The organism is Nocardiopsis coralli (assembly GCF_014892575.1).
GTDB classification, from domain to species: domain Bacteria; phylum Actinomycetota; class Actinomycetes; order Streptosporangiales; family Streptosporangiaceae; genus Nocardiopsis; species Nocardiopsis coralli.
Window position 1 is genome coordinate 171,260 of sequence record NZ_JADBGI010000004.1, and the last position, 57,671, is coordinate 228,930.

Consider the following 57,671-nt stretch of genomic DNA (forward strand, 5'->3'; position numbering starts at 1 on the left):
GCGGCCCGGGGCGGAGCGCTCCGCCCCGGGCACGAGGGTCAGGAGGAGGTCGCTTCCTCGACGGAGGCGGCCCACAGCTCCAGGGCGCTGTCCACCTGCTCGCCGTTGACGACCAGCGGCGGGATCATGCGCACCACGTTGCCGTGCGGCGCGCAGGTCAGCAACAGGAGCCCGTTCTTCGCGGCGGCCTGCTGGGCCCGCGCCGCGGTCGCGCCGTCGGGCGAACCGTCGGCGGTCACGAACTCGCTGGCCTGCATGAGCCCGCGGCCGCGCACGTCGCCGATCTCCGGGTGGACGGAGCCGACCTTCTCCAGGCCCTGGCGCAGACGTTCGCCCTGGGCGGCGGAGTTGGCGACCAGGTCCTCCTCCTGGATCACGTCCAGGGTGGCCAGCGCCGCGGCGCACGCGACCGCGTTGCCGCCGTAGGTGCCGCCCTGCGACCCGGGCCAGGCCTTCTCCATGACCGAGGCCGGCGCGGCGATCGCGGAGATGGGGAAGCCGCTGGCCAGGCCCTTGGCGGTGATGACGATGTCGGGGGTGATGCCGGAGCGCTCGTGGCCCCAGAAGGTCCCGGTGCGCCCGAAGCCGGTCTGCACCTCATCGGTGACCAGGAGGAACCCGTGCTGGTCGGCGCGCTCGCGCAGCCCTTGCAGGAACGCGTCCGGGACCGGGACGTAGCCGCCCTCACCCAGCACCGGCTCGATGAAGACCGCGGCGGTGTCCTTGGGGGAGGTCGTCGTGGCGAGCTGGTAGTCGAGCTCGCGCAGGGCGTGCGCGACCGCGTCCGCCTCGCTCATGCCGAGCCGGTAGGCGTGGGGGAAGGGGGAGACGACGACGCCGGGCATCAGGGGGCCGAAGCCGGCGCGGATCTTGGTCCCGGAGGTGGTGAGGGCAGCGGCGCCCATGGTGCGCCCGTGGAAGGACCCGGTGAACACGATCGCGTTCTGGCGGCCGGTGGCCTGGCGGGCCAGCCGCAGGGCGGCCTCGACGGCCTCGCTGCCGGAGTTGACGTAGAACAGCCGGTCCAGGCCCTGGGGCAGGACCTCGCCGAGCCGTTCGGTGAGCCGGAGGAGCGGCCTGTGCATCACGGTGGTGTACTGGCCGTGGATGAGTTTCCCGACCTGTTCCTGGGCGGCAGCGACCACCTTGGGGTGGCAGTGGCCGGTGCTGGTGACGCCGATTCCCGCCGTGAAGTCGAGAAAGCGGCGGCCGTCCTCGTCGTAGATGTGCACACCCTCGCCTCGCTCAGCGAGGACGGGGGTTGCCTGCTTGAGAACCGGGGAGAGCTCCGCCATCGGTGGCCTCGATTCCGTGTTCGGGTTTCCGTAGGATTGTTGACAATCGACGCTGCTATGGAAGCATCCCAGCCGCGGCGGTGTCCAGTGGGCTCACGTCGGGCAGTTCTGACCACAGGCCGGCTCGCCGGCCGGCCCCCTCGACCGGAAGTAGGAACATGTCTGATCTGGAAGAACGAGTCGTCGCACAGGTGGAGAAGAAGCTCTTCATCGGTGGCAAGTGGCATGAAGCGGCCGCGGGCGGGACCTTCGAGGTCGAGGACCCTTCGACGCGTTCCGTGCTCTGCGAGGTCGCCGACGCGACCGACGTCGACGGGCTCGCCGCCCTCGCCGCCGCACACAACGCCCAGGCCTCCTGGGCGCGTACGGCCCCGCGCGAGCGCGGCGAGATCCTGCGCCGGGGGTACGAGCTGCTCATGGAGCGCCAGGAGGAGCTGGCGACCCTCATGACCCTGGAGATGGGCAAGCCCCTGGGCGAGGCCAAGGGCGAGATCGCCTACGCCGCGGAGTTCTTCCGCTGGTTCTCGGAGGAGGCGGTCCGTATCGAGGGCGGGTTCGCCACCGCCCCCAACGGCCAGGCGCGGTTCCTCATCATGCGCCAGCCGGTGGGCCCCTCGATGCTCATCACCCCGTGGAACTTCCCCATGGCCATGGGCACCCGCAAGATCGGCCCCGCGATCGCGGCCGGGTGCACGATGATCCTCAAGCCCGCCCAGCAGACGCCCCTGTGCGCCCTCGCCCTCGCCGGCATCCTCAAGGAGGCCGGCCTGCCCGAGGGTGTGCTGAGCGTGCTGCCCACGACCGACGCCGGCGGGCTCACCGAACCGCTGCTGCGCGACGGCCGCATCCGCAAGGTCTCCTTCACCGGCTCGACCGGGGTGGGGCGCAAGCTCATCGAGCAGAGCGCCGAGAAGGTCCTGCGCACGTCCCTGGAACTGGGTGGCAACGCCCCGTTCCTGGTCTTCGACGACGCCGACCTCGACGCCGCCGTCGACGGGGCGATGCAGGCCAAGATGCGCAACATCGGCGAGGCCTGCACCGCAGCGAACCGCATCTACGCCCAGTCCGGGGTGGCCGAGGAGTTCGCCGAGCGCCTCAGCCGGCGGATGGGCGAGCTGCGGGTCGGCCGCGGCCTGGACGACGGTGTCGACGTCGGACCGCTCATCGACGAGAAGGCCCGCGACAAGGTCCAGCACCTGGTCGACGACGCCGTGGGCCGGGGTGCGCAGGTGCTCGTCGGCGGCAGCCGCGGTGAGGGCGCCGGGCACTTCTACAACCCGACGGTGCTCTCGGGTGTGCCCCACGACGCGGAGATGGCCGACACCGAGATCTTCGGGCCCGTCGCCCCGGTGTCCTCCTTCGAGACCGAGGAGGAGGCCATCACCATCGCCAACGACACCGAGTACGGGCTGGTCAGCTACGTCTACACCACCGACCTCAACCGCGCGTTCCGGGTGAGCGAGGCGCTGGAAGCCGGAATGGTCGGCCTCAACCAGGGCGTGGTCTCCAACCCGGCGGCCCCCTTCGGCGGCATCAAGCAGTCCGGCCTGGGCCGCGAGGGCGGAGACGTCGGCATCGACGAGTTCCTCGAGTACAAGTACGTGGGGATCGGCGGGATCTGATCCCCACCCCACACACAGGGAACGGCCCCGGAGGGCTGCCGCGCCGCGTTCTGCGGCGGCAGGTGCCCTCCGGGGCCGTTGGGGTTCCGAGGCCGGCGCGGCCCCGGCCGAACCGGTTCCACCCGAGTGCGCCGTGGAGTCCCCACTGCCCTCGGCGCATGATCGGCCGGGGGTGCCGACCGCGGCCGGCCCCGGTGTGCGCCCCGGCCACCTCCGGTCCGGGGCGCACGTCCTTGGAAGGACCGGTGGATCAGAGCAGGCCGTCGACCAGCTCGGTGTCCACGGCGTCGGTGTCGACCGCGCCGGTCAGGTCCTCGGTCACGTCGCCGGTGACGTCCTCGGTCACGTCACCGGTGACGTCGTCGAGCTCGGTGCCGACGGCGTCGGTGGGCAGGCCCTCCACGTCGGTGACCTCGTCGACGGTGTCCTCGACGCCGTCCACGGCCGGGACCTCGGGCAGCGCGTCGGCGCCGACCTCGTCGGTCTGCGGCAGCTCCTCGGTCACGTCACCGGTGGCGGGCAGGTTCTCGGTGGCGCCGCCGTCGACGACGTCGCCGGTCTCCACGCCGTCGACCGGGAGGTCGGTGTCGACGGGCAGGTCGGCGACCTCGAGGACCTCCAGGTCGGTGGGAACGCCGCCGGCCAGGTCGTCGGCGGAGCCCAGCGCGAGCTGCTCGATGCCGGACACGTCGGCGCCGACACCGGACAGGGCACCGTCGGCGACCGCGCCCACCTCGTCGGCGAGGGCGTCCACGTCGCTCTGGGCGTCGGCGGCGATGAACAGCACCGGGACGGTGGTGTGCTCGACCGTCTGCACGATCTCGTCGGGGTCGACGTTCTCGGCGGCGTAGAAGCGGGCCGGGAGCGTGGCGGCCTCGGCGGCGGAGGTGTAGGAGTCGACGTCGACCTGCGGAACCGCCCCGTCGAGAGCGGGGACCTGCGGGGCGGCGGTGTCCAGGCCGTCGATGTCGCCGAGGGCCACACCCTCGACGCCCTCCAGCTCGGCGATCTCGGCGAGCGAGGCCAGCTCGGGGATCTGGGCGACGTCGGCCTCGCTGAGCAGGCCGTCCAGCTCGTTGGTCACGGTGCGCTCGACGGAGGGCACACCCGGCGCGGTGACGTCCTCGGTGCCGGGCAGCTCGGTGGCCGGGAGGGTTTCGGCGCCGGGAACCTGGCCGGCGGCGCCGTCGATCGCGCCCGTGGCGTCGGGGAGGGGCTCCGCCGTCGCGAACCCGCTGCCGAGGGCGACGAACCCGGCGGTGCCGGCGGCGAGCAGCAGGGTGCGGGCGGAGGTACGGGCGTTGTTGAACATGTGGATCCTTCCGGATACCGGTGGCTCTTCTTCGGGGCCGGGCGACGTGACCGTGCACGTGGACGGATGCGAGCGGCACGGGCACGTCGACCGGGGTTTCAGTCCTCGGCCCAGTGGGCTTTGCGACTGACCTGAACTCCGCCGGCGGGGAAGGTGGTTCTCCTCGGTGCGGGGCTCACGTCAACCCCCAGAGCGTCCGGTCGTTCACGCACCGTGGCGGTGCGGGCCGGGGCTGGGAAGGGGCCGCTGTGGGCGAGGGCGCTCTACGGCGCGGGGAGGAGCGCTGATCAGCAGCGCTCGGTGAGGAGAACCGTCAGTCGGGGGCGACGGTGGGCTCGCCGGCGTCGGCGGCGGGAACCGCGCGCAGGACGTCCAGGGCGGCCTGTTCGGGGCCGGGGGCGGGGACCGGTGCGCCCGTGGAGGGCAGGAAACCGGCGACCGCGCCGGCCGGGGCGCCGCCGTTCGCGGAGGCGGTGCCGGTGGCGGTGGCGGTGGGGTGGTGGGACCCGGCGTCGGGGGAGACCTGGCCCTGTTCGGTGCCGTCGTCGGCGGTGGCCTGGTACGAGCGGTCGTCGCGCTCGGTCAGGGTCTGCGCCGGGCTCGGGGCCTGCCGGTCGGCCGTGTCCGCGGTGTTCTCGTCCGCGGTGCGGTTCTCGGCGCCGGTGTGCTCGCGCTCGGGCGCGGGCTCCGTGTCGCCGGTTCCGGTCTCGGGTGCCGGTTCGGTGGCGGGAACGGTGTCCTCGACCCGCTGGTCGACCTCGTCTGTGACGCCGTCGACGGTCTCGTGCACCTGGCCGACCACGTCGACGCCGGGCGTCTCGGGGACGGTCTCGTCCAGGGATCCGGTGACCTCGTCGACCGTTCCGGTGGCCTCGTGGGCGGTGTCGGTGACCGTGTCGCCGAGCTCGTCCACCGGCTCGTCCGGAACCTCCGGGGCCTCGGGTGTCTCCGGGATCTCGGGAACCCCGGTGCCCTCAGGGGCCTCGGCGGGCTCCGGAACCTCGGCCTCGACGGCCCCGTCCACCTGCTCCTGGACCTCCTCGACACCGCCGGTGAGGTCGAGCTCCCCGGCCTGCGCGGAGGCGGTGCCCAGGACCCACGAGGTGGTCAGGGCGCCGGCCAGCAGGCCGAGCAGGACCAGGGTGCGCCGCAGGGCGTCCGGAACCCCGTCCGACAGCACGGCAGCACGTGCGCCGGGGGCGCTGACGTGACCGCAGGCTGTGAACACGGAGAGGGGTCCTTCCACCGGGGAAGCGGGGGCGGTGTGCCGGAAGGGGGATGGTGGACCCGGGCACAGAAGGGGGCTGCGCCCGGTTAGGACTGGGCCGAAAAGCGCGCCCTGCCTTGTCCGAAACCGAAGCTAACACGACATACCCGTGCGCATGCAACACATACGACCGAATTCCTCGCAGTGTGTGACGGGCCCACACACGCCGGGCCGCACGGGTGTGGACCCTGAGGGGCGTCCGCCCCGGTCGGCCCCGGACTCAGTCCTCGCCGGGCCGACCTGCGTTGATGCGTTCCACGGTGTCGGTCATGTGTTCCTCGATGAGCTCCAGGAGCCGGTCCTCGGCCCCGTCCGCGATCGCGTCGAGGATGCGGCGGTGCTCCTGCAACAGCTCGTCCGGTTCCGGATAGACGTCCTGCATCACCGTCAGGCACATGCGGGTCTCGACCAGGAGCGTCTGGGTCATGCGCTCCAGCCGGCTGTTGCCCGAGCAGCTCACCAGGGTCTGGTGGAAGGCCTGGTCGGCGTCGCTCATCAGGTCGCGGTCACCGCTGCGCGCGGCCTCCTCAAGGCGCTCCAGCGCGGGCGTCAACCGGGCCACGGCCTCGCCCCGGTTGCCGCGCATGATGACCTCGCACGCGGTGCGTTCCACGGCGAGGCGGGCGATGTAGATGTCGCGCACGTCCTCGGAGGCCAGCTCGCGGACGAACAGGCCCCGGTGGCGCTCGCTGCGCAGAAGCCCCTCCTGCACGAGCCGCTGCATCGCCTCGCGCAGCGGCCCGCGGCTCACCCCCAGCCGTCCGGCCAGGTCCGCCTCGCCCAACTGGTCGCCGGGGGAGAGGGAGCCGTACATGATCGCCGACCTGAGCTGGTCGGCGATGAGCTCGGCGGTGGAGCGACGGGGCACGGGTCTGAGTTGTCCTGAGGCGGACATGGGCCGGTTTCCTTCCTGGAGACGGCGGTCGGACTCGGCGTGGGGTCGAGATTAAGGCATGGTGTGCTCCTCTTCGTTCGCACGTGGGACGGATCGTCCCCCGCCGGTGCCGGGTGCGGGCACGACCCCGTCCCGCCCGCACCCGGCGTCACTGCGCGCGCGTCAGTGCACGTGAAGGGCGGTGTCGACCAGATCGGTCCCGGAACGGAACAGCGTCCCGGGCCCCTTCTCCACACGTGCGGCGCCGGCCAGCCGCAGGCCCTCCCACACGCTCACCTGGTTGGCGGTGAGCACGGGCTTGCCCAGGAGCGCCTCCAACGGTTCGACCAGGGCGGCGCTGTGCAGCGCGGTGTCGGGGACCAGCACCGCGGTCGCCGCCGAGTGGTCGTTGCTCACGACGAAGTCGACGACCCCGTCGGGCTCGAGCACACCCACTTCCGCCGCGGTGGGCACCCCGTGGCTCGCGAGCGACACCACGTTCACCCCGGCAGCGCTCAGGAACTCCACGAACTTCGCGGAGACGTCGTCGGGGTAGGTCGCGGCGATCGCCACGTCGTGCACCCGCAGCTGGCGCAGGGCGTGCACGAACGCGAACGAGGTACTGGAAGCCGGTGCTCTCGCGTGCGCGCGCACCCCCGCGACCTGGTCGCGGGCGCCGTCCCAGCCGAAGACGAAACTGCCGCTGGTGCACGCCCACACGGCCGCGTCCACACCCATCTCTGCGAGGCGGTCGGCGCCCTCGGCGAGCACGTCGGGGCCGCCGACGTCCAGGAGGGCGTCGACCCGGTGGGCGTCCTCCCGCATGAGGGTGTGCACCACCGGGAGCTCGACACCGCCGCCGATCATCTCGGCGAAGGCCTGGTAGTCGTCCTGGGCGCTGTGGCCCGGATAGAGGAATCCGACGCGGGTCACTGGTTCTCCATTCGTCTCGGGGAGCGGGTCACACCCTGCTCGGGGCGGTCGCGTCCAGGAGGCCCTGGCCGTGGGCGACGGCGTGCCGGTCGGCGTCGGCCAGCAGGGCCCACATGGTCACCTGGTTCGCGGCCAGGACGGGCTTGCCGAGCTCGCGTTCGAGCGGCGCGATGATGTCGTAGGTGAGGACGTTGGTGCAGCTGATGTAGACCGCCTCGGCGTCGGGGTGGTCCACGGAGTGCACGGCGTCGGAGACCGCGGCGTAGGTGACCTGCCAGATGTGGCTGAGCAGGCCCAGCCCCACGCTCGAGGTCACTTCGACACCGTGTTCGCCGAGGTAGGACAACAGCCGGTCGGTGACGCTGTCGACGTAGGGCGTCACCACCGCGATGCGCCTCAGGCCGAGGGCGTCCAGGGCCCTGATCATCGCTCCCGACGTCGTGACCGCCCGGGGCGCGCCGGCCTCGAGCATCGTGCCGTGCAGGAGGCGTTCGCCCTCGGGCCCGTGTACGAAACTGCCGGAGGCGCAGGCGTACCCAATGGCGCGCGGTTCCGGTGCGAGCAGGGCGCGGACCGCCGGGTCCACCTGCTCGGCCCGGCTCAGCGCCGCGGCCTGATCGACCGTCACCGGGACGTGGACGTAGGGCAGCCGCGTGATGTGCAGTGAGACGTCGTCGGGCGTCCACCGCCACAGCTCGCGGTCCAGCGCGAAGTCGTAGGGTGCGATGACACCCACCCCTGCCTGCCAGGGCGTCACCCGGCTCGCGGCCAGTTCGACGACCTGCGGCTCGGCGTCGGTGCCGGTCTCGGTACTGTCGGTCCGCATCGGTCACTCACCTCCCGGAACGTGTCGTGTGTGGGTCGTGCTCATGGTCGGGTGAGGAACGTGCGGCGGCCTCGCTCCGCGGATCACCGGTCGAGTCGCTCGTACAGCAGGCGCTCGCCGACGCTCCCCGAGCGCCAGACGTCGTTGCAGGCCTCGGCCATGGCGGGCAGGTTCTCGACGACGCTCGCGAAGACGTTGCCGGGCACCCACCCCACGTCGCCGTTCAGGAGCAGGTTGTTGCGCCCGTAGAACAGGGCCAGGTCGATGACGCCCGGCAGGTGGTCGATGTTCTTGTCCTCCTTGAACGTGCGGTCGAGCATGCCGCCGTCGAAGGAGAAGTAGACGATGTCGCCGGGGATCGGGGTGACGGTCGGGTTCTCCTGACCGGGTTCGGTCTCCGCGAAGCGCGGGACCATCGTGTACACCTCGTTGCGTGCGTACTTGGCGTGCTGCACTGCGTCGCCCTGGGGCAGTGCGTTCCACACGGCATCGCAGGTGCGAGGGGCGTCCTTGTCCAGCAGTTCGGCGACGCAGGAGACGCCGCGCTCGGCAAGGGTGATCCTCATGTATCGGGGCAACGTGCTCGTCCCTTCGGATCGTGCTGATTGCGGTGTTCGCGCTGGTGGGGACGGGTTCCGATCCATATCCGCGTACGGATTGTCAACAATCTTACGATTGGCGCCCGGGGTGCGGCAATAGAAGCTCCCGGGCACGGGTAGGGCCTCCGGCAAGAGCGGGGTCGAGGAGCCCGGTTTCCCCAGGAAAAGCCGCTTTGTGGATTGTTGACAATCCATGTGCGGCTCCCTAGCGTTCATCGTGCAGGGCGAACCCGGCCCCACCCGCAGGCCGTATCAGTCGCAATCGGAGTGCACGCCCGTGAACAGTTCCGCCCCGACCGCCCCCGACCGTCCCCGCCTGCTGGTCCTCACCGGTGGGGAACGCCCGCCCGGGCACGAACGCATCGACGACGACCCCCGCCTGGGCGAGGTCGTCTACACGACGGCCGACGGCCTCGACGCCGAGCTCCCGGGGTCGCACGCGCTCCTGGTCTGGGACCTGTTCTCCGAGGCCCTGGCGTCCTCCTTCGCCAAGGCCGACACCCTGCAGTGGGTGCACGCCGCCACCACCGGCGTCGACAACCTCATGTTCCCCGCGCTCGTGGACAGCGACGTCGTGGTGACCAACTCCCGCGGCATCTTCGACGAGCCCATCGCCGAGTACGTGCTCGGCCAGGTCATCGCCTTCGCGAAGGGCTTCTACCGCACCTGGGACCTCCAGCACGAGCGCCTGTGGAAGCACCGCGAGACCGAGCGTGTGAGCGGCAAGCGTGTCCTGGTCGTGGGCACCGGGCCCATCGGCCGCCAGATCGGACGCAAGCTCGCCGCCGTCGGCATGGACGTGCACGCCTCCGGCAGCCACGCGCGCGAGGGCGACCCCGACTTCGGCACCGTGGTCGAGTCCAGCCTCGACGAGCGCGGCCACGACGGCGGGGCGACCCTGTTCCGCGAACTCCCCGAGGCCGACTACGTCGTCATCGCCGCACCGCTCACCGAGTCCACCCGCGGCCTCGTCGACCGGCGCTTCCTCGACCTCATGAAACCCACCGCGCGCCTGATCAACGTGGCGCGCGGCCCCATCGTCGTCCAGAGCGACCTCGTGGCCGCGCTCGAGCGCGGCGCCATCGCCGGTTCCGCCCTGGACGTGTTCGAACGCGAGCCCCTCAAGGCGATCCACCCGCTGTGGGGACTGCCGGGCTCCGTCGTCTCGCCGCACATGTCCGGTGACGTGGTCGGCTGGCGCGACGAACTGGTCGACCTGTTCCTGGACAACCTCGCCCGCTACCTGGACGGGCGCGAACTGCTCCACGTCGTCGACAAGGGCCGGGGATACGTCCCCGGCTGACCTGCGAACCGCGGTGTGACACTGGGAGGCTGAAGTGACGATCCGTTCCGACCGGGCCGGGACCGAGAGTGCGGGCGTCGGCACGGCCGACGGCGCCGTGGGCCGGACGGGTGTTCCCCGGGCACGCGAGGGGTACGGCGGTGCGCCGGCCGACCTGTCCGCCGAGCAGCTCCTGCACGGCTACGCGACCGGGGAGCTCTCCCCGGTGGAGGCCGCGGAGTCCGTTCTCGAACGCATCGAGCAGGACAACCCGGCCCTCAACGCCTTCTGCCTGGTGCGTCCCGAGGAGGCCCTCGAGGCGGCCCGCGCCTCCGCCGAACGCTGGCGGCGCGGCGCCCCCGAGGGTCTGCTCGACGGTGTCCCGGCCTCGATCAAGGACATCCACCTGACCAAGGGCTGGCCCACCCTGAAGGGGTCGCTCAACACACCGCAGGACTGCCCGTGGGAGGAGGACTCCCCGGTCACGGCGCGCCTGCGCGAGCAGGGGGCGGTCCTGGTCGGCAAGACCACGACCCCCGAGCTCGCCTGGAAGGGTGTCACCGACAGCCCGCTGTACGGCATCACCCGCAACCCGTGGGACCTGTCGACCACGCCGGGCGGTTCCAGCGGGGGAGCGGCGGCCGCGGTCGCCGCCGGCATGGCCCCCCTGGCCACCGGAACCGACGGCGGCGGGTCCATCCGGATCCCCGCGAGCTTCACCGGGGTGTGCGGCATCAAGCCCACGTGGGGCCTGGTGCCGCACTACCCGGCCAGCCCGTTCGGTTCGCTCGCGCACACCGGCCCCATGACCCGCACCGTCGGCGACCTCGCGCTCATGCTCGAGGTCGTCTCCGGGTTCGACCCGCGCGACTGGATGGCCATGCCGACGCCGGCCCCCGGGCTGGGCGACGTGCGGCTGCACCACGACCCCGAGGCCCTGGTGCGGGGGATGCGCATCGCCTACAGCCCCACGCTCGGCGGCCAGGAGGTCGACCCGGAGGTGGCGCGTGTGGTGGCCGACGCGGCCACCGTCCTGGAGGCGCTGGGCGCGCACGTGGAGGAGGCCGACCCGGGCCTGCCCGAGTGCCGCCGCGACTTCGAGGTCCTGTGGAACAGCGGCGCCGCCAAGGCCACCGAGCACCTCGACGACCGGCAGCGGGAACTGCTCGACCCGGGGCTGCGCGAGGTCATCGAGGACGGCCTGGCCTTCTCCGCGCAGGACTACCTCACCGCTATGGCCACGCGCATGGACATGGGCAAGCGCATGGGCCTGTTCCACACCACCTACGACCTGCTGCTCACCCCGGCGATGCCGATGACCGCCTTCGAGGCCGGGCAGGAGTCCCCGCCGCGGCTGGCCGGGCAGCGGTGGACCTCCTGGGCGGGTTTCAGTTACCCGTTCAACATGACCCAGCAGCCGGCGGCGAGCGTGCCGTGCGGGTTCAGCGAGGGCGGACTGCCGATCGGGCTCCAGGTCGTGGGTCCCCGGCACTCCGACGCCCGGGTCCTGGCGGCCTGCCGCGCCTTCGAGCTGGCCCGCCCGTGGGCCGACCGGCGCCCCTGACACCGGAGCTCCGCACATCGGGCCGTGACCGCTCGAGGTCACGGCCTGATCACGTTCCTGGCGGGGTCGAAGCGGGGCATTTCCGCAGTTCCACGCGCGAATTGCCCGTATCCGGGACTTTCGGCCGAGGTCCCCGGACCCTTCGGGCCCGCACGCCGGCCGCGCCACGTATTACCGTTCTTCTGGGCGCAGTGTGCGCCTCGCGCAGACCCCGGGGTAAGGATGGACCGATGACGGGCGGTGTGACCGACAGCGCTGGGAAGCAGATCAGGGTCTTCCTCGTGGACGACCACGAGGTCGTGCGCCGGGGTGTGGCGGCCCTGTTGGAGACCGAGGACGACATGACGGTCGTCGGTGAGGCCGGGACCGCCGAACAGGCGCTGTCCCGCATTCCCGTCGTGCTCCCCGACGTGGCCGTCCTCGACGTGCGCCTTCCCGGCGGGTCCGGTGTGCAGGTCTGCCGCGACATCCGGTCCGGCCACCCCGAGATCGCCTGCCTCATGCTCACCTCGTTCGCCGACGAGGACGCCCTCTACGACGCCGTCATGGCCGGCGCCGCCGGTTACGTGCTCAAGCAGATCCACGGGGCCGACCTGGTCGGGGCGGTGCGCACCGTCGCCGCCGGGGGTTCGCTGTTGGACTCCGGCAGCACCGGGGCGATGATGGAGCGCCTGCGCGGCGGGCAGTCCGAGCCCGACCCGCTGGCCGAGCTCACCCCGCAGGAGCGGCAGATCCTCGACCTCATCGGCGAGGGCATGACCAACCGCCAGATCGGCGAGCGCCTGTACCTGGCGGAGAAGACCGTGAAGAACTACGTGTCGGCGCTGCTGTCCAAGCTCGACCTCAAGCGCCGCACCCAGGCCGCCGTGCTCGTCGCCGAGCTGCGCGGCCGCCGCTACTGAGGGGTCAGAAACCCTCGGTGTGGTCGCCGGCGTCGTCGGGGATCGGCACACGCCACACCAGGATCGTGCCGCCCTGTTCCCCGCGCCCGGCGGCGAAGTCCCCGCCCAACGAACGTGCGCGGTCCTCGAGGTTGCGCAGCCCGCTGCGGCGACCGCCCTCGCTCAGTCCGATGCCGTCGTCGGTGACGGTGAGGGTCAGCCCGGTACGCCGCCCGGGTTCGGCGGAGCTCTCCGCGTTCACCGACACGTGCACCTCGGTGGCGCGTGCGTGCCGGGCCACGTTGGTGAGGCTCTCGCCCAGCACCGCGAGCAGCTGTTCGCCGATCTCGTCGGGCACCGAGGCGTCGATCGGCCCGTCCAGGCTCACCCCGGGGTGGCAGCCCAGGCCGTGCGCGGAGTTCTCGGACAGTTCGAGGATGCGCCCGCGCAGCGAGGTGTCCTTGCGGTGCGGCGGGTTCTGGAGCGCGAAGATGGTCGACCGGATCTCGCGGATCGTGCCGTCCAGCTCGTCTATGGTGCGCTGCACCCTCTCCTCCGCCTCCGGCGAGGTGATGAGGCGCAACGTGCTCATGAGGGTCATAGCCGAGGCGAACAGCCGCTGGATCACCACGTCGTGGAGGTCCTTGGCGATGCGGTCGCGCTCCTCCAGCACCACGAGGCGCTCGGTGTCGCGGCGTGCCTCCGCCAGCTCCAGGGCCACGCCGGCCTGCACGGAGAAGGAGTGCAGCATCCGCCGGGTCGTGGACGTGAAGGGCGCACGTTCGGCGATCTTGCCGAGCAGCAGCACACCGCGGGTGTTGCCGGGGGTGCCGAGCGGTACCAGCAGCCCGGGGCCGTAACCCCGGTGGGTGAGCATCGGGCACTCGGCCTCGCGCAGGTCGGGCACGATGCGCGGTTCGCCGTTCTCGTACACCCACCCGCACTGGGTGCGGGCGATCTCCACGGGGGTCCCGAGGATCTCCTGCGCGACGGGGCCGTCGGCGATCTCGGCGAACAGGTGCCCGCGTGCGTGGCGGTCCGGGAGCAGGACGACGGCGGTGTCGGCGCCGCCGATCTCCCGGCTCTGCTCCGCCATGTAACCGAGGACCTGGTTGGTGTCGGCGCCCGACAGCAGACGGGTGGTGATCTCGGTGGAGGCGCCCAGCCAGCGTTCCCGCAGCCGGGTCTCCTCGTACAGGCGGGCGTTCTCGATCGCCACACCCGCGGCGGTGGCCAGGGCGGTGACGATCGACTCGTCCTCGGCGCAGAACTCCTCGCCGTCGATCTTGTCGCAGAGGTAGAGGTTGCCGAAGACCTCGTCGCGGACTTGGATGGGCACCCCGAGGAAACTGACCATCTGCGGGTGCCCGGCCGGGAACCCGCCGAAGTCGGGGTGTTCGCGCAGGTCGGCCAGGCGCAGCGGTGCCCGGTCGTGCAGGGGCCTGCCGAGGATCCCGTTGCCCTGGGGGAACCGGTTGATGAGCTCGGCCTGCCCGTCGGACATCCCCACGGGGATGAACTCGCTGAACCCGCCGTCCTCGTCGAGCACGCCCAGGCCGGCGTAGCGCGCACCGGTGAGGCCGGCGGCGGCCTCGGTGAGGCGGCGCAGGACGGTGGCGAGGTCGAGATCGGCGCCGATGGTCAGGACGGCCTGGAGCAGGGAGTGGACGCGCCCCTCGGGGGTGATGCCGGTGTTCAGGTGCGAGCGGACCCCGGTGAGCAGGTCGCCCAGATCGGTGGAGGGGCGGGAGCCGGTGGGGCCGGGGTGGCTCCCGGGGAGTTCGGTCATGTGTCGGTCAACCTCCGCAGAGCCGGTGGCCGAGGCGTCGGAGCACGAGTCTACGCCGAGCGCCGGAGCCGTGCCCCCGGATCGACGGGTACGGACCTGCGTCGGCGATGGTTGCGGCGGGTCCGCCGGGGCAGGGGCCCGGGGCCGAATTCCCGGAAAACCGCCTCCGGCCACTGAGCGACCGTGTTAGCGTCACCGTGAACCGACCGCAGAGAGTCACTTTTCTCTCGCTCAATGTGAAGGACGTTCCCCGGTGATCGGACACCACGGCAGCCACGGCGCACCCCGCGCCCGCGCCGCCGTGCCCTCCGACCCGGCCCGGCGTTGGCTGGTGCTCGCCGGCCTGTTCCTGGGCGCCCTGGCCGCCGTGTGGCTGGCCGCTGCACCCGCCCAGGCCGAGGAGCGCACCACACCCGCCTCCGACGTCCTCTCCGGCGTCGGCGAGGGCCTCGGACACGAGGACGCGCTCGGCGTGAGCGGTCTGCACGAGCCCCTCACCGGGGCCGTCACCGACGCGGGTGACCGTGCCGCCCAGGTCGTGGAGGAGACCTCCGGTCACCTGCCCGCCGACGTGGCCGAACCGGAGGTCCCCGACCTCGGCGAGGTCACCCGGAGTGTGCACGACGACGTCCACACCGCGGTCGAACCCGTGACCGAGCCCGAGCCCGAGGCCGCACCCGCGGTCGAGGAAGGGACCGAGGAGCAGGGTTCCGGACACGATGAGGGCGAGAGCGACCGGCCCCGCGACGCCGCGCCCGCCGAACGGCCCTCCCCGGTCGAGGAGACCGTCACCGACGGCCCCTCCGCCCCGGCCGACGCCGTCGCCGCACCCGTCGACGAGGGCCCCGGAACAGGCGACGCAGCGCCCGCCGACGCCTCCGGGAGCGGCGGCAGCGCCCTGCCCGCCACGGCGGCGGCCTCGGCCGCACCCGTGCACGCAGCCGTCGCCGGTTACCTCTCGGCGCTCGGCGCCCCCGCACCCGCCCCGGGCGAGCTCCAGGCCGCCCGGCACGTGCTGCGTTCCGTGCCCGCCGCACCCGCGGACGAGGCCACCTTCTCGCCCGACTAGGGCGCCTTCCCTCCTGCGCCCCGCCGCGCCCTCCGAGCGCGCCGCGCAGTCCTTCTCACGCACCGTTCCCAGCCCCGGGCCGCCGCGCCCGCACGCTCTCTGGGAACCGTCGTGAGCTCCGCCGAAACACACCGACGGGGTTCACGTCGGTCCGGGTGCACCGACCAGGACCGAAGGCACAGAAGCACGGCAATGACCCTTTCGGAAGGACCCCTGATGCTCCACACCGCTCGAACCCTGCTGCTCACCGCCGGTACCGCGGGCTTCGTCGCCCTCGGGGCGGGCGTCGCCGGCGCCGAGACCCTCGACGGCCTGCCCCTGGAGGAGCTGCCCCTCGACAGCGTGGTCGACGTCCAGCCCGGCGAGCTCTCCGCCGACCCCGAGGTGCAGCCGCAGTCCGGTGGCGCCGGCACCGGCCCTGTACTCGAGAACGTCAACGCCGACGCCCCCGTGGACGCCGGGACCGAGAACACCACCGCCCTCGGCCCGCTGGACCTCGACGAGGAGACCCTGCCGCTGTCCGGCACCTTCGACCCCGACCAGGGCCTGAACCGGGTGATGCCGGTCAGCGCCGAGGACACGGTGCCGCTGGTCGCTGAGCGCGATGTCACCCAGGGCCTCGGCGACGTGCTGTCGGGCGCGGAGGACACGGTGCCGCTGGCCGACGGCGACGACGCGGGGACGGTCGAGCAGGTCACCGACGTCGCCTCCGACACCGCCTCCGAGGTCGGCGGCATGGTCGGGGTCCACGAGGTGCAGCCCCACCTGGTCGAGCTCGACGACCCGGTCCGCGACTTCGGCGAGAGCGTGCCGATGAGCGACGGCGAGAGCCCCGTCAGCCTCGACACCGGTGAGAACGCCGACCTGACCGGCGGGGTCGCCGACCTCGTCGGCGTCGAGGACACCCTGCCGATGTCCGACGAGGTGCAGACCAACGAGGACCTCGTCGGGCTCGAGGGCCTGCCCGAGCTGGGCGAGCCCGAGCTGGGCACCGAGGCGCTGCCCATGTCCGGCCTGGATGACGTGACCGGCGCCGAGGTCAACACCGACCCCGTCACCGACATGCTCCCGGGCGACCTGGTCTGAACCTTCCCGGAACGTGCGCCCGCAGGTCGTGGCGGGCGCACAGCGTCTGGGCGGCGCGCGGGACCCGCCGCCGAGGTGGCACCGGTCGAACTGTGGGGGTTCCCGGTGCGGACGACGGCGGACGAGACGGTCCCCGCCGCCCGGACGTGACGCGGGGGCGGACCCGGTGCGGGCCCGCCCCCGTTGCCGTGTCCGCCCCTCAGTCGTCCTCGGTGCCGAGACCGAGGCCGTCCGCGCAGGGGTCGGAGGTGGCGTCGCGCCCCTCGCCCGGCCGCGCGGACGGCGACGGCGACTCCGAGGGCTCGTCCTCGGTCTGCGGGAGGCCGGCCTCGGTGGGTTCGGCGCCCGGGGGCTCGTTCGGGGCCTGGGTGTCGTCGGCGGCCATGAGCTCCGGCAGCGGTTCACCGTCGCGGACCGCGTTGAAGAGCTTCTCGGCCTCCTCCTCGTTCCACACGATCCGGTCGGGGTCGTGCGGCGCCTGGAACCAGGGCACGGTGTGGAACTCGATGTCCGACAGGTCGGCGTCGGCGAGCGTGAACGCGAGCGAGACCATGCGGTCCAGGCTGAGGTCCTGGTCGGTGGCGCTGTGCTGGGCGACGGCCTCGGCGATGCCGTTCATCTTCCGCGGGCTCGTGAGGACCTCGCTGCTGACCACCTGGTTGGCCAGCGCGGCCATGAACATCTGCTGCCGGTCGATGCGTCCGATGTCGCCGCCGTCGCCGATCTCGTAGCGCGCACGTACGAAGGACAGTGCGGTCTCCCCGTCCAGCACCTGGTCGCCGGCGTCGAGCTCCAGGTCGGAGCGGTCGTCCTCCATCGGCTCGGGGATGCACATCTCCACCCCGCCGATGGCGTCGACGACGTCGCGGAAGCTCGCGAAGCTCAGGTGCACGAAGTGGTCGATGCGGATGTCGGTCAGCGACTCGATCGTGTGCACCACACACGGAGGACCGCCGTGGTAGAGCGCCGCGTTGATCATGCCGTAGTGGGGGTGCGTGCCGTCGGTCTCGCCGTAGGGTTCGCAGCCCGGGAGCTCGACCAGGGAGTCGCGGGGGAAGCTCACCACGGACGCACGGTCGTCGGGGGAGATGTGCGCGAGCATCAGGGAGTCGGAGCGCTCGCCCTCGAACTCCTGCGTGTAGGCGGGACTGTCCTCCTCGTACCCGTCGGAGCCGATGAAGAGCACGTTGACCGCGTCGTCGATGGCGTCCGGGCGGTCCTCCTCGACCAGAACCGACTCGATGTCGTGCTGGTCCATGTCGGACCGGAGCGAGTGGTAGTAGGCGTAGGCGCCGCCGACCAGGGCGACCATCACCAGGGCGAGCGAGGCGGCGGACCACAGGAGGGCCTTGCGCCACCGGCGCGGCCGCACCGGTTTCGCTGCCGGGGCCGCCTCCGCGGCCTTCTGCCCGGGGGAGTCGACGTCGGGTTCGGGCTCCTCGGGCTCCGCCTCGTCGAACGCGAGGTCGGCCTCGACCTGTTCGATGCCGGGCTGTTCGGCGTCGTCCGCGGGGCCGTCGGTACTGGTCTCTTCCGTGCCGGTGTCCTCGGTGCCGGTCTCCTCCGGCTCCTCGTCCTTCCCGTCCGCACCAGTGCCCTCAGTGGTCACTTCATTTCCCTCCGTATCCGAAGCAGGTGTGGGGACGCCTCCGGGTTCGGCAGGGGAGGAGGGGGAGCGGTCGTCGTCCGGACCGGGTCCGTTTTTGTTGTCGTCGTCAGCGGCCATCGTGCAATCTCGGTGGTCCCGGGCGACGGGGCGGGCCGAGGACCGCGTCGTCGCCCGGCAAGGGTCAGTGGTCCGTGTGCGGAGTGGAGCGGGGGGCGGGGGGTGCGGGCGACCAGGTCCGGTGCAGAGGATGGGGACACGGGGCCAGGACGGGGATGCCGACACCCACGCGTGGCGATCCTAGGTGAAGTTGTCTCCGGTGGCGTGCTCGGGTTGTCCGCGAGCGGGAGTACTGACCGCAATTGCGCCGCACAATTCCTTCGCAGGTCGGGCGCCTTCTGGCGCTCCCGAGCCCGACTTTCTCATCCTTGTGCGGACGAAGGCCGGTGTGACCCGCCGAAATCACCAGGACGGGCACACCGGCAGTGTCTTCGGGCAGAAGCGACCCTGTTCGGCCAGGTGTCGTCTACTCGTCGTCGTCCCAGAAGGCGCTGTTCTCCTTCTCCTTCTTCTGCGCCTTGTCGGTCTCGGTCTCGGGGATCTTGGTCGCGGTCTTGGCCGAAGCCTTCGCAGCGGGCTTCGGGGCCGGCTTGGCGGCGGTCTTGCGGCGGGCCGTGCCACCGCTCGATCCGCCCTTGCCGCCGGTGTGGCGGGGGCGTTCGGTGACCGCGGTCTTGGTGATGGGCTCGCTCGGGGCGGTTGCCTCGCCCGACCGCATGCGCAGTGCTTCCTCCTCGACGGAGAGCATCGTGCGGACGTTGGAGGGCACCTCGGGCAGGCGCTCCGAACGCAGGTGCGCGCCGAGCACCTCCAGCGCGTGGTCGCACAGCAGGCGGCGGGCGCGTTCGGCGTTGACCCCGCTGAGCTCCTCCAGCTCCGGCAGCGAGCGTTCGCGCAGGAGCCGGATGAGGTCGCGGAGCCGGTCGCGGGTCTTACGGTCGGTCATCGCCATGACCGTCATCTCCGCCTCGCCGAGGAAGTTGTCACCAGGGCTGTCGGAGTCGCGCTCGGAGATGAAGGCGCTCATCAGGCTCCGTGCCGAAGTGCGGGAGGCGGACCTGGTGTCGGTGCGCCGGGTCAGGCGTGCCTGGAACGCGGTGACGGCCACGCTGGTGACCAGTGCGATCCCGGCACCCACGAGCAGAGCGGTGAGAACTTCGGTGTCGAGCACGAGGGGACCTTTCCGGGCGGGGGCCGCGCGGTTCAGGCGTGGGGAACATCGAGGGGGCCGCGCGGTGATCGGTGACTATTCGCCACTTCGGTGAGGGTTGTCAAGTGTTCCTACCCGGCGAGGAATGCGTTGACCGCTTCCGGTGAGAGGATCTCCTCGGCCACCATCGCAGCGCATCCGCGCACGCCGGCCTCGTCCCACAGCGAGCTCGACACGACCCGCAGCTGCCGGGTCGCCAGGGCGGTGCACTGCGAGAAGATCACCTCGCGCACGCCGGCCACGAGGTGGTCGTAGGCCTCCGACAGGTCCCCGCCCAGCACGATGGTGTCGGGGTTGAGGAGGTTGACCGCGCCGGCCAGGGCCTCGCCCAGGCGCCGCCCTGCCCCGCGCACGAGGGTGACCGCGACCGGGTCGCCGTCCAGTGCCAGGGACACCAGTTCCTTGAGCCCGTCGACGTCCCTGCCCTGCTCCGCGGCGGCGTTGAGCAGCGCGCGCCCGCCCGCGACGGCCTCCAGGCAGTCGGTGTTGCCGCAGCGGCACGGCAGCCCGCCGCTGTCGCGCACGGGGATGTGGCCGAGTTCCCCGGCGGCGCCCAGCGACCCGCGCAGCAACCTGCCGCCGGAGACCAGCCCTGCTCCTATGCCCGTGGAGGCCTTGACGAAGACCATGTCGTCCGGGCGGCCGTGGCCCCCGCACAGGTGCTCGCCGACCGCCATCACGTTGACGTCGTTGTCGACGGTCACGGGGACGGGCGCGGGCAGGTGCTCGGCGATGAGCGGTCCGAGCGCGACCCCCGCCCACGGGCCGAGGAAGGGGCGGTAGGCGGCGCGTCCGGTGTGGTACTCGACGGTCCCGGGGAGCCCGATGCCGACGCCGCGCACGGAACCGGTGTCCCTGCCCAGTGAGGCGAGCTGTTCGCGCCAGGTCTCCAGGAGCCACGGCACGGTGGTCTCCGGGCCGCCCTCGAGGTCGGGGGAGCCGGGCGTGCGCACGAGCACCGCGCCGTTGAGGTCGCACACGGCGGCCTGGCTGCGGGCCATGCCGAGGGCACTGGTGAGGATCAGCCCCGAGGAGGCGTCGAACTCCAGGAGCGTGGGCGGGCGGCCGCCGCCGGAGGGGGCACCGTTGCGTTCGACGACGAGCCCGCCGCCGACGAGCTCGGCCACGCGCAGCGCCACGGAGGGGCGCGAGAGGCCGGTGGTGCGGGCGATCTCCGAGCGGTTGGTGGCCGTGCCGGTGCGGATGAGCTCCAGGATGTGGCCGCTCGTGGCGGTCGAAGACAGGCGTCCCGGGGTTCTGGGCATGCCACATTGAACCATCCGTGGCCTTGGCACACCCAGGCGCGAGAAACGGTGCGCGGTTATGTAAATAATTGTTCAGAAGTGTGCTTGGTTTTTGTTCATACTCCGGCCTATGGTCGGAAGAGGGTCAGTCGACCTGGAACGACCCCCTTCTCCCGCGCACCCCCCCACCGCGCCTCTCCCCGACGGAAGAACCGACATGCCTCAGCCACCCGCGTCCGGACCCACCGACCTCGTGGTCTTCGGCGGCACCGGTGACCTGGCCATGCGCAAGCTCCTGCCGTCACTGCACCTGCTCGACCGCGACGGCCGCCTCGACCCCGGGACCCGCGTCGTCGCCGTGTCCCGCGACGGCCTCACCGCCGCCGACCTGCGCGACAAGGCCGCAGCCGCGATCCGTGGACACCACGAGGTCAACGACCCCGACGTCCTGCGCCGTTTCCTCGACCGCCTCGCCCACGTCACCGTCGACGTCGGCGGCGACCCCCGCGGCTGGAACGACCTCGCCGACGCGCTCACGCCCGGCCGCGACCGTGTCTTCCACCTCGCCGTCCCGCCCATGCTCTCCGGTGCCATCTGCCGCGGTCTGCGCGACGCCGGACTGGCCGTGCCCGGCTCCCGCGTCGTGCTCGAGAAGCCCCTGGGCCGCGATCTCGCCTCCGCGCGCGAGGTCAACGCCGAGGTCGCCGAGGTCTTCCCGGAGGCCGACACCTACCGGATCGACCACTACCTGGGGAAGGAGACGGTGCAGAACCTGCTCGTGCTGCGGTTCGCCAACGTCATCCTCGAACCCCTGTGGAACTCGCGCTGGATCGACCACGTGCAGATCACCGCCGCCGAGTCGGTCGGTGTGGGCGGCCGGCGCGGTTATTACGACACCTCCGGCGCCATGCGCGACATGGTGCAGAACCACCTGCTCCAGCTCCTGTGCCTGACCGCGATGGAGCCGCCGTCCAGCTACGACCGCGACTCAGTACGCGACGAGAAACTCAAGGTCCTGCAGGCGCTCACGCCGCTCACCGGCGACCGCGTGCACGAGGACACCGTGCGCGGACAGTACGGTCCCGGCAGCGTCGGCGGCGAGGAGGTCGTCGGCTACCTGGACGAGGCCGGCGGACCCGCCACCGGCGACACCGAGACCTTCGTGGCCCTGCGTGCCGAGGTCGCCAACTGGCGCTGGGCCGGCGTGCCCTTCTACCTGCGTACCGGCAAGCGCATGGAACAGGCGCGCTCGGAGATCGTCGTGCGGTTCCGGGAGGTGCCGCACACCATCTTCCCCGGCGCCGACGGCCTCCCCGGGCCCGGACACCTCGTCATCCGCCTCCAGCCCGACGAGGGCATCCACCTGACCATGACGGCCAAGGAACCCGGCCCCGGAGCCCCGCGGCTGCGCCCGGTGCCGCTGAAGCTCAGCTTCGCCGACACCTTCGACACCCGCTCGCCCGAGGCCTACGAGCGGCTGCTGGCCGACGTCCTGGCCGGCGACCCCACCCTGTTCGTGCGCCGCGACGAGGTCGAGGCGGCCTGGCGCTGGGTGGACCCCGTGATCGCCGCGTGGACCGACCACCACACCTCCCCCGAGATCTACCCGGCCGGGAGCGCCGGCCCCGCAGGCGCCCACCGGCTCATCGGCCGCAACGGCCGGACCTGGTACGAACAGGAGCAGACACGATGACCGCGCACGTCGAAGTCCATCCCGTCGTCGCAGAGGTGACCCGCCGCCTCGCCGAACGCAGCGCCGACAGCCGCGCCGCCTACCTGGAGCGCATCCGGGCCGCCGCGAGCGAGGGCCCGGCCCGCAGCTCCCTCGGATGCGCCAATCTCGCGCACGGGTTCGCCGCGTGCGGCGTCTCGGACAAGCTCAAGCTCTCGGGCGAGGTGACCCCGAACCTGGCGATCGTGTCGGCCTACAACGACATGCTCTCCGCGCACCAGCCGCTCAAGGACTACCCGGACCTCATCAAGTCGGCGGTCTCCGAGGCCGGCGGCGTCGCCCAGTTCGCCGGCGGTGTCCCCGCCATGTGCGACGGCATCACGCAGGGGCGGGCCGGCATGGAACTGTCGCTGTTCAGCCGCGACGTCATCGCGATGTCCTCGGCCGTGGCGCTGTCCCACGACATGTTCGACGGCGCCCTCATGCTCGGCGTGTGCGACAAGATCGTCCCTGGCCTGCTCATCGGCGCCCTGTCCTTCGGCCACCTGCCCGTGGCCTTCGTCCCGGCCGGCCCGATGCCCTCCGGCCTGCCCAACCGCGACAAGGCCAAGGTGCGGCAGCAGCACGCCGAGGGCCAGGTGGGCCGCCGCGAGCTGCTGCAGGCCGAGTCCTCCGCCTACCACGCGCCCGGGACCTGCACCTTCTACGGCACCGCGAACTCCAACCAGATGCTCATGGAGGTCATGGGTCTGCACCTGGCCGGCGCGAGCTTCGAGCCCCCGGGCACCCCGCTGCGCGAGGCCCTGACCGCTGAGGCCGGGCGCCGCGTGCTGGGACACACCGCCGTGAGCGGGCACCACGTCCCGGTCGGTGAGCAGATCGACGAGCGTGCGGTCGTCAACGCCGTCGTCGCGCTCCTGGCCACCGGCGGGTCCAGCAACCACACGCTGCACCTGGTCGCGATGGCGCGCGCCGCCGGCATCGAGCTCACCTGGGACGACTTCGCCGCGCTGTCGGACGTCGTGCCGCTGCTGACGCGCATGTACCCCAACGGCGCCGCGGACGTGAACCAGTTCCACCAGGCCGGCGGCATGGCCCACCTCATCGGTTCCCTGATCGACGCCGGGCTGCTGCACGAGGACGTCGACACCGTCATGGGCCGCGGGCTCTCCCAGTACCGCAAGGTCCCGCAGCTGACCGATGACGGATCGCTGACCTGGGTGGACGGCCCGGTCGAGAGCGGTGACAAGGACGTGCTGCGCGGTGCGGAGGACCCCTTCGCCCCCGACGGCGGCCTGCGCATGCTCGAGGGCAACCTCGGGCGCGCGGTCATCAAGGTCTCCGCGGTCGCCTCCGAACGCCACGTCGTGGAGGCGCCCGCGCGGGTCTTCGACGACCAGGCGCAGTTGCAGGAGGCCTTCGCCGCGGGTGAGCTGACCGGCGACCTCGTGGCCGTGGTCCGGTTCCAGGGCCCCAGCGCCAACGGCATGCCGGAGCTGCACAAGCTGACCCCGTCGCTCGGCGTGCTCCAGGACCGGGGCCAGAAGGTCGCCCTGGTCACCGACGGCCGGATGTCGGGCGCCTCGGGCAAGGTGCCCGCCGCCATCCACGTCTCGCCGGAGGCCGCCCACGACGGCCCGCTGGCGTACATCCGCGACGGCGACCCGGTCCGACTGGACGCGTCGCAGGGCACACTGGACGTGCTCGCCGATCTCTCCGGCCGGGAGGCGGCCCGCCCGAGTGTGGACTCCTCCGCAGGCACCGGACGGGAACTGTTCGCGGCCATGCGCGGAGCGGTCGGCCCGGCCGAGACCGGCGCCGGGGTCCTGTGACCCGGGTCCGCACACACCTCCATCCACCTCGTTTCCACGGGAGAGCACACAGATGACGACGAAGCCCGCCTCCGGGGCCGACCTGTTGGACCTGGCGCCGGTCATGCCGGTGGTCGTGGTCGACGACCCCGCCACGGCCGTGCCGCTGGCCCGCGCGCTCGTGGCCGGCGGGCTGCCCGGAGTCGAGATCACCCTGCGCACCCCGGGCGCCCTCGAGGCGATCGAGCGGGTCGCCGGCGAGGTGCCCGAGGCCGTGGTGGGCGCGGGCACCGTGACGACACCGGAGCAGGCGTCGGCGGCGGCCCGGGCCGGGGCGTCGTTCCTGGTCAGTCCGGGTTGCACCCCGCGTCTGAGCGCGGCGGTGGCCGAGACGGGGCTGCCGTTCCTGCCGGGTGTCTCCACGGTCTCGGAGGCCCTGGAACTGCTGGAGCGGGGCGTGCACGAGATGAAGTTCTTCCCGGCCGAGGCGTCGGGTGGTGCGGCGTTCCTGAAGTCGCTGGCCTCCCCGCTGCCGCAGGCGCGCTTCTGCCCGACCGGCGGGATCACCGTCGACTCGGCGCCCTCCTACCTCGCGCTGCCCAACGTGGGCTGCGTGGGCGGCAGCTGGCTCACGCCGTCCTCGCTGATCGAGGTGGGGGACTGGGACCGCGTGACGGAGCTGGCGCGGGAGGCCGCCCAGCTCTGACGGCCCCCTGAAGACAGCACTCGTGCGGGTGCGGACCACGGTGTCCGCGCCCGCACGTTCTTGTGTGCACCCCTGGAGAACCCTTGCGCTCCTGTGTGGGGCTTGCTAGAAATACTTGCACGAAAATCTTAGTGCCAAGTAAAACTCTGCCCCCGTTGACTCGGATCGTTTCGACGTAGACGCCGCTTATTCGTGTTCTGTTGCGAGCGTATGTCGATCCCCTGGCTGTCGATTCATCTGAGTTCTAAAATACCGTCCCCTGGGGCACGGCACAGAGGAGACCGCGCATGCAGTTGCTGGCCAGCCGTACGGGCTGGGTGTCCCCCACACACCGATCACTCCCCCGGGTCCGGCTGCTGCGGCCCGGTTCCGCTGCCGAGGCCGTCGCCGCGCACACCGAGGAAGGGCCGGACGCGCGTTACCACTGCGGCGGCACCGACCTCGCGGCCCAGTTCCGCGAAGGGCTCGCCCCCAGCGCCCTCGTCCACCTCGGCGGCGTTCAGGAACTGCGCAGCATCACCCACACCGACGACGGCCTCCACCTGGGCGCCGGCGTCGACCACGCCACCGGTTCACTCGCCCCCGACGTCGTCAGCCTCCTCCCCGGCCTCGCCGACGGCTGGGGACGCATCGCCACCGTGCGGATCCGCTTCACCGCGACGCTCGGCGGCAACCTCATGGCACGCCGCACCCGCTACGAGATGCCGATCATGCTGCGCGCGCTCGGCGCACGCCTGCGGTTCCTCGGCCCCGACGGCGTCTTCGAGACCGAACCCGTCGACCTGTGGGAGGACGCACCGCCCGCCGCGTCGCTCCTGCTCGGGGCCCGCATCCCCGAACCCGGACGCGTGCGGCTCGCCTACGACCGGTCCCTGCGCCCCGTCATGACCGTCGCCGTCGCCCTGCGCGAGACCGACACCGGCATCCACGGCCGCGCCGTGCTCGGGTCGGAGTACCGCGCGCCCCGCGCCGTCGACTTCGACCTCACCGACCACCCCCGCGACGAGGCGGGGCTGACCGCGCTCGCCCAGGACACCGCAGCCCGCTTCGACGACTCCGTGGGTGACCCGGTCACCTCGGCCGACTACCGGCGCCGCGCCGCCGCCGTCCTGATCCGGCGCCGACTCCAGGACCTGCTGAAGGGGGCCTGACCATGTCCGACAAGACCACCGTCACCTACCGGCTCAACGGGACCGAGCGCTCCGAGACCGTGCCCGCCAACACCGTGCTCGCCGACCTGCTGCGCGAGCGCCACGGCATGACCGGGGTGAAGCTGTCCTGCGAACGCGGGGTCTGCGGCAGCTGCACCGGGCTCGTGGACGACCGCCCCGTCGCCACCTGCTCGATGATGGCGTTCCAGGTCGAGGGCGCGAACGTGGAGGTCGTCGACGGGGAGTCCGCCGACACCCACCTCGGCGCCGCCCAACAGGCCTTCCGCGAGCGCGGCGGGTTCCAGTGCGGGTACTGCACCTCCGGGATGCTCATGCTCACCGCCGCCCTCCTGCGCCGCGACCCCGACCCCGACCCGGCAACGGTCCGGGCCTGGATCAGTTCCAACGTCTGCCGCTGCACCGGCTACGAGATGATCCTCGAATCGGTGCTGCGTGCCGGCGAGATCGTGCGTGAGGGGGAGGGCGAGTGACCACCCGCGAGACCGTCGGCCGCGGCGACCAACGCGCCGACGCCCACGTCAAGACCACCGGGCGGTCGCAGTACACCGCCGACGTCGTCCTGCCTGGGATGCTGCACGCCAAGGTGCTGCGCAGCCCGCACGCCCACGCCCGCCTCGTGTCCGTGGACGCCTCCCGTGCCGCACGCCTGGACGGGGTGCACGCCGTCGTCACCCGCGACGACCTGGAAGGGCTCGACCCCGTCTACGGGTTCTTCGTCAAGGACCAGCCCGTGGTCGCCACCGACCGCGTGCGCTACGTCGGGGACGTCGTCGCCGCCGTGGCCGCCGAGGACGAGGCCACCGCCCTGCGCGCCCTCGAACTCGTCGACGTCGAGTACGAACCCCTGCCCGCGGTCACCGGGGTGGAGGAGGCCGAAGCCGACGGTGCCCCCGAACTGTTCGAGGAGGCGCCCCGGGGTGTGCTCCCGCCCTACGGCACCGGTGCGTCCGTGCAGCTGCGGCCGCGCAAGAACGTCTCCTTCGAGTTCTCCTACGAGACCGGCGACCCCGCGGTGTGGGACCGCTGCGACCACGTCTTCGAGGACACCTTCGTGTTCTCGCGCATGAACCACTTCCACCTGGAACCGTTCGTGACGGTCGCCCGCGCCGACGAGTTCGGGATCGAGCTGTGGACCTCCACGCAGAACCCGTTCCCGCTGCGCAAGGAGCTCGCGCGGGTCTTCGGGCGGCCCGAGAACCGGATCCGGGTGCACGTGCCCCTCGTCGGCGGAGGGTTCGGGTCCAAGCACAACTGCAAGACCGAACCCATCGCGGTGCTTCTCGCCCAACTCAGCGGGCGCCCCGTGCGGTACTGCCTCACCACCGAGGAAGGGTTCCTGACGCTGACCCAGCACGCCGCCCTGCTCAAGGTGCGCACCGGCGTGATGGCGGACGGCCGGTTCGTGGCGCGCGAGAGCGAGGTGCTGCTCGACGCAGGCGCCTACACCGACGGCAGCCCGCTCGTCGCCGAGAAGGCCGGGTACCGGATGCCGGGGCCCTACCGGTGGGAGCACATCTCCTCCCGGTGCGGCTGCGTCATGACCAACACGACGCCCGCAGGCCCCTACCGCGGGTTCGGCGCGACGCAGGCGACCTGGGCGAGCGAGAGCCAGGTCGACATGATCGCCGAACGCCTCGGCATCGACCCCTACGACCTGCGGGTGATGAACTTCAAAGGGCTCGGCGAACCCTTCGTCCCGGGTGAGTCCGGCATCGACAGCGACCTGCGGCTCGGGCTGGAGAAGGTCGCCGCCGAGATCGGGTACCACGGGCGCGAACGGGTGCCCGGACGCGGCGTTGGGCTCGCGGTCGGCCTCAAGGACGGCGGGGGCGTGAACAAACCCGCGCAGGCGCGCGTGAAGCTCTCCACCGACGGGACCGTGTACCTGCACTGCGGGTCCATCGAGGTCGGGCAGGGCATCTCCACCTCCCTCGCCGCGGTCGTGGCGGAGGTCCTCAAGGTCCCGCTCGACCACGTCGTGTACACACCCGTCAACACCGACACCACCCCCTTCGACCAGGGCACCAACGCCTCGTCGGGGATCGCCGTCACCGGCAAGGCGGTCGAGCGAGCCGCCCTCGACGCCCGTCGGCGGGTGCTGGAGTTCGCCTCGGAGCGGCTCGGGCACCCCGTCGAGGAGCTCGACCTCGACCACTGGAACCTGGTTCACAAGGGGGAGACCGTGCCCCTGGTGCCGCTGATCCTCGGCCACTACGGCGGGACCGGTTACGAGTTCACCGGGGAGGGGTTCGCCAAGGCCGCCAACTCCGAGTTCGCGCCCCTCGATGCGCCCTGTGTGTTCTGGGAGATCGGGTGGGTCGCCGCCGAGGTCGAGGTCGACCCCGAGACCGGGGTGGTGTCCCTCGACAAGCTCGTCGTCAGCGGCGACGCCGGGCACGCCATCAACCTCGCCAACTGCCGCGGCCAGGACGAGGGCGCGGCCGTCATGGGGATGGCGCAGGCGCTGTTCGAGGAGATGCGCTACGACGGGGCCGAGCTGCTCAACGGTGAGGCGCTCGACTACCGGGTCCCGATGGCCGAGGACCTGCCGGAATCGTTCGTGTCCATCACCCAGGAGCAGGGGCACGGCCCCGGGCCGTTCGGCGCGAAGGGCATGGGCGAGGGCGGGATGCTGCCGGTGGCCAGCGCCATCGCCAACGCCGTCGCGGACGCCACCGGCGGCGCGCGGGTCACTGCGCTGCCGCTGTCGCCCGAGCGGGTGCTGCGCGCCATCGACGAGCTGCGCGCCTAGGGACGCGCGTCGACGGGGGACGGGCCCGCCGACGCGCGCGGCGTTCATCGGGGGTGATCGCCGACCGATGTCGTACGTGCGCTCATCGGGTCGGCGGTGGTGTTCACGTGCCCGACCCCGCGAGGACGCGTCCGTGCCTGCCCTGGGTCCGGCCGCGCCGCGCTTGTTGGCGTTCCCGGATCCGGGACAGGTGCGGGAGGCCGTTCATGCGTGCGGGTACGCGCGGGGCCGGGGTGCGCGGGGCCGGGACGTGGAAGGTGTCGGTCGGGGCGGCTGGGGCCGGGAACGGGGCCGCCGATTCGGGTTGCGGGTCCGGGGCGGGGTGTTCGTCGAGCGTGTGGGTGCGGGTGCCGCGCGGGGGCGGGCCGAAGGAGAAGGGGGAGTCCGGGCCGGACTCCAGGTGGTCCAGGTCGGCGCCCCATGCGCGCAGTCGGGCGGTGGCGCGGCCCTGAACGCGGAGCGCCTCGGACTCGGCTGAGGCTGCGGCCTCGTGGGCACGGAAGTACGGGCGCACGAGGGCCACTTCGTCGGCGTCGATCTCCGCTTCGACCGACGGGGGCTTGAGGGCCGGGGGCTCTTCGGGTACGTCGTCGTGCTTTCGCACGGTCGGATGTGAGGGGAGGCGCTCGGGAGCTGCTGGGGTCATGGGGGCGTAGGGGCGTACGCGTGTGGAGCGGCGGCGCCGGAGCTGTTCGGCGGAGTGGCGGCCCTTGGGCTGGGAGAACAGCCCTGAGATGAGTGCCCGGGTCAGGTTCCAGGCAGCGGCGAACACGGCAGCGATACACTTGGGCATGCTGGCAATTCCTTTGGTTAAAGGGTGGATGTTGCTGGCCACGGCCCCGGGCGGCTGGAAAACCGTCGCGGGGTCACCGTGTTTTTCAGTTGTGGAACCACCGATCCATCCTCGGGGCCCGCCCTCGGGCGATCGCTGGGACCGCGGGGTCCGCTAAGATCGAAGAGATCGTCGGATCGCGGGGTCAGGGTGTTGCGTGGATCAAGGCGATGCCAGCACCCTATAGCGCTCGAACACCGGTTTGGCGGGTTCGGCGAGATTCCCCGGAAAAATATTCGGGGCTTCCGGGTTTTCCCAGCTCAGGCTGTGCGGGCGCAGAATGGGTGTCGGGGCAAGGTTCGGAATTCAGCCATTCTCGGATGCCCCGATTGTCCGAATCTTTGGCATATGTGTTCTGCTGCGAATCGGTAATCCCGCGTCGACGGTTCAGGCCTCGCACCCCCGAACCACGGGGACCGGTGGCTCATAGGAGGCGGGTGCCGTCGTGGGTGCGTATGCTCGGCGGTCCGTCCGTGGCCGCGTCGAGCAGTCGGCAGGCGTAGGCCTCCAACATGAGCTCGTGCACCTGGTGCTCGCTGAGCCATGCCACCTCGGTCGCTTCATCGGTCGTTGAGAGGTCTCCGCCCTCAGGAAAGCAGTGGAAGACCAGGGCGACGATGCCCCTGCGGATGTTCTTGTACACCCCGGTCAGGGGGCCCACACGGACCCGGATTCCGGTCTCCTCGTGCACCTCGCGGCGCACCCCGGCCTCGATCTCCTCATCCGCCTCAAGAACCCCGCCCGGGAGTTCCCAGCGCCCGTTGTCCGCGCGCCTGATCGCGAGGAAGCGGCCCTCCACGTCGATGACGGCGCCCGCGACGGAGACGGAGTGCATGAGCGTTGGACCACCTTGTACTGTCTGAGTGCTCTGACGAGAGGCGACTGCGATGGGGGGTTACGTTGCGAGACTTGGGTCGACCGCGGTACATGCAGATCGCTGAGGACCTACGGGAGCAGATCCTTCAAGGGACACTACCGTCGGGCGAACGCGTGCCCAGTGAAGCCGTACTGATGAGTCGATACGGCGTGGCCCAGGGGACCGTGCGCAAGGCCGTGACGGAATTGCGCACGTGGGGATTGGCCGAGACCTTCCACGGCCGGGGCACCTTCGTCCGCGGCCGTCCGGCTGTGCGCCGTAAGTCATTCGACAGGTTCCGCCGTTCACACCGGGAGGCCGGCCAGGCTGCGTTCTTGGCCGAGACCGACCAAGCAGGGATCACGGCGGATGTGCGGGTACTGAACATCGGCTCGGTGTCTGTTGCACAGGAGATCGCGCTGAAGCTCGGGGTGCCTGAGGGTTCGAAGGTGTTGGAGCGCCGACGTCTGTATTTCGCGGATGGAGTGCCGGTCGAAACCGCCGCCTCCTATATCCCCAGGGAGCTGGCTGACGCCATCCCTGAACTGGCTTCGGAACAGCCCGGCCCCGGAGGAATCTACGCCCGTCTGGAGGCGAACGGGCACCGCTTGTCCGAGTTCGTCGAGGAAGTCTCGGCCCGCCCAGGCACGAAGGAAGAAGTGTCTGCGCTCTCCCTCGGGGTCGGCGCGCCGGTGATCCGACTCCTGCGCAGCGCGTATGACGTGGGCGGTCGCGTGATCGAGGTCTGTGACACGGTCATGGCCGCGGACAGGTTCGTCCTGGAGTACAGGATCTCGGCTGACGACTGAGTTCTCCTGAACTGCTTGCGCTCGCGGGTGCGTCCGGAGAGACTGACTCTCAACTTATATACATAAGTGCAGGAGTGCATGTGTCTTCTCGAGAGTCATCATCCGACGGGGGCGGAGCTTCGTCCGAACGATCCCCGCATGAGCTTGCCCGGCTCCAGGCTCTTCACGGCGAGCGGTACTGGATCCGGTGTTCCGGGCGCATGTGGATCGCGACCGCCCGAGTGGACGACGGCACCGAGCCGACCATCATCCGAGACAGCGCCGAGGACCTGGCTGTGGCGATGGAACATCCGGAACCGCGGGTCGGCCGGTGGGAGCCCCTCCGGTGACGAGGCGCCGGATCCTGCCCTTGAGAGGGTCCGCTCCTGTCTGACTTCCGAACCCCGAACCCGAGGGGACCGACATGGCCGATAGTGCCGAACCCACCACCGGCTACGACCCGACCGACCCCGAGAACGCTCCACTGACGTTGGAAGAGCAAATGGCCCTGGAGGAGCAGGACCGGAAGTTCGCCGAGCTGCGCAGGGAACGCGAAGCGACCGGCATCCGACCACACCTCTGAGCCGAGCAGTAAACCGGTGCAGAGACATGTCTTCCTTGCTGCCGCGCGAGGTGGAAACATGCGCGCTGTGGCGCTCGACGATCTGCCGGACTGGGTTCCGAGCTGGTGCATGGACCATCTCCACGACGAACCGGTCTCCGTGCTGTTCCGGCACCGGTCGATGTCGCGGGTCTACGGGCTGCGCATGGCGAGCGGGCACGAGGTCGTGGTCAAGGTGCGCCCGGACGAGGACCTCCGGGCCGCCGCCTGTGTTGCCGCCCAGGCCCGTCTGTCCGAGCGCGGGTTTCCGTGTGCCCACCCGCTCACGCCCGTGAGCACGGTGGCCGGCTCCGTTGGCGAGAAGGCGTTGGCCGTGCACGCGGAGGAGTACCGGGGTGGCGGCGACGTGCTGCACGGCGAGACCCCCGTCATCGCCCGGCGTTACGCGGAGGTGTTCGCACGGATGATGGCGGATCTGGACGGCGCGCCCATCGCACCCCCGCTGCCGAACCCGCGGTGGGCACGGTGGGACCACGGGGACCCCGGTCTGTGGCCGGCCGTCCCCGAGCTCGACGCACGCGTTCAGCACCCCGTACCCGAGCACGTGATCCGCACCGCGACGAGGGCACGGGCGAGGGCGCTCGAACTGGCCGAGGACCTGCCCCGTGTACTGGGCCACGCCGACTTCGAGGCGCAGAACCTGCGCTGGCGCGGTGACCGGGTGTGGGCCGTGCACGACTGGGACAGCCTGGCGTGGCAGCCCGAGGCGGCGTTGGCGGGCGCGGCCTCCGGAACGTTCGCGAGCGCTCTCCCACCGACGCTGGCACCCGTGGAGAGCTCCGCCGCGTTTCTGGAGACCTATCAGGAGGCGCGCGGACGCCGGTTCGGGGAAGCGGAGCTGCAGCTGGCGTGGGCGGCGAGCCTGTGGCCCGCGGCGCACAACGCCCGTTGGGAGGCCCTGCACGGCGGCGCCCCGCTGTGCTGCGACGCCGTGCGGGAGCAGGGGGCCGAGCGGCTGCGCCGCGCGGGCGCGTAGGGCCGGCACCGGCTGTCGCAGGTGGCGACCATCCGGCCCATCCGGGAAGCGCATGTCTCATGCATGCGGGTCCGAGTGCGTCTAACGTCGAAAACGCACGGGGCAGTAGCTCCGGTGAAGTGAAGGCGGCAGCCATCCGGACGGTTGGTGAGCCGCCTTTCGCGCGTTCAGAGCCGGTGGACCTGCTCGATCATGGGCATGACGCTCTGCTTCCACGCACCGCCCTTGGCCCAACACCAGGCGACGGCATCCGGGATGGCGAGCAAGCACTCCTCATGCGCGCGTAGGTGCGGGCATGATCGCGTCATGGGCCGGGTCGTAGCCTGAGGGCACCCCCAACCCCCTGGAGGCTCCGTGCCCGCCCTGGAGATCACCGACCTCACCCGTCTGTACCGGCGGAAAGGGGGTGAGGACTTCGAGGCGCTCGCAGGAGTGGACCTCACGGTTCCCGAGGGCGAGGTGCACGGCCTCCTGGGCCCCAACGGCGCCGGCAAGACCACGCTGTGCAAGATCATCTCCACGGTCCTGCTCCCCACCTCCGGAACGGTCCGTGTGCTGGGGCACGACGTCGTCACCGACACCCACGCCGTCAAGCTCGCGCTCGGGGTGGTCTTCGGCGGCGAGAAGGGCCTCTACGAACGGCTCACCGCCCGGCAGAACCTCGACTTCTGGGCGGGAGCGTACGGGCTGTCGCGTCGGCGCCGCCGCGCCCGAGTGGGTGAACTCCTCGAACGTGTCGGCCTCGACGGGCGCGCCGACGAGCGGGCCGGTTCCTTCTCGCGGGGCATGAAACAGCGCCTGCACCTGGCCCGGGGCCTGGTCTCCGACCCCGGCGTGCTCATCCTCGACGAACCGACCGTCGGCATGGACCCGGTGGCCGCGCGCGACTTCCGTGCCCTCGTGCACGAGCTGCGCGACGGCGGCACCACGATCCTGCTCACGACCCACGACATGGCCGAGGCCGCCGCCCTCAGCGACCGGGTCTCCCTCATCGACCGGGGCCGGCTCGAGCTCACCGAGAGCCCTGGCACCATCGGCGACCTGGTCTCGGCCTACGAGAGGGTCGACGCCCGCGGGGTGCCCGACCACGTGCGCGACCGGATCGCGGCGCTGGACGGCGTCGTCTCCGTACGCGAGGATCAGGGCTCCCTCGTGCGCGTGGAGACCGAGCAACCCGACGCCACACTCGCCGTCCTGCGCACGCTCGTCGACTCCGGTGTGCGCGACGTCGCCCGCAGTCGGCCGGACCTCGAAGAGGTCTACCTCCACCTGGTCGGCCGGCGCGGGATGGGGGTGGACCGGTGACCGCGCTCCTGCGCGCGTTCGGGCTCGGGTTCGGCTTTCAGGCACGCGAGCTCGCGGTCAGTACCAACGCGTACTTCTCCCTCGTCAGCGCGCCCTTCTTCACCATCACGCTGCTGTCGATGGTCACCTACTCGGGCCGCGGCGACCTGGCCTCCTACGCGGTGGTCGCGCCCACCCTCATGACGCTGTGGTTGGCGGCGCTGATGTACGCGGGCGAGATGATCAGCGAGGACCGCGAAGGGGGACGCCTCGAACTCCTCGTCGCCTCCCCGGTGTCGTTTCCGGCGCTGCTCTTCGGCAGGCTGTGCGGGGCGATGCTGCTCGCCCTGCCCGCGTTCGGCCTGTCGATCCTGGCGGCCGGGCTGGTCATGGACGCCTGGATCACGATCCACCACCCCGTCCTGTTCGTGCTCACCGCCCTGGCCGTGACCGTCTCCACCGCCGCGACCGCCGCGGCGTTCTCCGCCCTCTTCGTGCTCGCACCCAGCGCGCGCATCGTGCAGAACACCCTCCCGATGCCGGTGTTCGTGCTCAGCGGCGTGATGGTGCCGATCACGCTCTTCCCCGGATGGCTCGAGGCGGTCGGCCGGCTGCTGTACCTGTCCTGGGGCGCGGACCTGATGCGTGACGCCCTCGCCCCCGAGGCGGTGGAACACGCTGCGTTGCGCCTGCTCATGGTGCTCGCGCTGGGCGCCCTCGGCCTGCTCATCGGCGGGGCCACCATCGTGCGTTTCCTGCGCCGTGCCCGCTCCGAGGGCACGCTCTCTCAGGTCTGAAAGGGGACCGCCATGACGTTCTCACCCGTGCGCGCGGCCCGGACCGTGCGCGGGGCCGCGATGGTGGCCCACGCCGACTTCTGGACTATCTACACCTGGCGATCGTGGTCCTTCGCGTGGCTCGTGCGGCTGCTGTGCCAGGTGGTCTTCTTCGCCCTCGTGGGTGTGCTCGTGGGTGACCCGGAGTACACGGCGTTCATCATCGTCGGCGCGGCGATGATGGTCTGCGTCACCGAGACGATGCTGACCTCGTCCTCCACCTGCTGGGAACGGATGCAGGGGCGCATGCCGCTCATCACCGCCTCGCCGGTCGAGCCGGTGCTGTTGTTCTTCGGACGGAGCGTGTTCTGGCCCGTGTCCGCGGCCGTGACGACGTCGGTGGCGCTGCTCGCGGTGCCCCCGTTCTTCGGTGACCCGTGGGCGCTGTGGAAGGTCCCGTTCGTGATCGTCCTGGCGGCGCTGACCGCGCTGACGACGTACTGCCTGGCCCTGGTCGTGGGCGCGCTCGCCCTGTCCTTCACCGAGGTGCGCAACATCGCCAGCACGGTGATGACGCTGTACACCACGGCGTTCTCCGGGGCGATGGTGCCGCTGGACTTCTGGCCGCCGGTCCTGCGGTGGATCGCGCAGGCGCTGCCCGTGACCCACGGGTTGGACGCGGTGCGGGCGCTCCAGGACGGGGACCTGGGGGCCGTCGCGGCGGCCTCCGGGCTCATGCTCGCTGTCGGGGCGGTCTGGTTCGTGGTGGCCACCTTGGCCTTCCGGCGGGTCCTGGCGCGTGCCCGCCGCGGCCGTGGCGGACTCGACTGAAACCGCGCCCGCATCAGGTGTCCCCAGGGCCGTGCCAGGAGCGCCAGAGGGCGGCGTAGGGCCCGCCGGCGGCGACGAGGTCCGCGTGCGTGCCGAGCTCGGTGACGAGCCCGTCCTCGACGACCGCGACCCGGTCGGCGTCGTGCGCGGTGTGCAACCGGTGCGCGATCGCCACGACGGTGCGTCCGGCGAGGGCGCCCGCGAGCGCGCGCTCGGTGCGGCGGGCCGTCGACGGGTCGAGGGACGACGTCGCCTCGTCCAGCACCACCGTGTGCGGGTCGGCGAGCACCACCCGGGCGAGCGCGAGCTGCTGGGCGCGGGCGGGGTCCAGGTCCAGTCCGCCGGAGCCGACGGCGGTGTCCAGGCCCTCCGGCAGCGCACGCGCCCAGTCGGCCCCGACGGCGGTGAGCGCGGCGAGCAGGCACGCGTCGTCGGCCGAGGGCGCCGCGAGGGCGAGGTTGTCGCGCACACTCCCGGCGAACACGTGCTGCTCCTGGCTCACCATCACCACACGTTCGCGCAGCTGTTCGGGCGCCAGGTCGGCGACGGGCACCCCGCCGACGCGGACGGAACCGGAGCTGGGCCGCTCCACCCCGGACAACAACAGGCCGAGCGTGGTCTTGCCGGCGCCTGAAGGACCCACGACGGCGAGGCGCTCGCCGGGCCGCAGGGTGAGGTCCACCCCGCGCAGCACCTCACGTCCGGGCAGGTACGAGAACCGGGCACCGCGCACCTCGATGCGGTCGCCGTCGGGCTCCTCGAGCGCCGCCCCTCGGGGTTCCACGGCCGCCGACACACCCCGGAGCCGGGCGAACGAGGCGGCCCCGCGCTGCACCTGCTCGGTCCAGAACGTGAGCCGCCCGACGGGGTCGTCCAACTGCGTCATGTACAGCGCGCACGTGACCACCACACCCAGGCTCACCGACCCCTGCAGGAACGCGAGCCCGCCCACGAGCAGCACCAGCACCCCGGCGAGGGCGAACGCGGCGTCCGCGGTCAGGTAGAAGACCGTGCGCAGCCGCAGCGTGCGCATCCGGGCGGTGTGCAGCTCCCCGGCGCGGGCGTCGGTGCGTTCGATGCGCTGCCCGGCCAGGCCGAACGCCTCGACCGTGCGCCCGCCCTCGGCGGTGGCGGTGACCTCGGCGACCGATGTGGAGGTGGCCCGCCCCTCCTCCAGGTAGGCGGGGTGGGAACGGCGCAGGTACCACCGGGTCACCAGCGCCAGCGGCGGCAGCGCCACCAGGGCGAGCGTTCCGAGCATCGGGCTCAGCCAGAACACCCCGCCCAGCAGGAACACCACCTGCAGGAACGCGGGCAGGACGTCCGGCAGCGCACCGCGCAGGGTCGTGCCCACGTTGCCCACGTCGGTGGAGGCGCGGGTGGTGAGGTCTCCGGCGCCGGCGCGTTCGACGGTCCGGGCGGGCAGGGCGAGGGCATCGTGCACGAAGTCCTCGCGCACACGCCGCAGCGCCCATTCGCCGAACCGGGCCGCGCACAGCTGCGTGAACCGGGCGAACACCAACTGCACCAGCGCCGCCACCAGCACCAGGAGCGCGATGCGGTCGACGGTCGCGACCGTGGCGGTCCCGGCCTCCAAGCGGTCGACGACCACCCCGAGCAGGTACGGCCCGGCGAGCGCGACGGCGCTGGTCAGGCACGCCAGCAACACCAGCACGAGCACGCGGCGCCGGTCCTCGCGCAGCAGGGCCCTCAGGTCGCGGAACAGGGTGGCACGGTCGGCCACCGGAAGGCTCTCGGCGGTACTCATGCAGGGCTCCCGTCGGCGGCGCGCACGGTCAGGGCCCGGTACTCGGGCTGCGTCTCGGCCAGCCCCGCGTGCTCGCCCTCCGCGCGGACCCGGCCGTCGACCAGGAACACCACGTGCTCGGCGAGCTCCAACAACGGCGGCGCGGTCGTGGCCAGCACGGTCGTGCGCCCCTCCCGCGCGGCGGCAAGGCGTGCGGCGACCATGGTCTCGGTGTGGGAGTCCACGGCCGAGACCGGGTCGAGGAGCATGAGTACCTCCGGGTCGGCCGCCACCGCCCGGGCCAGCAACAGGCGTTGGCGCTGCCCGCCGGACAGGTCCCCGGCACGGTCCTGCACCGGGGCGTCGAGCCCTTCGGGGGCGGCGGTGAGCAGCTCGCTCGCCCCGGCGGTCCACAGCGCGTGCCGCACCTGCTCGTCGGGCAGGTGGTGGTGCGGGTCCATGGCCTCGCGCAGGGTGCCGCCGAAGACACGGGCGTCGTTTCCGTTGGCGAGGATGCGGGCCCGTACGTCGGCGAGCGCGACAGTGTCCAGCGGTGTTCCTCCCCAGGTCGCGTCGGACCCGGTGAGCCGTGCCAGGCGCTCGATCACCACCGCGTCCCCGGCGCCGGCGCTGACCAGCGCCGTCGTCACGCCCGGCCGCACCCGCACCCCGGAACCGGGGTCGAACAGCTCCGCCGGTCTCTCGGGCGCGGGTCTGGGCTCCTCGGGGTCGGTGAGCTCCGGCCGCAGCGACAGCAGTCCGGTGACCCGCCGCAGGGACACGTGCCCGATCACCAGGTCGCCGGCCGCCTCCACCAGGAAGAACACCGGAACCGCCAGGGCCGCGACGAACCCGTAGACCGCCACCGCCTCGCCGACGGTGATCTGCCCGCCGACCGCCATGCGCGCCACCAGCCACGTGACCAGGCCCAGGAACACCACGGGGAGGCACGCGCTGACCGCCTGGAACCAGCTCGTGGGCCGGCTCAACCGGTACCCCTGCTCCAACAGCTCAGCCGAGCGCCCCCGGTACCGCTCGTCCATGAACCGTCCGCCGCCGAGCCCGCGCAGCACGCGCAGGCCCGCCACGACGTCCCCGGCCAGCGCGGTGAGCTCGCCCTCCTGGCGCCGGTACTCCGTGGCGCGCCCGTGCACCCGGTCGAGCAGCGGTCCGACGGTCAGCGCCATGAGCGGAACGCCGACGAGCACGACCACGGCCAGCACGGGCGAGATGGTCAGCAGCATGCCCGCAACCGCCGCGTACGCCGCCACCGCGCCCACCCCGGGCCCGGTCATCGTGAGGATCTGCGACACCCGCGCCACGTCCACACCCTGGATCTGGGTGAACTCACCGGAGCTCGGGCGCCGCAGCGGGGGTCCACCCAGGTACGCGGCGTGCCTGGCCAATACACGGATCGTGCGCAGCGCCGCGTCCATGCGCACCATCGACATCGTGCGGTGGCGCAGGATCGACACCACCGTGTTGCCGACCGTCACCACGAGGAACACCCCGACCCAGCCCAGCAGCGCCCGGTGGTCCCCGGCGCGCAGCCCGTCGTCCACCGCGCGGGCGATCAGGTAGGGCGGCAGCATCAGCAGCAGCATCCAGACGATGCCCAGCAGGGCCCCGCGCAGAACCCGCAGCGGCTGGCTCCGGATCAGCCACCACAGGAACCGCCACGGACCGCGTGCGTCCGGCGTCCCGGGTTCCCGGAGGGTCGGTCGTGCCATGGGGGGGACCTCGCTCTCGGCGGGGAACGGTGGCTGAGCTCCAAGAGGTACCAGGGCCGGAAAGAATTCGCTGGGGCGGGTCCAGAGCCTGTGGACAACGCATGATCACGCGAGGAGAACCGATGGCCGAAACGGTCTACTGCCTGAACTGGAGCTTCAAGCTCGGGAAGGCGAACAGGCCCATGACGGCCGCGACTGCCCGGAAACGCTATGAGGACTCCGGGGAACGCTTCACCGCCGTGGTTCCTACCGGGGCCTTCCGCGGGTCCGGAGCGGGGAGAGAACCGGTGATCCTGACCTTCCACTGGAAGATCGGCTACGCGGCCGCCGAGTTCATGGACCATTGCGGTCGCCGAACCGTGAAACATGTGTTCCGGCGGTGTGGGGACGACCTGTTCCTCCGCAGCGTGTGGGTCCACACGTACCCGGACGACGATCCCCGCTCGAGCCCGGGCGACGCCTCGGTCATCGAGAGTTACTCCTACGCCCGGCCCGACCTGCTCACCCACATCGTCCGGGACAAGACCGCGGGAGAGACGGTCACCACGCGGTACGACTCGGTCGACCTGACCCCCAACCGCGACACGGTCCCGGCGTTCGGTGACTGGGCCCGTATCGCCGCCTACGAACGTCCCATGCGCTCCGGATCCTGAGCGGATGCCGGGACGGGTCCAGAGCCTGTGGACAACTCTGGTGTGTCCTTCTTCAGGTTTGAGATCCCACCAGTAGCACCAGCACCAAAAAGGGCAATCGGGCAAAAAGGACTCAGAAATCATCGGGTGTGCATAACGCATGCCTAACGAAATGTGAGCTTCCTCTTATTGTCACCGCAGGCGCGCATTATTGGTCGATGGGCGGTACGTAAACACCACAGGGGAGGGCCGTGTGGCCGAGTCACACGTGGAGAGTCCGATCGGACGAAGGGAGGGCGCCAGACGTTTCATGGCACTGGCCTCGCCCGGCGGCGACGACTCGGGGAAACGCCCGGTCATGGTCGTGGAGGGCGGCCACGGGACCGGCAAGACCCACTTCCTGAGCTGGGCCGCATCCGCCCTGTACGACGCGGGTGTCCCCTACGCCTACGTCGACCTGGCCGAACACCGCTTCACCGACGTCACGAGCGTGCTCAGCTTCGTCGCCTCGGTCAACGCCAGCGCCCTCGGCCACACCCGGGAGAACTTCGGGCGCCTGGAGTTCCCCCGCCTGTGGATGGCGCTCCTGGCGATCCGGGCCGACCTCGGTTCCGACCCCCTCGGCGACGAACCCCTGCCCGAAGGCGAACGCGAACGCCTGGAATGGGTGCTCAGCAAAGTGCGCACCCGGGGCCGCGGTGCACTGCGCAAACTCGGTGACCAGCTCGAACGCGCCGGACGGGTCATCTCCCCGGAGGAACTCCTCACCGGTTTCGGCGCCGTCGAGATCATCCGCGCCGGGCTCGGCCTGTCCGGGCTCGCGGTCAACACCGTCGACGAGGTCGTGAGCTGGTTCCGCACCGGCATCAACGAACCCGTCGACGAACTCATCGCCCTGCGCCACCAGGTCCAGGAACCCGATCAGTACAACGCCGTCCTGGGCCGCCACAACCGCGAGCTCGCCGCCCAGTCGCTGTGCAAGGCCCTGCGCGCCGACCTGCGCGAGATCAACCGCGCCCAGCGCCAGTTGCCCACCCCCGCGCTCATGCTGGACAACGTCGACCGCGGATCCGGGCCCGAGCTGGTGTCCGCGCTCGTGCGTTCGGCCAAGGACGGCGGAGACCACCTCAGCGTCGTGGTGGCCACCTCGGGCGGCCGCACCGGCGTGGTCAACGTGCTGCCCGACGACACCGAAGGACACCTGTGGGCGCCCTACCGCCTGCAGTCCTTCACCACCGCCGAGGTCTCCGAGCTCCTCACCGAGGCCAGTGGGCAGGGCTGGCACTCCGACGACGTCATCGACCACCTGTGGGGGTTCACCGGCGGCCACCCCGGCGCCAGCACCGCGCTGGTCGAGGCGTGGGTGCGATGCGAGGGTGCCGGTGTCGCCGAGGCGCTGCTCGACCGTCCACCCTCACCCGGGATCGAGGCCCTGCCCACCACCGAGAACACCATGCTTACCAGCGTGCTCGGCGAGACCCCCAACAACTTCAACACCGACCTGCTCGCGGCCCTGACCACGTGCTCGGCCGCCCGCGACGTCGAGTCCGGGCTGTGGCTGTACCGGGAACAGAAGGAGCCCACCCACGAGGTCGGCGAACCCGTCCTGCTGGAGCACCCCCTGTGGGAGGAGGGCCGGCCCACGGTGCTGCGCCGCCTGCTGCAGCGCGTCCTGGCCCGGCGCGAACCGGTCGGCACCTACCCCGACTGGGGGACCGTGCACCGCAGCCTCGTGCACCACTACCGCACCGTGCGCCCCGACCCGGTGCGCAAGGCCTACCACCTGCTGTGCGCGGGCGAGTTCCTGCTGGTCGCGGAGTTCCTGGCCGAGCGGCTCACCGACCCCGAGATCGACGGCGACGAATGGGTGTGGACGCTCAAGGACATCACCGACGCACCCACCCGCAGCACGTTCGAACGCCCCTACTTCGACGTGCTCTTGACGGTCCTCGGCGAGCAGACCCGGACGGCCGAACCCTCGCCCCTGGTTCGCAACACCCTCAAACTCCTGGTCGCCCGCCACCTGCTGAGCGACCCCGACATGTTCCGGACGGCCGAACTGCACGCCTCCGCACACCAGACCCTCTCCGAACTGGCGGCCGAGTTCGCGGGGGAGGGCTCCAGCCGGCTGCTGGCCGAGGCGGCGCAGCACCTGTCGTTGTGGGACCGGTTCAAGTGAGCGGCGAACCCGCGGAAAGCGAGAAGTGACGATGCCGGAGGCCACCAACAGCGGCAGAATGATCCAGGGCTTCGAGGTCCCGCGAAGACCATGGTGGAAGCGCCACTGGAAGCCCCTGGCCGCGGCCGCGCTCGCCCTCGTGCTCGTGGCCGTGGGCCTGCGGTACTGGGACGAGTTCACCTGCGGGGGACCCGGCAACGGGGTGCACCTCATCGGCGGCCAGTGCGTGGGCATCACCGACGACGCCCACGTCTTCCACGAGGGCTTCGAGGAGATCCAGGGCAAGATCGCCGCGGAGAACGACCGGGTCGCCGAGGCGGTGGAATCGGGTGAGAACCAGGCCGTCAAGATCGCCTACCTGGGCACGTTCAGCTTCGGCGAGGTCGGACCGATGGACCCCGTGCGCATGCTGCGCGCTATCGAGGGGGCCTACACCGCGCAGATGACCGCGAACCAGTCGCCGCGCTTCGGTGACCGGACCCCGGAGATCCAGCTGGAGCTCGCCAACGTCGGCAGCCAGCAGGCCCAGTGGGAACCGGTCGTGGACCAGCTCGTCCCGATGACCGAGGACGACATCCCCCTCGTCGCGGTCACCGGCATGGGCGTCAGCATCGACTCCACCCGTGACATCGCCGAGCGCCTGAGCAGCGAGAACATCCCGATGGTCTCCTCCGCGGTCACCGCGGACGGCCTGGACGACGGCGACATCCCCGGTCTGCTGCGTGCCGCCCCCAGCAACACCGAGTACGTGCGGGCCCTGCGCGAGTACATGGACGGGCTCGACGAGGAACCGGCCGGGACCCTGGTCTACGACCGGAACGAACCCGATCTCTTCGTCTCCACGCTGCGCTCCGCCTACGAGGAGAACCTCGCCGACTTCACCGAGGGCTCCGCCCAGGAGTACGGGGGCACCACGGTCGGGGAGTCGTCGTCCAGCGGCGTGTACACCCCGATCAGCATGAACCTGTGCTGGAACGCGACCGACACGGTGTTCTTCGCCGGCCGCGCGCCCGACCTCGACGACTTCCTGTACACCCTCTCGATCCGCGACTGCGACCACATCCCCCTGAAGATCGTCTTCGCGGTGACCGGGCTCAGCGTGATCCAGGACGACGACGTCATGGGCTACCTCGAGGACGGCAACATGAGTCTGATCTACGCCTCGGCGACCGATCCGCGGTGGGAGAACGCCACCCCCGGCGACGACGCACCCGAGCACTACGGGGACTTCGTCAACTCCTACCGCGAGTACGTCGGCGACGACACGGGCGCCTTCGACAACGGGTACGCGCTGGTCAACCACGACGCCGTGGGGGTCGCCGCGCGTGCGGTGCGCATCTCCTACGAGGGCGACGAGGAGCAGCCGCCCACCGCGTCCGAGGTGTTCTCGCAGTTGATGCTGCTCAACAGCGCCCACGAGGTGCGGGGCGGGGGCGGCATGCTCAGCTACACCGACGAGACGGAGGGCGAGGCGGCCGGGCGTTACGTGCCCGTCGTCGAACTGCCTCTGGAGGGCGACCAGCCGCTCGAGGACCCCTACATCACCGGGGACTGAGGGGCGGCCGTCGCAACCCGGTATGCGTGAGGACCGTGGGGAATCGATACCCCAATGTGGCCTCCTGCGGCGTTCTGGCGGGGATGGGGCCCTTGGTCCCTGCTTTACTTGGGGGCGCGTCCGCGACGCGAAGGCGTGTCGCGCCCCCGCGTCGGCCCCGACCCGAACGCCCGCGCGTCCCGCCCCCCGGAACACGGGCGAGGAAGGAGACCCGAACGTTTGAGTCCCGACAGGCCCGCCGACACGACCCCCTCGCAGTGCCCGATGGCCGCAGCGCGTGAAGCCGCGGTCCCCCTCCACGGACACACCGAGGTACCCGCCCCCGAAGCCATGGAGGACCTGCGGCGCCGCTTCGGCTCCCTCGCCCCCGTCGAGGTCGCCCCGGGTGTTCTCGCCTGGGTGGTCCTGAGCTACGAACTCAACCGCAGTGTCCTGCAGGACCCCCACCATTTCCCCCGCGACCCCCGCCGCTGGACCGAGGCCAAGGAGGGGCGCGCGACCCCGGACCGGGTCCCCGGCCCCTTCTGGTACTTCCGCAACGCCCTGGCCAGCGACGAACCCGACCACAGTCGCTACCGGGAGGTCATCGAGGACGCCCTCAGCATCCTCACGGCCGCCCGCACCCACACCGTCGTGGACGAGTACGTTCGCGAGCTCATGGCCGAACCCGCGGCGCGCGGGCGTTCCGACCTGGTCGCCGACCTCGCGTTCCGGCTGCCCCTGCTCCTGCTCAACCGCGCCTTCGGCCTCGACGACACCCAGGGCGAGCAGCTCGTCGGCCTCATGCGCCAGGTGTGGGACGGCGGCGAGGAGGCCGAGGCCGCGATGGGCGGGCTCTTCGGTTACGCCCAGTCGGTCACCCTGCAGCGGCGCGAGGAACCCGGTGACGACGTGGTGTCCCGGATGATCCGGCACGGCAACGGCCTCGACGACGAGGAGGTCGCCCACCAGCTCATCCTCATCATCTCGGCCGCGCACGACCCGCTGATGAACCTCATCGCCAACACCCTCCACGCCCTGCTCACCGACCGCAGCTCCCGCGCCGACGTCATGAGCGGCAACGCGCGGGTGGAGGAGCTCGTCGACATCGTCCTGTGGAAGGCGCCCCCGATCTTCCTCATGCCGGGGCGCTACCCCGCCCAGCGCATGGAACTGGAGGGGTGGACCGTCGGCGAGGGCGACTGCCTGATCATGGGCTACGGCCCCGCGCACGCCGATCCCCGCGTCGTCGAACACCTCGACCTCACGTCGCCGTCGGGAACCCGCGCGCACCTGGCGTTCGGGACCGGCCCCCACCAGTGCCCCGCCCGCAACCTGGCCCGGCAGATCGGCGTCGACGCGGTCGCGACGGTCTTCCGGATGCTTCCCGACATGACGCTGTCCGTGCCCGCCGACGACCTGTCCTGGCGGCGTTCCCCCTTCGCGCACGGCCTGGACGCCCTTCCCGTGACCTTCACCCCCGTGCAGACCGCCCCCCGGACCCCGCAGCCCACCCCGACCCCTGGAGGCCAGTCATGTCCGCACACCCCCGACCCGTCGTCCTCGAGCCGGGAGACCACCGGGGACTCGCCCGAACCCTCCGGGAAGCGGGCCCCGTTGCGCGCGTTGTGGTCGCGGATCTCGAGGTCTGGGCGCTGACCGGTGACGACGCACTGCGTTCGGCCCTCAACGACCCGCGCTTCCGCCGGAACTGGCGGTCGTGGCGGGCGCTGAACGAGGGTGAGGTGCCCGAGAACCACCCCGTCAAGGCGATGGTGCACCTGGACAACATGCTCACGTCCGACGGCGCGGAGCACCGGCGTCTGCGGGGGCTGATCTCGCGTGCTTTCACCCCGCGCCGGATCGAGTCGCTGCGGCCGACCGTGGAGGAGACCGCGCGAGGGCTGATCGACGGCCTGGCCGAGCGGGCCGGCGAGGGGCCGGTCGACGTCAAGGAGGAGCTGGCCTACCCGCTGTCCATCGCGGTCTTCGCGGCGCTGTTCGGGTTCGAGCCCTCGCACCACGACCGCATGCGTGCGATGGTCGCCACGGCCTTCGCCGGGGGCAGCCCCGAGGAGGTCGCGCAGATGCGGGCCGACGTCGACGCGTTCCTGGACGAGCTCGTGGCGGCCAAGCGTGCCGAGCCCGGTGACGACATGACGTCGGCGCTGGTGGCGGCGAACGAGGACGGCGAACGGCTCAGTGACGTGGAACTGCGCGACACCCTGTGGCTGATGGTCAGCGCCGGGTTCGAGACCACCGCGTCGGCGCTGGCCAACGGCGTGCAGGTGCTGCTGTCCCACCCCGGCCAGCTCGACCTGCTGCGCAAGGGCGAGGCCGAGTGGTCGGAGGCGGTGGAGGAGGTGCTGCGCCACTCCACGAGCGTGGCGGCGCTGCCGTTCCTCTTCGCCGGCGAGGACATCGAGATCGGCGGGGTGACCGTCGAGAAGGGCGAACCGCTGCTGCTGGGCTACCTGGCCGCCAACCTCGACGAGGAGCGGTACGGCGACAGCGCCGGGCGGTTCGACCTGACCGAGGACCGCCCCCGGCACCTGGGCCTGGGCCACGGCCCGCACACCTGCCTGGGGTCGGCGCTGGCCCGGATGGAGTTGGAGACGGCGCTGCGCGGGTTCTTCACCCGCTTCCCGGAGGCCGCCGTGGACGGAGGGGAGCCGGCCGAGCTCCCGTCGGTCTTCATCAACTCCCCGATGGCGCTGCCCGTGCGCCTCGGCGAGCCCGCCTGAACCCCCGAGAACACGTGGGCCCCGCACGGCGAACCGTGCGGGGCCCCTGTGCTGTGCGGTGCCCGTGGGTCAGTTGACCGGGGCGCCCGGGCCGAGCGGGATGCCCAGGGCGTACCAACCGAGGAAGAACAGCGTCCACACGATCAGGATCGTCACCGTGAAGGGCAGCGTCAGCGAGACCAGGGTGCCGATGCCGGCGTCCTTGCGGTAGCGCTGCATGAAGCCCAGCACGAGCACGAAGTACGGGCTCATGGGCGTGACGATGTTGGTGGAGGCGTCCGCGATGCGGTACATCGCCTGCGTCGTCTCCGGGTTCACGTTGAGCAGCATCAGCATCGGCACGAACACCGGTGCGATGAGCGCCCACTGCGCCGAACCGCTGGTGATGAACATGTTCATCAGCGCTGCCAGGAGGATGAAGCCGATGAACAGGAACGCCACCGGGACGTTCTGGTCGCCCAACCACTCGGCGCCGCGGATCGCCAGCACCTCGGCCATGCCCGACCACTCGAAGTAGGCCAGGAACTGCGCGGCCGCGAAGAACATCACCAGGGCCGGGGCGAGATCCTTGATGCCCTTGCCCATGTAGTTGGGGATGTCCGCGGCCTTGGTGACCGTGCCGGCCACGACACCGTAGGCGGTACCCACCACGAGGAAGGCCAGCGCCAGGACCACGGCGATGCCGGTGATGAGCGGGGACTCCATGACGGTGCCGTCGGGGCCGCGGAACCAGGAGTTCTCCGGTACCAGCGCGGCGACGAACAGCGCGGCCATCACGAGCAGGGACAGGCCGGCGGCCTTCAGACCCTTGCGCTCCTCCGGCTGCAGGTTGAAGTCGCCGAGCGCGTCACCGCCGGTGGAGACGTCGTCCAGGCCCTCGGTACGCTTGCGCAGCACCAGCTCGGTGACGAGCGTGATGAGCAGCGCGAGGAGGACGGCGCTACCCGCGTTGAAGAAGTAGTTGGCCAGCGGGGTGACTGTGGCGTCGGGGTCGACGATCTGCGCGGCCTGGGTGGTGATGCCGCCGAGGAGAGCGTCGGTGGGCGCCACGAGGAAGGTGGCGTTCCAGCCCGCCGAGACCGAGGCGAAGGCGACGACGATACCGAGTGTGGGGCTGCGGCCCACGGCCTGGAACACGACGGCGGCGAGCGGGATCAGGATGACGTAGGCGGCGTCACTGGCGATGCTGCCGACAATGCCGACCAGGGCCACCACGAAAGTCATGTACTTGGCCGGCACGCGAACGATGCTGCCGCGCAGGAGCGCATTGATGAGCCCGGTCTGCTCGGCCACCACGACGCCGAGCATCATCACCACGACGAGGCCCAGCGGCGGGAAGTTCACGTAGTTGGTGACGGCCTCGCCGAAGATGACCTGGAAGCCCTCCGGCGAGAGGAGACTCTGCACATCGATGCGTTCCCCGTCCATCGGGGAGACCGCGTGCGCACCCGCCCAGTTCAGGACCGCGCTGAGCACGACGACGATGCCTGCGAGGAACGCGAAGATCCAGAAGGGGTGGGGAAGCTTGTTACCCACCCGCTCGATCCCGCGCAGGGAACCGAGGAGCACGGACATGGCCCGGCCGGGGGGTTTCTCCGTCGTCTCGGATGTCTCGGCCACGGCAGCCCTCCTTAACAAGCTGGTGGCGGGTGCGGGGTTGATGCACCGCGACACTGGTGTGGAACCTGTTGGGTCAGCGTCCATTCTGCGGTCACCCGGGTGATGCGTGTAACCGAGTGACGTTCGTCCCGGAAAGGTGTTTCGTAACCGTTAGTCGTGAACAGAAGCCTTGGCGCGCAAGGGTTCCCGTTCCTGGTCACGCTCGTGGGGCGGTCGTGTGACCGTGTGCACGCACGGGCGTCCGCGCGAGCACTGTGTGCACGCATCTTCCCTGTTCAGGGCGGTTGTTGAAGCCCGGCTGAGGTTCCGACGACGGTTTCGGTAAAGCGCGCAACGTTCCCATAACGCGTTGGATTCGGGTGGGGTTCGAGCCCCCTCTGTGGCGGTGTACGCTCTCTCGCCGAACCGCAGCAGTCACCGAGGGTGAGCACAAGGCAAACCAGGTGACAGGCGGGCGCGCGGGCGATAGAACGGCCGCGACCGCCCTACGACGAGGAGCCCCGTGACCGAGAACCCCTTGCTGCGACCCTCCGAACTCCCCTACGGCCTGCCCGACTTCGCGGCCGTGCGGGAGGAGCACTTCGTCCCCGCCTTCGAACAGGGTGTGGCCGAACACCTGGCCGAGGTCGCCGCGATCGTCGCCGACCCCGAACCCCCGACCTTCGACAACACGGTCGCGGCACTGGAGCGCTCCGGGCAGACCCTCAAGCGGGTGGAGACCGCCCTGCACACCCTCGCGGCCTCCGTCGGCACCGACCGGATCCAGGAGATCGACCTCGAACTCGCGCCCCGCTCGGCCGGCCACCACGACGCCGTCTTCCTCGACCGCGGGCTGTGGGAGCGCATCGAGCGGGTGAGCACCGGCGACCCGGAGGAGAGCCACCTCCTGGAGCGGTACCGCACCGACTTCGTCAAGGCCGGCGCCGAGCTCGACGACGCCCAGCAGGAACGCCTGCGCGCCATCAACACCGAGCTCGCCGAACTGCTGTCCGCCTTCGGGCAGAACCTGGTGCGCGCCGGCAGCGGTTCCGCGCTGGTCACCGACGACCCCGCCGACCTCGACGGGCTCGGCGAGGAGCGCATCGCCTCCCTGGAGCAGGACGGCCGGTACGTGCTCCCGCTGCTCAACACCACCGTGCAGCCGGCCCTGGCCCAGCTCACCGACCGCGCCACCCGCGAGAAGCTGTACCGGCTCAGCACCGAGCGCGCCCCCGAGAACCTCGACCTCGCCGTCCGCATCGCCGAGCTGCGCGCGGAGCACGCCGGGCTCCTGGGTTACGCCGACCACGCCGCTTACAAGGTCGCCGACCAGACCGCCAAGACCGTCGACGCCGTCGAGGAGCGCCTCCACGGGCTCGTCGGACCGGCCCGCCGCAACGTCGAACGCGAGGCCGCCGTGCTCGCCGAACAGGCCGGGCACGAGATCGAGCCGTGGGACTGGGCGTACTACGCGGAGCAGGTGCGCAAGGAACGCTACGACTTCGACGAGGAGGCGCTGCGCCCCTACCTCGAGCTCGACCGGGTCATCGAGGACGGGGTGCTGCACGCGGCACACCTGCTGTACGGGATCACCTTCACCGCCCGTCCCGACCTGCACGGGTACCACCCGGACACGCGCGTGTGGGAGGTCTTCGACACCGACGGGACCGGGCTGGGTCTGTTCCTGCTGGACCCCTACGCCCGCCCCACCAAGCAGGGCGGCGCGTGGATGCACAACCTCGTCGACCAGTCGTTCCTGCTCGGCGACCGGCCCGTGGTCGTCAACAACCTCAACATCACCAAGCCTGCCTCGGGGCCCACGCTGATGACCTGGGACGAGGTCGAGACCGCGTTCCACGAGTTCGGGCACGCCCTGCACGGGCTGCTGTCGGCGGTGCGGTTCCCGCTGGTGGAGGGCACGAGTGTGCCCCGCGATTTCGTCGAGTACCCGTCGCAGGTCAACGAGGTGTGGGCGACCGAGCCGGCGGTGCTGGAGCGCTACGCCCGCCATCACGAGACAGGTGAGCCCGTGCCGGCTGAGTTGGTTGCAGCGCTGGAGCGCGCCAACCGCTTCAACCAGGGCTTCTCCACCTTCGAGTACCTGGCGGCCGCGCTGCTGGACTGGCAGTGGCACCGTCTCGCGCCGGGGGAGAGGATCGAGGACCCGGCCGGCTTCGAGGCGCGTGCCCTGGAACGCGCCGGCGTCGCGCACCCGCTCGTCCCGCCGCGGTACCGGAGCACGTACTTCATGCACATCTTCGCGGGGGACTACAGCGCGGGTTACTACTCGTACGTGTGGAGCCAGGTGCTGGACGCCGACAGTGTCGAGTGGCTGCGCGAGCACGGCGGGCTGCGGCGCGAGAACGGCGACCGGTTCCGGGAGAAGGTCCTGTCCGTGGGCGGGAGTGTCGACCCGATGGGCGCGGTGCGGGACTTCCTGGGGCGTGAGCCCCGCCTGGAGCCCTACCTCGTGCGCAAGGGCCTGGAGGCCTGAGGTTCAACCGGGCAACCCGGCCCTGATCCGGGTCGGGTCCAGCGGCCGGGCAGGGGCCTGGCCGCTTGCCGCCCACCCGATCTGCTCAGGGCGTTCATGGCGGCGGTCCCGAACCGGTGTGCATGGGGAATCAACGGGAACCAGGTGGGCGGGTGGACGGTCTCACCGGACGTAGGCAATGGCGCTCGGAGAGGATGGACCGTGTCTGATCACGAGAAGAAGCCTTACCGGGGGAAGCTTCCGCCTGGAGGCATCCCCATTCCGCCCCATGAGGTACTGAAACTCCAAGAGCGGGCGAAGAGGTACGTGGAAAGTGCCAAGCACCTGTACGCGAACCTTCGTCTTGAGGAGAGTGACCCTGCGCTGGTGGAGGAGTACAACAGGGAGCGCGATCGCCAGGCGGAGATTCTGAAGACCGGGCAGTGGATGGACGACGGGGTGAGTGAGCGGATCGTGGAGGAGTATCCGCCGCTGCTGCGTGAGCTCCGTGGGCGGCTCGCGGATCTGGACTCATGATCCGCCCCGAAGACCTGGACCATGAAATCCGCAGGCAGAGAGACGAGCGTATTCAGGAACTCACGCCGAATCGAGTTCCTGAGCGTGGCCCTGGTGAGCGACCGCAGTTCTACATCGTCGGCGGGCAGCCTGGTGCGGGGAAGTCGACCACGCAGGAACGCTTGTTCAAGACTCTGCCTGCCGGGTCCGTGGCCTCCTACGATGGGGACGACAACGCGAAGATTCACCCCCGCTACGAAAAGATCATGCAGGTCTACGGAAGAGGCGGGCAAGAAGCAGTATCGGCAGAATTGAACAACAGAGGCCACTCCTACCATTCGGAGTATATGGGGCGTCTTCGGGGTGAGTACGGTGGCCCCAAGTACGACGTGATTGCCAGCCATCCTCTTGGTAAGCAGGAACACGCCGACGCGTGGGTGGATGATTTTCGGGATCAAGGTTATGAGACCACCGCGGTCTTCGTGGCCACACACGAGTCGAACAGTAGGTTGGGCATCGCCCACCGTTACCAGGAGAGCCGAGACGACCCGGACACCGCGTATGGCAGATGGCTCGATCCGGCGTTGCACGACAATTTCTACAGAGACGGTCCGGATGTCGCACACGATCTCGAGTCGCAGGCGAAGGTCGATCATCTCTTCGTAGTCAACAGGGATGGTCAGGTTCTCCATGAGAACCACCGAGATCCTGATGGCACGATGGTGAACGATTTGGGCGCGCGGAACGCCATCACCGATGAACGGAGTAGGGCTCCCACACCTGATGAGGAGTCTCGTTTCGAGGCGACGGTCGCCTACATGCGCAGCACCGACCCGAACATTCGCCTTGAACCGGTCGACAGGGAGACTCTGGCGACGGTGGATGACGCGGTCGAGCAACGGGAGCAGCTGCGGAACTCGGTCGCTGGAGCAACGCCGTCAGCGTCGGCGCCTCAGGTCTCCATCGATGACGCCATCATCAACCAGCGTCGGAGCACGAACGCGGCCCAAGCCGGTGAAAGTACGGCAACCCGTGGAACGAGTGCGGCGACCCCTCCGTTCTTGGCCGGTCAGACCCGCAGTACGAGTGGCAACGCAAGGGCCAACGCTACTTCGGGGGACCACGGGTCGCCTTTCACATCACGCCCTCGGACTCACGGTGATGCAGCCTCCTCGTCCAACAGTGCGGGTCCGCGAAAATCCAGATGAACATCGCTGGTGGTCAGCGATCCCGGAGGCGGAACTTCTGCACCTTCCCTGACGCGGTCCGGGGCAGGGCATCCAGGAAGACCACCTCGCGGGGTTTCTTGTAGGAGGCCAGGTTCTCCCGGCACAGGTCCACGAGCTCACCGGCCGACGGCGGGGCGTCGCCACCAGCGCCCGACCCGCCGTCGGCACCGGCGACGACGTAGGCGACCGGGGTCTCGCCCCACACCGGGTCGGGCACCCCGACCACGGCGGCCTCCCGCACCCCCGGATGCTCTGCGAGCACCGCTTCCAGCTCGGCGGGGTAGATGTTCTCGCCGCCCGAGACGATCATGTCCTTCTTCCGGTCGACGACGTACACGAACCCGTCCGCGTCCTCCCGGCACAGGTCACCGGAGTGGAACCACCCGCCGTGGAACGCCTCGGCCGTGGCCTCCGGGGCGTTCCAGTACCCCCGCATGACGGTCGGCCCGCGGTAGACGATCTCGCCGACCGCGCCCGTCGGCACGTCGCGCATCGTGTCGTCGACGATCCGGGCCTCGACGAACCGCAGCGGGCGCCCCACCGACCCGATCTTGCGCAGCGCGTCCTCCCCGCGCAGCATCGTCGTGCTCCCACAGGTCTCGGTCTGCCCGAACGCGCTCAACACCTGCGCCTCCGGGAACGTCGCGTACAGCGCGCGCAGGGTCTCGCGGGAGGCGGGCGCCGCACCCCAGGTGATGTAGCGCAGCGGGATGTCGCGTTCGCGGATCCCCGGCAGGTCGCAGAGCAGCTGCCACTGCGTCGGGACCATGAAACAGGCGGTGATCCGGTCGCGTTCCAGGGTGTCGGCGGTCGAGGCCGGGTCGAAGGGGCCGGGCTCGGCGATGAGCGCGCATCCCCCGGTGAGCAGGGCGTTGACGACGGAGTTCACCGCGGCGATGTGGAACAGCGGAACGCTGACCAGCGTGCGGTCCTCCGGCAGCGGCCGGCGCTCGTCCCCGGTGTTGACGGTGGTCATGAACAGGCCGAGGTGGGTCAGGACCGCCCCCTTGGGCCGCCCGGTCGTGCCCGACGTGTACATGAGGAACGCCGGGTCGTGCTCGCTCACCTCCACCGGGGCCGGCCCCGGCCCGGCCCTCTGCATCGCGCGCTCCATGTGCACGGTGCCGACGGGGACCTCGTCGTCGGGGTGGTCGGTGGCGCACAGGATCCGCGGGGCGGTGACGACCTGCGCGCACGCGGTGATCCCGTGGTCGGCGAGGGAGGGGTCCACGGCCAGTACCGCCGCACCCGAGTCCGCGAGCACGTGGGCGACCTCGCGCACCACGAAGCGTGTGTTGACCGGGACCGCGATCGCCCCGAGCCGCTGCACCGCGAACCACGTCTCGACCACCTGCGGCCGGTTCTGCATGAGCACCGCGACCCGGTCCCCGTGCCCGACCCCGAGCCCCTGCAGGGCGGCGGCCAGCCGGTTCACCCGCTCGTCCAGGTCACGGAAGCTCGTCGCCCGCCCCCGGAACACCAGCGCGGGGCGTTCGCTCGAGGTACGCCGGGCGAAACTCTCCAGGACGACGGGCAGGCACAGGTGACCGGTCGCGCGTGCGGGGCCGTGGTGGGAAACGGGGGTCACTGCGGTCCCTCTTCCGCTCGGGGCAACGTGTGTGTGCCATGGAAGGCCGGACGGGAACGCGGGGTCAAAGACCGGCCGCCGAAGCCTCCGATAGCCCCCGCCTATGCTCCGCGCAGCCATAGGGGCCGCCTATCCCTGCGTTCGGCCACACGTCTTTGCCCGCCCGCGCGGCCGGTGCTGCGATGGAACGGCAACGGCGGCGTCGAGGGGTGGGAACGTGGAGAACGCTCCGACGGAACCGGGTTCCGCCCGGTCGCAACGGCACATCCCCCCGTGGCGTGCCCCGCTGGCGGCGGCCCTGTCGGCCGCCCTGCTCACCGCCTGCGGCGCCGGTGAGGACCTCGTCTCCGGCGGCGGAGAACACACGATCCGCCTGTCGTGGCAGGGCACGGACCAGTCGGTGCACTACCTCCACGGCGCGCTCGTGTTCAAGGAACACGTCGAGGAGGCCTCCGGGGGCGAACTGACCGTCGAGACCTACCCGAGCGAACAGTTGGGCAAGGCCGACGACGCGCTGACGATGCTGCGCTCCGGCATCACCGAGGCCGCCTACGTCGTGCCCTCCTACCACCCGGAACTGCGGTACTCCGTCGCCTGGGACCTGCCGCTGGGCCTGAGCTCCGACCGCTCCGCAGAGGGTCGCTGGCGCGCCGTGCACGAAAACGGCCCGGTCGTCGACGAGTACCACGAGGCCGGGATCGTGCCCATCGGTGCGCTCTCGGCCGCCAACACCGAGCTCACCACGGTCGGCCGGCCCGTGCCCGACCTGGAGTCGGTGCGCGGCTTGCGCATCCGTACCGGCAGCGACCTGCACATCGAGCAGGCGCGGGCGATGGGCGGCAGCGGCGTCACCGGCACGTTCACGGAGATGTACGAGCTCATGGACCGGGGCGTGGCCGACGCGAACCTGTTCCAGTACGGGTCGATGCGTTCCACCGGTGTGGACTCCCTCATCCGCCACGGAACCGTGGGCCTCGACCTGCCGAGCACGGGTGTGTCCGTGCAGATGGGCCGGTCGTTCTGGGACGGGCTCGACGAGGACAAGCAGCGCATCGTCTACGAGGCGGGCCGGGTGGCGAGCGCCTCGGCGACGGACGCGAGCATCCGGGAGGCCGAGGAGGAGCTCGAGCTGCTGCGCGCCGACGGGTTCGAGACGCACGCGTGGTCGGACGAGGACCTCGAGGAGTTCGACGCGCTCATGGACGGCGTGCTCGACCAGTGGATCGAGGACATCGGCGGTCGGGCGCCCGAGGCGGTCGAGCAGGCCCGGCGCCTGGCGGAGGAGACCGAGGACGACGGGGTCACCGACCTGGAATCGGACTTCGAGTCGTTCCCGTTCTGACCCGGGCCTGCCCGTTCCGACCCGGCCTCCCCGTTCCGACCCGGGCCCGAAGCCGTGCCCCCACCGTCCGCTCAGCCGCCGCTCTCCTCTCCGACGGCCAGGCGCACCAGCGCCCGCGCGGCCGGCGACAGCGGGCCGGGCCGGTGCACGAGCCCGATCTGCTGCTCCAGCGCGGGTTCGGTGCGCCGGATCGCGACCCCGCTCATCTGCTCCTCCGCGAGCCTGAACGGCAGGAACGTCGACCCGACGCCGGCCTCGACCAGGTCCCACACCACCTGCCGGTGGGCCGAACGCACGACCACGTTCCCGGCCACACGTTCCACGGCCTCGTCCAGGTGGGAGCGTCCGGCCTGTTCCGACGAGGTCAACACCAGCGGCAGGTCCGCGACCCGGTCGAGCGGTACCGGGTCGGGCAGGGCCTCGGCGGCCGGCCGCGGCATGACCAGGGCGATGGGTCGGGAACCGATGCGCTGCGAACGCAACGTGTCCGACCGGGGCGGGTGCTCGCTCAGCCCGAGTTCGACCTCCCCGCGCCGGATCGCGCCCTCGATGTCGTCCGGGCCGCCGGGATCGGACACCCACACCTGCACGCCCGGATGCCGTGCGTTCAGCTGCCCGACCAGGGACGGCAGCGGGTCCATCGCCAGGGTGCCCAGCGCCGCGACCTGCAGGCGTCCGCTCCGCAGTGTGCGCACCGACTCCACGCGCGAGCGCGCGCGTTCGACGTCGCGCAGGGTCTGGCGGGCCGCCCGGTCGAAGGCCCGTCCGGCGGGGGTGAGGACCATGTGGCGGCCGCCGCGGTCGAACAGGGTCGCGCCCGTCTCCCGCTCCAGCCCCCGGATGGCCTGGGAGAGCGAGGGCTGTGCGATGTAGAGGGCGTGGGCCGCCCGCGTGACACCGCCGTGGTCGGTGACGGCGACGAAGTACTCAAGGAGCCGCAGGTCCACGTCAGCACCGTGCTTTCTCGAACAGGCCGGGGGCGCCCGCGACACTGTAGCCCGCGCGGTGTGAAGTGGGTCATGTCGGGTCTGTCCCCACGGGCTCAGCCCGGGAAGCGGAAGCTCTCGAAGTCAGCCTCCAGCTCGGTGGGGCCCTGCCCGTCGGTCCGCGCCCCGAGCTGTTCGATCTGCTCCAACGCTCCACCGGCATCCCCGCCGAGGTCCTCGGCCCACTGCTCCGGCGCGTCCGCGAAGAGGGCGTCGACGCGGTCGAGGTCCTCCTGCGGCCACGTGTGCTCGGAGAACCCGTCAGCGGTGAAGGCGTCCAGCTCCGCGTCCGACTCGGCGATGCTCGCGGTCGTGGAGTCCTCGCTGACCCGGCGCCCGGCCTCGTAGACGATGCGCCGGTGCTCCTCGCTCAAGCCCTCCCATGTCTCCTGGCTCATGAAGGTGTTCTGGGCGGGTGGAGGCAGCGGCACGTCGGGCGCGCTGTGGCCCAGGAGCGTGTCGAGCCCGTTGGCGCGGTAACCCCCGTAGTGGAAGACGGTCCCGTTGACGATGTCGCGGTCCAACTGCTCGAACTGCTCGGAGCTCGCGCCCTCGACCGCGTTGGCGCCCAGCCGTTCCACGAGGTCCATGTGGATGTCGCTGCCCGTACGGATCCGCAGCCCTCGCACGGACTCCAGGTCGGGCAGGGGCCGGCTCGTCGAGGACACGTGGAACGGGGACCCGGTGTTCGTCACCAGGGGCACGACCCCGGCGTCCCGGTACTGCTCCGCCAGCGGGCCGTCCTCGTGGTAGGACGCCCACCGGCCCTCCACGATCTGCTCCGTGTCCATGCCGAGGGGAAGCTCCCAGCCGGTCGAGTACCGCAGCTCCGGTTCGTAGGTCGGGATGGTGAAGGCCAGGTCGGCGATCCCGGACCGCAGCATGGCGAGGGAGTCCCGGGCGTTGCCGAGCTGTTCGGCGGGGTAGAGCTCCACGGCGATCTCCCCGCCGCTGTGTTCCTCCACGTATCCCTTGAACGGCTCGGCGCCCTCTTGGTAGTAGACGTTCTGGTCGGAGATGTAGAGCGCGAACCGCAGGGTGACCTGCGCTCCGTCGTCCTCCACGGCCCCCTCGCCCAGCCCGCACGCGGTGAGCGCGAGGACCGACAGCGCCGCCCCGATCCTCCTGGCGAGCCCCGGCACCGCCCTCACCCCGTCGCGGCCGCGGCGGCGCGCAGCTCGTTCTTGAGGATCTTGCCGGCGGCCGAGGTCGGCAAGGCCTCGACCACCCGCACCCCGCGGAGCTTCTTGTACGGCACGACCCGGGCGGCCACGAAGTCCAGGACCTCCTTCTCGGGGGGTGTGTGTCCCTCGTGCAGGACGAGGAAGGCGACGGGGTCCTGGCCGGTGACCGGGTTGTCGCGGCCCACGACGGCGGCGGCCGCGACGGCGGGGTGCTCGAGGAGGATCTCCTCCAGCTCCCGCGGGTACACGTTGTAACCCTTGTGGATGAGCATGTCCTTGGCGCGGGCGCGGATGTGCACGAACCCGTCCTCGTCGCGGAACCCGAGGTCGCCGGTGTCGAGCCAGCCGTCCACGAACTGTTCGGCGGTGGCGTCGGGGCGCCCGTGGTAGCCGTCGGTGATCTGGGGCCCGCGTACCCACAGGCGCCCCTGTTCCCCGGGATCCAGTGCGCGGCCGGTGCCGTCGCGGACCTCCACCTCGGTGTCGAAGACGGGGATGCCCGCGCTGCCGTTCTTGCGCTTTCCGGAGGGGAGCGCGGGAAGCGACGTGACCACGCACGTGGCCTCGGTGAGCCCGTACCCCTCGACGATG

Annotated in this window: 47 protein-coding genes (1 of these 47 cut by a window edge); 27 read left to right on the forward strand and 20 right to left on the reverse strand. The window is 71.2% G+C overall.

From position 1 onward, the window contains the following. Nucleotides 1-38 precede the first annotated feature (38 nt). A complete protein-coding gene (locus IDM40_RS05870) occupies nucleotides 39-1,295 on the reverse strand; it encodes an aspartate aminotransferase family protein (RefSeq protein WP_193120877.1) in 1,257 nt (418 codons plus the stop codon). Nucleotides 1,296-1,453: 158 nt separating this feature from the next. Between IDM40_RS05870 and IDM40_RS05875 the strand changes: the two genes are divergently transcribed. Further along, nucleotides 1,454-2,917, forward strand: a complete 1,464-nt coding sequence (locus IDM40_RS05875) for an NAD-dependent succinate-semialdehyde dehydrogenase (protein WP_193120878.1) — start codon at nucleotides 1,454-1,456, stop codon at nucleotides 2,915-2,917. Nucleotides 2,918-3,167: 250 nt separating this feature from the next. Here IDM40_RS05875 and IDM40_RS05880 read toward each other — a convergent pair whose 3' ends face one another. From IDM40_RS05880 to IDM40_RS05905, 6 genes are all read right to left on the reverse strand, one after another. After that, nucleotides 3,168-4,229 (reverse strand): hypothetical protein, encoded by a 1,062-nt coding sequence (locus tag IDM40_RS05880; RefSeq protein ID WP_193120879.1) that lies wholly within the window; start codon nucleotides 4,227-4,229, stop codon nucleotides 3,168-3,170. 313 nt (nucleotides 4,230-4,542) lie between these two features. Continuing rightward, a complete protein-coding gene (locus tag IDM40_RS05885) occupies nucleotides 4,543-5,457 on the reverse strand; it encodes a hypothetical protein (RefSeq protein ID WP_193120880.1) in 915 nt (304 codons plus the stop codon). A gap of 259 nt (nucleotides 5,458-5,716) precedes the next feature. Beyond that, nucleotides 5,717-6,391, reverse strand: coding sequence for a GntR family transcriptional regulator (locus IDM40_RS05890; protein ID WP_193120881.1), 675 nt, complete (start codon nucleotides 6,389-6,391; stop codon nucleotides 5,717-5,719). A gap of 162 nt (nucleotides 6,392-6,553) precedes the next feature. Further along, nucleotides 6,554-7,303, reverse strand: coding sequence for a maleate cis-trans isomerase family protein (locus tag IDM40_RS05895; protein WP_193120882.1), 750 nt, complete (start codon nucleotides 7,301-7,303; stop codon nucleotides 6,554-6,556). 28 nt (nucleotides 7,304-7,331) lie between these two features. Further along, nucleotides 7,332-8,129, reverse strand: coding sequence for a maleate cis-trans isomerase family protein (locus IDM40_RS05900; RefSeq protein WP_193120883.1), 798 nt, complete (start codon nucleotides 8,127-8,129; stop codon nucleotides 7,332-7,334). A gap of 83 nt (nucleotides 8,130-8,212) precedes the next feature. Beyond that, nucleotides 8,213-8,695, reverse strand: a complete 483-nt coding sequence (locus IDM40_RS05905; RefSeq protein WP_193120884.1) for a DUF3830 family protein — start codon at nucleotides 8,693-8,695, stop codon at nucleotides 8,213-8,215. 310 nt (nucleotides 8,696-9,005) lie between these two features. Between IDM40_RS05905 and IDM40_RS05910 the strand changes: the two genes are divergently transcribed. From IDM40_RS05910 to IDM40_RS05920, 3 genes are all read left to right on the forward strand, one after another. Continuing rightward, the gene (locus tag IDM40_RS05910; RefSeq protein WP_193120885.1) at nucleotides 9,006-10,031 is read left to right on the forward strand and encodes a D-2-hydroxyacid dehydrogenase; all 1,026 of its coding nucleotides are present in this window, start codon (nucleotides 9,006-9,008) and stop codon (nucleotides 10,029-10,031) included. Between the two features lie 34 nt (nucleotides 10,032-10,065). Continuing rightward, the gene (locus IDM40_RS05915) at nucleotides 10,066-11,574 is read left to right on the forward strand and encodes an amidase (RefSeq protein ID WP_193120886.1); all 1,509 of its coding nucleotides are present in this window, start codon (nucleotides 10,066-10,068) and stop codon (nucleotides 11,572-11,574) included. A 230-nt stretch (nucleotides 11,575-11,804) separates the two neighbouring features. Further along, nucleotides 11,805-12,476 (forward strand): response regulator, encoded by a 672-nt coding sequence (locus IDM40_RS05920; protein ID WP_193120887.1) that lies wholly within the window; start codon nucleotides 11,805-11,807, stop codon nucleotides 12,474-12,476. Between the two features lie 4 nt (nucleotides 12,477-12,480). On the opposite strand, the gene IDM40_RS05925 is transcribed toward IDM40_RS05920, so the two are convergent. Then, the gene (locus tag IDM40_RS05925) at nucleotides 12,481-14,244 is read right to left on the reverse strand and encodes a sensor histidine kinase (protein ID WP_193120888.1); all 1,764 of its coding nucleotides are present in this window, start codon (nucleotides 14,242-14,244) and stop codon (nucleotides 12,481-12,483) included. A 253-nt stretch (nucleotides 14,245-14,497) separates the two neighbouring features. On the opposite strand from IDM40_RS05925, the gene IDM40_RS05930 reads away from it, so the two are divergent. Further along, entirely contained in the window at nucleotides 14,498-15,313 is an 816-nt protein-coding gene (locus IDM40_RS05930) for a hypothetical protein (RefSeq protein ID WP_193120889.1), read from the forward strand. A 216-nt stretch (nucleotides 15,314-15,529) separates the two neighbouring features. Next, complete coding sequence (locus IDM40_RS05935) at nucleotides 15,530-16,399, forward strand: hypothetical protein (protein ID WP_235997359.1); 870 nt, start codon at nucleotides 15,530-15,532, stop codon at nucleotides 16,397-16,399. A gap of 199 nt (nucleotides 16,400-16,598) precedes the next feature. On the opposite strand, the gene IDM40_RS05940 is transcribed toward IDM40_RS05935, so the two are convergent. The 3 genes from IDM40_RS05940 to IDM40_RS05950 all read right to left on the reverse strand — a co-directional run bounded on the left by IDM40_RS05940 (nucleotide 16,599) and on the right by IDM40_RS05950 (nucleotide 20,540). After that, nucleotides 16,599-18,008 carry an LCP family protein gene (locus IDM40_RS05940; RefSeq protein ID WP_407939933.1) on the reverse strand — a complete coding sequence of 470 codons (1,410 nt, stop codon included), beginning with the start codon at nucleotides 18,006-18,008 and terminating at the stop codon, nucleotides 16,599-16,601. 523 nt (nucleotides 18,009-18,531) lie between these two features. Continuing rightward, nucleotides 18,532-19,236 (reverse strand): hypothetical protein, encoded by a 705-nt coding sequence (locus IDM40_RS05945; RefSeq protein WP_193120891.1) that lies wholly within the window; start codon nucleotides 19,234-19,236, stop codon nucleotides 18,532-18,534. A gap of 110 nt (nucleotides 19,237-19,346) precedes the next feature. Further along, on the reverse strand, nucleotides 19,347-20,540 hold the full coding sequence (locus IDM40_RS05950; RefSeq protein ID WP_193120892.1) for an ROK family transcriptional regulator: 1,194 nt from the start codon (nucleotides 20,538-20,540) through the stop codon (nucleotides 19,347-19,349). A gap of 196 nt (nucleotides 20,541-20,736) precedes the next feature. Here IDM40_RS05950 and zwf point away from each other — a divergent pair, with 196 nt between their 5' ends. The 6 genes from zwf (at nucleotide 20,737) to IDM40_RS05980 (ending at nucleotide 28,632) form a co-directional block, all read left to right on the forward strand. Next, the gene (gene zwf / locus IDM40_RS05955; RefSeq protein WP_193120893.1) at nucleotides 20,737-22,212 is read left to right on the forward strand and encodes a glucose-6-phosphate dehydrogenase; all 1,476 of its coding nucleotides are present in this window, start codon (nucleotides 20,737-20,739) and stop codon (nucleotides 22,210-22,212) included. Beyond that, a complete protein-coding gene (edd, locus tag IDM40_RS05960) occupies nucleotides 22,209-24,023 on the forward strand; it encodes a phosphogluconate dehydratase (protein ID WP_193120894.1) in 1,815 nt (604 codons plus the stop codon). The genes zwf and edd overlap by 4 nt, the downstream gene beginning before the upstream one ends. Nucleotides 24,024-24,075: 52 nt before the next feature. Further along, entirely contained in the window at nucleotides 24,076-24,708 is a 633-nt protein-coding gene (gene eda / locus IDM40_RS05965) for a bifunctional 4-hydroxy-2-oxoglutarate aldolase/2-dehydro-3-deoxy-phosphogluconate aldolase (RefSeq protein ID WP_193120895.1), read from the forward strand. A 287-nt stretch (nucleotides 24,709-24,995) separates the two neighbouring features. Continuing rightward, on the forward strand, nucleotides 24,996-25,859 hold the full coding sequence (locus tag IDM40_RS05970) for an FAD binding domain-containing protein (protein ID WP_193120896.1): 864 nt from the start codon (nucleotides 24,996-24,998) through the stop codon (nucleotides 25,857-25,859). Between the two features lie 2 nt (nucleotides 25,860-25,861). Next, on the forward strand, nucleotides 25,862-26,350 hold the full coding sequence (locus IDM40_RS05975) for a (2Fe-2S)-binding protein (RefSeq protein ID WP_193120897.1): 489 nt from the start codon (nucleotides 25,862-25,864) through the stop codon (nucleotides 26,348-26,350). Continuing rightward, a complete protein-coding gene (locus IDM40_RS05980) occupies nucleotides 26,347-28,632 on the forward strand; it encodes a xanthine dehydrogenase family protein molybdopterin-binding subunit (RefSeq protein WP_216630392.1) in 2,286 nt (761 codons plus the stop codon). Before IDM40_RS05975 ends, IDM40_RS05980 begins: the two co-directional genes overlap by 4 nt. Nucleotides 28,633-28,735: 103 nt before the next feature. Here the strand turns inward: IDM40_RS05980 and IDM40_RS05985 are convergent, their stop codons facing one another. Continuing rightward, nucleotides 28,736-29,425, reverse strand: a complete 690-nt coding sequence (locus tag IDM40_RS05985; RefSeq protein WP_193120898.1) for a hypothetical protein — start codon at nucleotides 29,423-29,425, stop codon at nucleotides 28,736-28,738. Nucleotides 29,426-29,888: 463 nt separating this feature from the next. Continuing rightward, nucleotides 29,889-30,299: an NUDIX hydrolase gene (locus IDM40_RS05990; protein ID WP_193120899.1), complete on the reverse strand. Its 411-nt coding sequence runs from the start codon at nucleotides 30,297-30,299 to the stop codon at nucleotides 29,889-29,891. Between the two features lie 92 nt (nucleotides 30,300-30,391). On the opposite strand from IDM40_RS05990, the gene IDM40_RS05995 reads away from it, so the two are divergent. The 6 genes from IDM40_RS05995 to IDM40_RS06020 all read left to right on the forward strand — a co-directional run bounded on the left by IDM40_RS05995 (nucleotide 30,392) and on the right by IDM40_RS06020 (nucleotide 35,597). Then, complete coding sequence (locus IDM40_RS05995) at nucleotides 30,392-31,129, forward strand: GntR family transcriptional regulator (protein WP_193120900.1); 738 nt, start codon at nucleotides 30,392-30,394, stop codon at nucleotides 31,127-31,129. A 403-nt stretch (nucleotides 31,130-31,532) separates the two neighbouring features. After that, the gene (locus IDM40_RS06000) at nucleotides 31,533-31,691 is read left to right on the forward strand and encodes a hypothetical protein (RefSeq protein WP_193120901.1); all 159 of its coding nucleotides are present in this window, start codon (nucleotides 31,533-31,535) and stop codon (nucleotides 31,689-31,691) included. Nucleotides 31,692-31,749: 58 nt separating this feature from the next. Further along, a complete protein-coding gene (locus IDM40_RS06005) occupies nucleotides 31,750-32,706 on the forward strand; it encodes an aminoglycoside phosphotransferase/kinase family protein (protein WP_216630393.1) in 957 nt (318 codons plus the stop codon). A gap of 354 nt (nucleotides 32,707-33,060) precedes the next feature. Next, the gene (locus IDM40_RS06010; protein ID WP_193120902.1) at nucleotides 33,061-34,011 is read left to right on the forward strand and encodes an ABC transporter ATP-binding protein; all 951 of its coding nucleotides are present in this window, start codon (nucleotides 33,061-33,063) and stop codon (nucleotides 34,009-34,011) included. Next, nucleotides 34,008-34,787, forward strand: coding sequence for an ABC transporter permease (locus IDM40_RS06015; RefSeq protein ID WP_193120903.1), 780 nt, complete (start codon nucleotides 34,008-34,010; stop codon nucleotides 34,785-34,787). The genes IDM40_RS06010 and IDM40_RS06015 overlap by 4 nt, the downstream gene beginning before the upstream one ends. 12 nt (nucleotides 34,788-34,799) lie before the next feature. Then, complete coding sequence (locus tag IDM40_RS06020) at nucleotides 34,800-35,597, forward strand: ABC transporter permease (protein WP_193120904.1); 798 nt, start codon at nucleotides 34,800-34,802, stop codon at nucleotides 35,595-35,597. Between the two features lie 13 nt (nucleotides 35,598-35,610). Here IDM40_RS06020 and IDM40_RS06025 read toward each other — a convergent pair whose 3' ends face one another. Continuing rightward, entirely contained in the window at nucleotides 35,611-37,365 is a 1,755-nt protein-coding gene (locus tag IDM40_RS06025; RefSeq protein ID WP_193120905.1) for an ABC transporter ATP-binding protein, read from the reverse strand. After that, nucleotides 37,362-39,074: an ABC transporter transmembrane domain-containing protein gene (locus IDM40_RS06030; RefSeq protein ID WP_235997360.1), complete on the reverse strand. Its 1,713-nt coding sequence runs from the start codon at nucleotides 39,072-39,074 to the stop codon at nucleotides 37,362-37,364. The genes IDM40_RS06025 and IDM40_RS06030 overlap by 4 nt, the downstream gene beginning before the upstream one ends. A gap of 122 nt (nucleotides 39,075-39,196) precedes the next feature. On the opposite strand from IDM40_RS06030, the gene IDM40_RS06035 reads away from it, so the two are divergent. The 5 genes from IDM40_RS06035 to IDM40_RS06055 all read left to right on the forward strand — a co-directional run bounded on the left by IDM40_RS06035 (nucleotide 39,197) and on the right by IDM40_RS06055 (nucleotide 46,163). Continuing rightward, nucleotides 39,197-39,727 (forward strand): hypothetical protein, encoded by a 531-nt coding sequence (locus IDM40_RS06035; protein WP_193120906.1) that lies wholly within the window; start codon nucleotides 39,197-39,199, stop codon nucleotides 39,725-39,727. 232 nt (nucleotides 39,728-39,959) lie between these two features. Continuing rightward, on the forward strand, nucleotides 39,960-41,885 hold the full coding sequence (locus tag IDM40_RS06040; protein ID WP_193120907.1) for a hypothetical protein: 1,926 nt from the start codon (nucleotides 39,960-39,962) through the stop codon (nucleotides 41,883-41,885). Between the two features lie 31 nt (nucleotides 41,886-41,916). Then, nucleotides 41,917-43,440 carry a type 1 periplasmic-binding domain-containing protein gene (locus IDM40_RS06045; protein WP_235997361.1) on the forward strand — a complete coding sequence of 508 codons (1,524 nt, stop codon included), beginning with the start codon at nucleotides 41,917-41,919 and terminating at the stop codon, nucleotides 43,438-43,440. Between the two features lie 219 nt (nucleotides 43,441-43,659). After that, complete coding sequence (locus tag IDM40_RS06050) at nucleotides 43,660-45,078, forward strand: cytochrome P450 (protein ID WP_235997362.1); 1,419 nt, start codon at nucleotides 43,660-43,662, stop codon at nucleotides 45,076-45,078. Beyond that, entirely contained in the window at nucleotides 45,048-46,163 is a 1,116-nt protein-coding gene (locus tag IDM40_RS06055) for a cytochrome P450 family protein (protein WP_193120908.1), read from the forward strand. The genes IDM40_RS06050 and IDM40_RS06055 overlap by 31 nt, the downstream gene beginning before the upstream one ends. A gap of 69 nt (nucleotides 46,164-46,232) precedes the next feature. On the opposite strand, the gene IDM40_RS06060 is transcribed toward IDM40_RS06055, so the two are convergent. Continuing rightward, on the reverse strand, nucleotides 46,233-47,738 hold the full coding sequence (locus tag IDM40_RS06060) for an AbgT family transporter (RefSeq protein WP_193121029.1): 1,506 nt from the start codon (nucleotides 47,736-47,738) through the stop codon (nucleotides 46,233-46,235). A gap of 547 nt (nucleotides 47,739-48,285) precedes the next feature. On the opposite strand from IDM40_RS06060, the gene IDM40_RS06065 reads away from it, so the two are divergent. From IDM40_RS06065 to IDM40_RS06075, 3 genes are all read left to right on the forward strand, one after another. After that, nucleotides 48,286-50,256, forward strand: coding sequence for a M3 family metallopeptidase (locus IDM40_RS06065; protein WP_193120909.1), 1,971 nt, complete (start codon nucleotides 48,286-48,288; stop codon nucleotides 50,254-50,256). A 201-nt stretch (nucleotides 50,257-50,457) separates the two neighbouring features. Beyond that, nucleotides 50,458-50,772, forward strand: a complete 315-nt coding sequence (locus IDM40_RS06070; protein ID WP_193120910.1) for a hypothetical protein — start codon at nucleotides 50,458-50,460, stop codon at nucleotides 50,770-50,772. After that, entirely contained in the window at nucleotides 50,769-51,959 is a 1,191-nt protein-coding gene (locus tag IDM40_RS06075) for a zeta toxin family protein (protein ID WP_193120911.1), read from the forward strand. Before IDM40_RS06070 ends, IDM40_RS06075 begins: the two co-directional genes overlap by 4 nt. A 13-nt stretch (nucleotides 51,960-51,972) precedes the next feature. Here the strand turns inward: IDM40_RS06075 and IDM40_RS06080 are convergent, their stop codons facing one another. Beyond that, nucleotides 51,973-53,568: an AMP-binding protein gene (locus tag IDM40_RS06080; protein ID WP_193120912.1), complete on the reverse strand. Its 1,596-nt coding sequence runs from the start codon at nucleotides 53,566-53,568 to the stop codon at nucleotides 51,973-51,975. Nucleotides 53,569-53,785: 217 nt separating this feature from the next. On the opposite strand from IDM40_RS06080, the gene IDM40_RS06085 reads away from it, so the two are divergent. Continuing rightward, nucleotides 53,786-54,910, forward strand: coding sequence for a TRAP transporter substrate-binding protein (locus IDM40_RS06085; protein WP_193120913.1), 1,125 nt, complete (start codon nucleotides 53,786-53,788; stop codon nucleotides 54,908-54,910). Between the two features lie 71 nt (nucleotides 54,911-54,981). Here IDM40_RS06085 and IDM40_RS06090 read toward each other — a convergent pair whose 3' ends face one another. The 3 genes from IDM40_RS06090 to IDM40_RS06100 form a co-directional block, all read right to left on the reverse strand. Then, nucleotides 54,982-55,857, reverse strand: a complete 876-nt coding sequence (locus IDM40_RS06090; protein WP_193120914.1) for a LysR family transcriptional regulator — start codon at nucleotides 55,855-55,857, stop codon at nucleotides 54,982-54,984. A 95-nt stretch (nucleotides 55,858-55,952) separates the two neighbouring features. Then, nucleotides 55,953-57,038: a TRAP transporter substrate-binding protein gene (locus IDM40_RS06095; protein ID WP_193120915.1), complete on the reverse strand. Its 1,086-nt coding sequence runs from the start codon at nucleotides 57,036-57,038 to the stop codon at nucleotides 55,953-55,955. 5 nt (nucleotides 57,039-57,043) lie between these two features. Further along, nucleotides 57,044-57,671, reverse strand: the final stretch of a protein-coding gene (locus tag IDM40_RS06100) for a class I adenylate-forming enzyme family protein (protein ID WP_193120916.1). Its footprint extends 1,064 nt past the window's final position; 628 of the gene's 1,692 nt are visible here — the last part of the coding sequence; its start codon lies off the right edge, out of view; its stop codon occupies nucleotides 57,044-57,046.

What these genes read in the sequence shown, in the direction of transcription:
- IDM40_RS05875 (WP_193120878.1), top strand. Translation starts at nt 1,454, where the DNA reads ATGTCTGATCTGGAAGAACGAGTCGTCGCACAGGTGGAGAAGAAGCTC.
- IDM40_RS05925 (WP_193120888.1), bottom strand. Translation starts at nt 14,244, where the DNA reads ATGACCGAACTCCCCGGGAGCCACCCCGGCCCCACCGGCTCCCGCCCC.
- eda (WP_193120895.1), top strand. Translation starts at nt 24,076, where the DNA reads ATGACGACGAAGCCCGCCTCCGGGGCCGACCTGTTGGACCTGGCGCCG.
- IDM40_RS05900 (WP_193120883.1), bottom strand. Translation starts at nt 8,129, where the DNA reads ATGCGGACCGACAGTACCGAGACCGGCACCGACGCCGAGCCGCAGGTC.
- IDM40_RS06025 (WP_193120905.1), bottom strand. Translation starts at nt 37,365, where the DNA reads ATGAGTACCGCCGAGAGCCTTCCGGTGGCCGACCGTGCCACCCTGTTC.
- IDM40_RS06075 (WP_193120911.1), top strand. Translation starts at nt 50,769, where the DNA reads ATGATCCGCCCCGAAGACCTGGACCATGAAATCCGCAGGCAGAGAGAC.
- IDM40_RS05890 (WP_193120881.1), bottom strand. Translation starts at nt 6,391, where the DNA reads ATGTCCGCCTCAGGACAACTCAGACCCGTGCCCCGTCGCTCCACCGCC.
- IDM40_RS06020 (WP_193120904.1), top strand. Translation starts at nt 34,800, where the DNA reads ATGACGTTCTCACCCGTGCGCGCGGCCCGGACCGTGCGCGGGGCCGCG.
- IDM40_RS06030 (WP_235997360.1), bottom strand. Translation starts at nt 39,074, where the DNA reads ATGGCACGACCGACCCTCCGGGAACCCGGGACGCCGGACGCACGCGGT.
- IDM40_RS05985 (WP_193120898.1), bottom strand. Translation starts at nt 29,425, where the DNA reads ATGCCCAAGTGTATCGCTGCCGTGTTCGCCGCTGCCTGGAACCTGACC.
- IDM40_RS05990 (WP_193120899.1), bottom strand. Translation starts at nt 30,299, where the DNA reads ATGCACTCCGTCTCCGTCGCGGGCGCCGTCATCGACGTGGAGGGCCGC.
- IDM40_RS05905 (WP_193120884.1), bottom strand. Translation starts at nt 8,695, where the DNA reads ATGAGGATCACCCTTGCCGAGCGCGGCGTCTCCTGCGTCGCCGAACTG.
- IDM40_RS05870 (WP_193120877.1), bottom strand. Translation starts at nt 1,295, where the DNA reads ATGGCGGAGCTCTCCCCGGTTCTCAAGCAGGCAACCCCCGTCCTCGCT.
- IDM40_RS05920 (WP_193120887.1), top strand. Translation starts at nt 11,805, where the DNA reads ATGACGGGCGGTGTGACCGACAGCGCTGGGAAGCAGATCAGGGTCTTC.
- IDM40_RS06060 (WP_193121029.1), bottom strand. Translation starts at nt 47,738, where the DNA reads ATGTCCGTGCTCCTCGGTTCCCTGCGCGGGATCGAGCGGGTGGGTAAC.
- IDM40_RS06000 (WP_193120901.1), top strand. Translation starts at nt 31,533, where the DNA reads ATGGCCGATAGTGCCGAACCCACCACCGGCTACGACCCGACCGACCCC.
- IDM40_RS05995 (WP_193120900.1), top strand. Translation starts at nt 30,392, where the DNA reads ATGCAGATCGCTGAGGACCTACGGGAGCAGATCCTTCAAGGGACACTA.
- IDM40_RS05975 (WP_193120897.1), top strand. Translation starts at nt 25,862, where the DNA reads ATGTCCGACAAGACCACCGTCACCTACCGGCTCAACGGGACCGAGCGC.
- zwf (WP_193120893.1), top strand. Translation starts at nt 20,737, where the DNA reads ATGCCTCAGCCACCCGCGTCCGGACCCACCGACCTCGTGGTCTTCGGC.
- IDM40_RS05935 (WP_235997359.1), top strand. Translation starts at nt 15,530, where the DNA reads ATGCTCCACACCGCTCGAACCCTGCTGCTCACCGCCGGTACCGCGGGC.
- IDM40_RS05880 (WP_193120879.1), bottom strand. Translation starts at nt 4,229, where the DNA reads ATGTTCAACAACGCCCGTACCTCCGCCCGCACCCTGCTGCTCGCCGCC.
- edd (WP_193120894.1), top strand. Translation starts at nt 22,209, where the DNA reads ATGACCGCGCACGTCGAAGTCCATCCCGTCGTCGCAGAGGTGACCCGC.
- IDM40_RS05970 (WP_193120896.1), top strand. Translation starts at nt 24,996, where the DNA reads ATGCAGTTGCTGGCCAGCCGTACGGGCTGGGTGTCCCCCACACACCGA.
- IDM40_RS06035 (WP_193120906.1), top strand. Translation starts at nt 39,197, where the DNA reads ATGGCCGAAACGGTCTACTGCCTGAACTGGAGCTTCAAGCTCGGGAAG.
- IDM40_RS05950 (WP_193120892.1), bottom strand. Translation starts at nt 20,540, where the DNA reads ATGCCCAGAACCCCGGGACGCCTGTCTTCGACCGCCACGAGCGGCCAC.
- IDM40_RS06005 (WP_216630393.1), top strand. Translation starts at nt 31,750, where the DNA reads ATGCGCGCTGTGGCGCTCGACGATCTGCCGGACTGGGTTCCGAGCTGG.
- IDM40_RS06045 (WP_235997361.1), top strand. Translation starts at nt 41,917, where the DNA reads ATGCCGGAGGCCACCAACAGCGGCAGAATGATCCAGGGCTTCGAGGTC.